This window comes from Acinetobacter sp. BWR-L5 (genome assembly GCF_039655985.1).
In the GTDB taxonomy this organism is placed as follows: Bacteria; Pseudomonadota; Gammaproteobacteria; order Pseudomonadales; family Moraxellaceae; genus Acinetobacter; species Acinetobacter johnsonii.
Genome location: NZ_JAGFEV010000006.1, coordinates 207,058 through 264,728, shown reverse-complemented (window position 1 = coordinate 264,728; position 57,671 = coordinate 207,058). Strand labels below are relative to the sequence as shown.

Here is a 57,671-nt window from a genome sequence, read left to right as displayed (position 1 = left end):
AAGAGACTTATAGGCATAGGAACCATAAACATATACTTTGCAGCCCAATTGTTCTAAGTTGTCTGCAAAATCACTCAGCTGTTTACGCTGTAGAATCTGCGAGTCAGCTTCTAACAAAGCCTGTAGAGAAAGTGGTCGAGTAATCTGCTCGATCTCGTGTTTCTCTACTAAGCACGCCACACGATATTTATAACCCTCAACCAAGCAGTTGATCGCCAGCTTCACTTGTCTCGCATCCATATCTTCCTGCCGACAAACGGTCATTGGAATATATTGGCTCAGCAGCTGATACACCTTGTGTTTCACTGTTTCTGGTAAAGAAACATCTAAAAAATGTAGGGTTGCTGAATCACGAAGATAAGCTAAGTCATGACGATCCATATCTGCTTCCTTAACTGTGGACAACTTTCTCAATAATAGTATTACACAGCACACGCCCTTGACGCTGCTGCCCCACCACACGGCGTTGATCTGTCAGAAAAACCTCAAGATGTTGTTGTTGATTTAACAATGCTTGGCTGACCCAGTCTGTCTCCAAATCTGGCCAAATGGCATTGATTGCGCCCATTTTGTAAAAGTTTTCTGCCCCTGGGGCAAAAATAGCTGAGCTTTGGGAAAGTTCTTTTAACTTTTCGACTGGAATTTTAGTGACCCGTGCCATCGCGTTTAAGTCCATGACTTTCACTTGCGAATCACTGAGTGCATAAACTTCGTTTGCCATGAGTCCATAAGAGAGAAAGCCGCCACTGACCGCTTGACCGAAAATAATCGCAAGGTTGGCATGCCCACTTCTACGCAATAGATCAACACAAGATGCCAAATGCGCGAAGGTACGGTTTAAGCACAATAACTCATCGGCACGGGAAAGATCTTGACCTTGCGTATCCACAATAAAGACCACCGGAGTTTTATTGCCTTGGTGTACCAATTTCAAAATTTCTGAGGATAATTGAATAGCAATGTCTTGATTAATAGGTGCTGCATTAACTGTACCCAAAATCCGTACTGGACCTGCGTCCGTCTGAGCATTGCCCTTAATCACATAACCTTCGATCTGATAATCCAGTTGATGCGGAAACAACTGTTGTAAAAGTAATTCTGTATTCATGACCTCATCCTTGCTTTAACAACACAACTTCATGGGCAGACAACATCGGAATTTTTTCTGGCTGTGAAATTCCCATGTCATGCCAAATCTGTAAACCATCATTTTTACCAAACCAGCGTTGGTACTGCTGCTCAAGCTGTTGCTGCTGTTGCAATAATTGTTCTAAATCTAAAGAAGCAGCCTTGGCGTCTAGTTGTGTTAAAATCGCATCACGAATATCTGCAATATCATCCTCGACCAAAGCCTGTACATGGTTCAGTAAATAACGATGTTTACCGCCTGTAACGCGCCAAACCAAAGCACGGTCTTTCGAGTCAAACTCTTCGACGCCTTTCACTGTTTCAATCACTTCTGGGCCAGACAGTGCCAAACGCCCTTCTTCCGTCATGATGATGGCACTGCTCAAACAGGCACTGATGCCCATACCACCGAAAGCACCACAGGTGCCGCCAATCACGGTAATAATCGGAATCCCCGCATTTCGTACTTGCAACATGGCACGCATAATTTCGGAAATGGCGATGAGACCGGCATTGGCTTCATGCAGACGCACGCCGCCTGAGTCGACAAAAAACAGTACTGCTTGCGCTTGATCTTGAATGGCTTTATGTAAGAGACCGACAATTTTCGCCCCGTGGATTTCACCCACAGCCCCGCCCATAAACTGACCTTCTTGCGCCATAATATGTACTGGTGTTCCGTTTACACGCGCTGTACCAATAATCACGCCATCATCAAAACTACCTGGAATATCCAAAGCAGACAGGTGTGGGCTGACTTCAACTTCAGTCGGCTTTAAAATTTCATTAAAACTCTGAGCATCAACAACTGCTTGAATACGCGCACGTGCGGTTTTTTCATAAAAACTGTTTTTGAGCATCACTTGATCCATGTTCTATACTCCCTTAAACATAGATATTGCTTGGCTTAAGCGTAGATTCACCACCGCTGGGGTCGCGCCCATATCATTTAACTGAAATTTAAGCCCTGCTACTGCATGACGTTGTGCAAACTCATTCAGCACAGACTGCCAAACATGTTGAAAACCGACGGCTGATGTCGTGACTTCAATCTGACAAATATCCGCTTGATCATGCTGTGAAACCAAAACTTCTAAATTTCCAGAACCAACGACACCACAAATAACAGCCGCTTGTTCAGCGCTCAGCGGTGCTGATTGTAATTCAAATTTTAACTTTTCCATGTCGATCACCAGTTTCTAAAGCGACTTGGGGGCCTATATAAACCACCCGACCATTTAACTAAATCTTTCACCGATTTTGCCGCCAACAAATCACGACTGACCTGTGTTGGATCGATACCCAAATCTTCTGGACGTTGAATAATGCCGCGCTGGCGTAACTCATCCACTTTGGCCTCATCACGCTGCATACCGACTGGGGTATAACCTGCCACGCCACGAATGGCTTGTTCACGTTCTTCAGGAGTGCGACATAACAGCAAGTTGGCAATACCTTCTTCAGTGACAATATGGGTTACGTCTTCGCCATAAATCATGATGGGCGGGAGTTCACTCTCCATTTTGTCCTGCAACTGCCATGCATCTAACTCTTCAACAAAGACAGGATGCATATGCTCACGGTATGTTTCGACCAATTGCACCACCAACTTACGCCCTTTGATCAGTTTGCCGTCGACCGCTTCACGGCCTGCTTTGGTATAGGCATAACTGGCATGACGGCGTCCATGCGGGTCAGAGCCCATATTCGGCGCTCCGCCAAAACCCGAAATACGGTCTACGGTTGCGGTTGAACTGTTGCCTTGTAAATCAATCTGTAAAGTCGAACCAATGAACAGATCGCAGGCGTATAAACCTGCGGTTTGACTAAAGGCACGATTAGAGCGCATGCTGCCATCACTACCCGTAAAAAACACATCTGGACGTTCTTTAATATAGTCTTCCATCCCCACTTCAGAACCGAAGCTATGGATCGATTCGACAAATCCACTTTCAATCGCTGGAATTAAAGTCGGGTGCGGGTTCAAAGCCCAATTGGTACAGATCTGTCCCTTTAGTCCTAAGGATGCCCCATACGTAGGCAGTAACAATTCAATTGCCGCGGTATCAAAACCAATACCATGATTTAAACGTTGAATTTGATAAGGCGCATAAATACCTTTAATGACCATCATCGCCATTAAAATTTGCACTTCAGTAATTTGTGCAGGATCACGGGTAAATAATGGTTCTATATAGTTGTGCTTGGGACTTTCGATATAAAAATCGACCCAATCCGCAGGTACATCCACACGCGGTAACTTATCGACAATTTCATTAACCTGCGCAATCACAATGCCGCTTTTAAATGCTGTCGCTTCAATAATCGCGGGCGTATCTTCGGTATTCGCACCTGTATAGAGGTTGCCCTCACGGTCGGCCGCATGTGCCGTAATCAAGCAGACATTTGGCGTCAGATCGATAAAGTATCGCCCATACAGCTCGAGGTAAGTATGGATCGAACCAATACTGATTTTTTGCTGCTGAACCAATTGTGCTAGACGTAAACTTTGTGGGCCTGCAAAGGAAAAATCGACCTTAGAAGCAATGCCTTTTTCAAAGACATCAATATGACTGGGTAAAGCCAATACTGACTGCACGATATGTAAGTCATGAACCACCTCTGGATTACACTGACTTAAACTCTTTGACAAAAAGTCGGCCTGCTTTTGGTTATTACCTTCTAAACAAACGCGATCACCACTGGAAATTACCGTTTCCAAAAGTTCAATCACCCGAGTATGCTCAACTTGTTTTGCAAAGCCTTTTTCTTTGGCAAGATTCAACTTTTCTTGTCTACGGGTGCGCTGCTTATCCCATAAGCGCGTCTTAACCATTTGGTTCATGGGGTCACCTTTATGCTGTGCTTAGCCGAAGATGGCATTAATTGTGAGAAAAAATACAGAGGGTCCAAGTAAGCAACCAAGACCGGTATAGAAGGTTGCGACCAATGCACCATAGGGTACTAAACGCACATCAGTTCCTGCCAAACCTGCTGCTGTACCACTAGTCGTCCCTGCCATTCCACCAAAAACCATGGCAGAACGTGGACTTTTGAGATACATAAATTTTGCGAACAACGGCGTACCCACCATGAAAAACACCGCCTTGATCAAACCAATTGCAATCGATAATGCAATCACTTCTGAGCTTGCACCAATGGCTGAACCTGTTACTGGCCCAACGATATAGGTCATCGCACCTGCGCCAATCGTGGTCATCGAAACGGGATCTTTATAGCCCATCAACCACGCCACCATTGCACCAATCAAAAATGGAATCACGCAGCCCAGTGCAAGCGCGATCAAGCCCACCTTTCCTGCTTTTTTCACTTCTTTGACGTCGACTTCAAACGCCGTTGATGCAATGGCCAAGTCACGAATCATGGCACCACCGAGTAAAGCAAAACCTGAGAAAATGGCGATATCTGAAATGCCCTTTTCACCTTGAGTATAAATCCCAGCGAAATAAGCCAAAACTAGCCCCATGGTGATGGCGATGGCTGAGCTTTGTAACTTCCCTTTGGTAAGATATTTCGACAAAAGATGCGACACATACATCATCAAACCAGTCACTGCGAGCGCCGCGACGAGGGCATTTTTGGTAAAAACCGTAATTATTTCTTCCATTGCGTTTCTTCCTTGTAACCGTACAACTGATTGTTATTTCGTGTTAAGACAACACCCTTGTCCTTAAGCGGCTTTTTCAGTCTGCTCTACAGCCCATTCATAGCTGTCATAATCGCCACTGGATTTATTCAACCAACGAATCACCAAGACGGTACCAATCAAAGATGCAAGCGAAACAATCAGACCTAACATCCCGCCCGACATAGCAGCAACTACGTTTTGACCTGCCGACATGGCAACCACAATCGGGATATACATACCTGACCAGTACAACACACCAAATTGAGTCACTTGTGGTAAGTGCCCACGTTTCGCTAATAGTTCCTTCGATAGAATTAATAAAATCATGGCAATGGCCACACCACCTACATTGGCTTGCACACCAAGAGCAATCCCGAGGGCATTGCCTAGATAAACACCAAGTAAATGGCAGACTGCCAATATGGCTGTTCCGTAAATAATCATTGCTGAATCCTCCCTGGATCATGCAGTGCTTCTAATAATCTGACTTATAATTTGCTATAGTTATAGCTTATCTGTATCCAGTGTACAATGATTTGTACTCAAATAAACATAAATTGTATACAATTTTTGGTGATGTATGACTTCAATTGCGGAACTTCCTCTTTCTATTCAAATTAGTAAAAAGTTAGAGGATGATATTATTTATGGCTTTTTCCTACCTGGGACTAAGCTAGATGAACAAGAGCTTTGCGAACGCTATGGTGCTTCACGCACCCCGATTCGTGAGGCATTAAAGCTATTGGCCGCTGAAGGTTTAGTTGAAATTCGCCCACGTCGTGGTGCAATTATTCCAGCCATTAATTCACTTACCCTTTGTGAAATGTTCGAGGTGATGGCTGAATTAGAAGCCATGTGTGGACGTTTAGCAGCACGGCGCATTCAACCTGAAGAAAAGCAAGAATTACAGCGCTTACATCAGTTATGCCAAGACTATTTAAATCAGAACGATTCAGAAAATTATTATGAGGCCAACCGTTTATTTCACTTTGCCATTTATCAAGCCAGTCATAATGCCTTTTTAATTGAACAAGCGTGTACCTTACACAAACGTTTGCACCCGTACCGTCGCCTGCAACTCCGCGTTAACCATCGAATGAATCATTCATTTTCAGAGCATAGCGCAATTTTAGAGGCCATTTTTGCAGGGGATGAACAAGAAGCTGAGGCCTTGCTGAAAGCGCATGTGGTGATTCAAGGTGAGAAATTTACGGACTTTATTTCAACCTTAGAACATTTAAATCCTTAAAAACTGAACTTGTTTGAGCTAAGTTGTTCATGTTTTTGATGTTTAAGACCATTCATGTAGCGAAGAAAAATACCAAGAAATACATATCGATTTCTTGGTATTTTTTCTTGATGAGTGCCTTGATTAGAGCAGTATCAGGCCCCTCTCCTTCCTAAAAACTCACCGAATTGAAATCAAAAAGTGGCTTGAACGATGCGCAACTGCCCTGCGTATAATGATGTGATATAGAAATCAGCACTCAGATGACATATGATGTCTTATATCAAGTTTTATATTGAATACTTTCTTATGTCGACTCTCAAAGTAACCTGTGCCGAAAAATATGTCTTAATTGATCAAGCATTTCAATTCGATTTTCCTGTGCAATACAGCGAATTTCAGCAACTCGATCAAGAGCAGTTTCAAACACAAGTCCATGATCAAGATGTCATTATCATTAGTGATTTAAATGTTAATGAACAAGTTTTAGCCAACAATCCCAATCTAAAGCTCCTCGCACTCTGCTCAACTGGCTTTAACCACGTCAATCTGCCTCTGCTCAAACAACATGGCGTTCAAGTCTGTAATATCCGTGGCTATGCAGGCGATGCCGTTGCCGAACATGCGTTTACCTTAATGATTAATTTAATTAAAAATTTTCCTCAACAGGTTGATGGCGTTAAACAAGGATTGTGGTCAACGGGCAACAGCTCATTCTTTTTAGCTGCTCCAATGGGTGAACTCAAAAATAAAACACTGACCATCATGGGTAAAGGTGAAATTGGCTTATCGCTTGCACAAAAAGCCGAAGCATTTGGCATGAAAGTCATTTTTAGTGAGCGTAAAAATGCGGCGCAATGCCGTGATGGATATGTGCCATTTGAGCAAGCTGTACAACAAGCAGATATTTTGTCTTTACACTGTGAGTTAAATGTTGAAACTGAACACATGATCGATGCTTCAGTCTTTGAACGCATGAAAGAAAAAAGTATTTTAATTAATGTCGGTCGTGGTGGCTTAGTGCATGATGCCGATCTGATTGCAGCAATTGAAAGCAAAAAAATTGCAGGTTTTGGTGCTGATGTATTGAATCAGGAACCGCCTGCCGATGACCATCCACTACTCCAACTGCAACGCCAGCATGCCAATGTCATGATTACTGGACATATTGCTTGGGGTACAGACGAAGCACAACAACGTTTATTTGACATTTTACAAAGTAATATCAATCAAAATATGCAAGGTGTAGAACAAAATCTTGTTTAAATACATCATGCTTCAATAGACTTTGTATCAATAAAAAAAGCAGCAGACTCGAATTAAGTCATGCTGCTTTTTTTATATCAGAACTTTAATCGTCGTTAAGTCCTAAAACTATTGCTTAAACTTTTTAATGCTTTTTGAGAGATGAGCACGCATCATTTGACGTGCCAAAAGTCCATCTTGATCTACAATCGCATTGAAAATATTAACATGATCATGGTGTACTGTTTTTAAATAATCTTCACGATTCACAGGGCTGTGTTCAATGGATTTTACTCGTGCACGCGGGATAATTTTTTCACCTAGGTATTTCAGAAAATCAACAAAATATTGATTTTCAGAGGCCTCGGCAATTGCAATATGAAAGTCATAATCAGCTTTCACTGTACCGTCATTCACATCAGACGAAATATGCTTTTCAAAGTCATCCAATGCTACTTTCATTTTATCGATATGCACTTGTTTACGGCGTTCCGAAGCAAGAAATACTGCCTCTGACTCTAAACTAATCCGCAATTCCAGTAAGGCCACAATGTCATTGATGGTTTCTAAGCTGGCATTTGAAAGTAAAAAATTTTGTTCGATGGAATGTTCTTTGACAAAAGTACCAATACCATGACGGGTCTCGACATAACCGAGAGAACGTAATTCGGTAATAGCCTCTCGAATAACCGAACGACTCACTTCAAACTGTTCAATCAGTTCAAGTTCTGTCGGAATTTTTTCTCCAACCGTAAAGTCTCCGGATTGAATTTTTTCAATCAATTGCGCGACGATGATTTGGCTTAATTTTTTTGTTGATCTAGATTTAATCGCACTAGACATAATGAAAGAGACTCACCAAATATTGGAAAATTAGAGACTTAGTTTACTATAACCCGACCCAATAGTCCTATAGTAAGTTGTTTGGACTTCAATTGTTATCGGGAGTGGTGATACATCATATCAGTCTGATCCTGTCATTCAAACTAACACTGTTGATTCAAAAAAAGGAAATACATGCCTGACATGCTCGTGCACTAGATATTGAAGCCTAAAACCTTCAGTAAGATTCGGACTGTTTTGGAAATTTCGCCTCAAATTCTGCTTTTTTATAGGCCTCATAGGAAGCCTTGCTGATCATGACCGCAGACTCTCGGCCTTTACGGGTAATTTCGACGGGATCACCCGCGACTGCTTTATCCATAATCATGGACAACAGCGCTTTGGCATTACTGCAATTAAAACTTTCCATAGAATACTGTCCTAAATAAAGCCACGCCATGATCAATCATAGCGTGGCTTTGGTTTAATCCATTGAATTAAAGTGCTGCTTTAGTCAATTCACCATTAATCAAACGATTAATTTGTAATGGATTTTCATCTTTAAGCGCTGCTGGCAATAATACTTGTGGTGTGTTTTGATAACACACTGGACGCATAAAGCGTTCAATTGCACCCGTACCTACCGATGTACCACGCGCATCACTTGTTGCAGGGAATGGACCGCCATGAACCATGGCATCAGACACTTCTACCCCTGTCGGGAAGCCGTTAAATAACACACGACCTGCTTTACGCGTGAACAGTGTTAATAATGCTTGTGCCGTCGCCAATTCAGCATCTTCACCAATGATGGTAGCTGTCAATTGACCTGCTAATTGTTCAAGACCTCGTAATAAGGTTGCTTCGTCGTCTACTGCAACAACAATCGACATTGGACCAAACACTTCATGTTGTAGCTTGGCATTCCCAGCCAACAAAACGCTTTGGTCTGCTTGGAACAAGTTCGCCGATGCTTGTGAAATCAACGTTGCTTCTTGACCTTGAGCAATCAATTCAAAGCCAGCTTCGGTTTTTAACTCAGCAACACCTTGTTGATAGCTTTTTAAAGTACCTGGATTCAACATCACTTGTGGCACAGCTTGCTGTGTATGTGCAATTAAGCCTTGAACAAACTGATCAAACTCAGGGCTTTTCACGCCTAAAATTAAACCCGGTTTGGTACAGAATTGACCACAACCCATGTTAAATGAAGCAACCGTGTCTTGTGCAATTTGTGCACCACGTGCAGCTAATGCCTGTGGCATCACCACAACTGGGTTCACGCTCGACATTTCGGCAAATACAGGAATGGGTTGAGGACGGTTTTGCGCAATATTGTATAGCGCCATACCACCTTCCAAAGAACCCGTGAAACCTACTGCTTGAATCAGTGGATGTGCCACCAAATCCGCACCAATACGACCACCAAAGATCATATTGAATGTACCCGCTGGCATTGCACAGTTCACAATGGCTTTTTCAATCGCTTCACCAACCAGTTCCGCAGTCGCCATATGACCTGAGTGAGCTTTAAACACGACTGGACAGCCCGCAGCCAAAGCTGCAACCGTGTCACCACCAGCGGTAGAAAACGCCAATGGGAAGTTACTTGCACCAAATACTGCAACAGGACCTACAGCCACTTTGCATTGGCGAAGGTCAACGCGAGGCATTGGCTTACGTTCTGGCAATGCAGGATCAATACGTGCGCCATAGAAATCGCCACGACGTAACAACTGAGCAAATAAACGCAACTGGCCCGTTACACGACCTGTTTCACCTTGTAAACGAGCCAAAGGTAAACCTGTTTCCAACGATGCAACTTCTTGAAGCTTTGGACCCCAAGCTTCAATCTGCACTGCAATTTCTTCTAAAAATTCAGCACGTTGCTCTTGTGTCGTTTGGCTATAAACCGCGAAAGCAGCTTCAGCAGCTTTTGCAGCAGCGTCTACTTCTTCAAGCGTTGCTTGGCTGTAGACATAACCTGTCAGTTGATAATCTGTTGCGTTAATGCTTTCAATTGCCGGTGCATGAGTTGCGACACGCTGACCATTGATAAATTGCTTACCATTATTAATTGCCATGAATAAACTCCAATGCCTAAATGTCTAAACTTATTGCGGACCTAAAGTTGCAATTAATGCAGCCAAGTCTTCGTAGTCTTTCGGAGTTAAATCGCTTAATGGTGGACGTACAGGACCTGCATCATAACCACTAATTTTCGCACCCGCTTTAATCATACTTACGCCATAACCTGCTTTACGGTCACGGATTTGAATAAGTGGTAAGAAGAAATCTTTGATTAAACGATCAGTCGTTGCCGTATCATTGGCACGAATTGCGTTATAAAACTCCATGGCAGTTTTTGGAATGAAGTTAAATACTGCAGATGAGTACACTGGGCAACCTAATGCTTTGTATGGTGCTGCAAATACTTCAGCAGTTGGTAAACCACCTAAGTAAGATAAACGATCACCTACAGTTTGGGTAATGCCTGTCATCATATCAATTTGACCAGAACTGTCTTTGAAACCAATCAGGTTTGGACATGCTTCTGTTAATTGTTGTAATGAATCAAGATTTAAAAGAGATACGCTACGGTTATAGAAAATTACACCGAAGTCAACTGAGTTACACACTTGTTTAACGTGTTCGATCAAGCCTTCTTGGCTCGCTTCAGTTAAGTAGTGCGGCATTAAAAGAATACCTTGAGCACCTAAACGTTCAGCTTCTTGCGCTTGTGCAATCGCTTGACGAGTTGGACCACCCGCACCTGCAATAATCGGCACACTGCCCTTACAAGTATCCACCGCAGTCTTGATGACTTCAGAATATTCATTGCCAGTTAATGAGAAAAACTCACCTGTACCACCCGCAGCAAAAAGTGCACTTGCACCGTAAGGTGCTAACCACTCTAAACGCTTTGCATAGGTTGCTTTGTTAAAATCGCCATTTTTGTCAAAGTCAGTTACTGGGAAAGAAAGTAAACCGTCAGAAATAATACTCTTTAACTCAACTGCTTCCATTGTAACTCTCCGTAGTCATCTATAAGTTGTCTGACATCCTACAACATAAAATTGAAAAGTCCAATCTTTTTTGTGCGAAAGTCTCGAAAAGCGCCGCTAATATGCATCAAAAGCAAGAAAATCTATACTTATTCAACTAATTGATTATTCAATTCTCTTTTAAAAAAGAATAAAATACTTTGTTAGGTGCATAAAAATAACTCAAATTTAATCCAATCACTCAGTCATCATACCTCTAAATTTATTTAATTTATTAATTTTCAATAGCTTAATAAACAACAACCCAAAACTTCAAAAAAACAAATTGCAAACAATTCCAAAATAATCATAAGATGTCATACATCTTTAAAGACTGCTTTGAGCATTTTGGAAGAAATCGGTATTTAATCATGATGAAAAAATACCTATTTCGTTAAATAGACATGAAGTCACTCTAATTTGATTGCGCACAAATTAGGTTACGGATAGAAGAGTTTGTGTATGGAAAATTTACAAACGCAAAGTGCCGCTGCCGCTACTACGGCTAGTCACAAAAAGACCCGCTATTTTATTTTAGCGATGATCTTTATTATCACCTCATTAAACTATGGTGATCGTGCAACCCTTTCAATGGCTGCTTCACCAATGACACAAGAGTTAGGTATTGACTCTGTGACGATGGGATATATCTTCTCTGCGTTTGCTTGGGCATACGTGATTGGACAAATTCCAGGTGGTTGGTTACTCGATAAATACGGCGCACGAAAAGTATATTTCGGCAGTATTTTCTTATGGTCATTATTCACCGTTCTTATTGGCTTCTCTGATATTTTCGGCAGCACTGGCGCAGTCATTAGTGTCTTATTTTTATTGCGTTTTATGGTTGGTTTAGCGGAAAGCCCTGCGTTCCCTGGAAATAGTCAGATCGTGGCTGCATGGTTCCCGACCAAAGAACGCGGTACGGCTGCTGCAATTTTTAACTCTGCACAATATTTCGCAACGGTTATTTTCGCTCCATTCATGGGCTGGCTTGTTGCACAAGTCCACTGGCAATCTATTTTCTGGATCATGGGTGGTCTAGGTATTGTGATGTCATTTGTGTGGTTGAAAGTTATTTATAGCCCAGTCAATCATCCAAGTATTAATCCTGCCGAACTTGACTACATCAAAGAAGGTGGTGGTTTGGTAAATATGGGTGAAGATAAAAATAATACTCAGCAAAAGAAAAAGACCTCTTTTGCCGATATTAAACAGCTTCTTTCTTCGCGTATGTTACTGGGGATATTCATTGCGCAGTATTGTATTAACTGCTTAACCTATTTCTTCTTAACTTGGTTCCCTGTGTACCTTGTAAAAGAACGTCATATGACTATTTTGCAGGCTGGTTTTGCTGCAGTTGCTCCTGCACTTTGCGGTTTCATCGGTGGTATTTTGGGTGGTTTAGTTTCAGACCGCTTAATCAAAATGAATTATTCAGTAACTTTCGCTCGTAAGCTGCCAATTATTCTTGGCTTGTTCTTATCGACTAGCATCGTAATTTGTAACTACGTAGATTCGCATACTGCCATTATCTTCTTTATGTCATTGGCATTCTTCGGCAAAGGCTTTGGTTCATTAGGTTGGGCAGTCATGTCTGATGTTGCACCTAAAGAAATGATTGGCTTATCGGGTGGTTTATTCAATACCTTTGGTAATACTGCGGGTATCGTGATTCCAATCGTTATTGGTTACATCATCAGCTCTACTGGTTCTTTCAACAATGCCTTGGTGTTTGTTGGTATTCATGCCGTAATTGCACTACTTTGCTACTTACTCATGGTCGGCAAAATCGAGCGTTTCCAATTGAAAACAACTGCAAACTAATCCCCTCATTTACAACTTAGAGCTAGCGAATTTCAAAGCTAGCTCTACAGCAATATTTTTACAAGGAACGATCATGCAACAGAGACCACTACTCATCAAAATTAATCCGCAAGACAACGTCGCGATCGTGGTGAACGATGGTGGTCTTGCGCAAGGTACGTATGTAGAGGCTCAGGACATCACTTTAGTTGAAGCTGTTCCTCAAGGTCACAAAGTTCTATTAACAGAGTTAAAAGAAAGCGATCCGATTGTTCGCTACGGCGAAATTATTGGCTATGCAAATAAAGATTTAAATGCAGGTTCATGGGTCAATGAAGCTGTAACACGCATGCCTGAAGCACCAACTTTAGACTCTTTAGAACTTGCGACTCGTCCTGCACCAGTACTTGAACCACTCACTGGTTACACTTTTAAAGGTTATAAAAACAAAGATGGTTCTGTTGGAACCAAAAACTTATTGGCAATTACCACCAGCGTGAACTGCGTTGAAGGGATTGTCGATCATGTGGTTAAAATCGTAGAACGTGAATTACTGCATAAATATCCAAATGTTGATGGTATTGTCGGACTCAACCACTTATATGGCTGTGGTGTCGCGATTGATGCCCCTGCGGCGATTGTGCCGATTCGTACCATTCATAACTTAGCGCTGAATCCAAACTTTGGTGGCGAAGTGATGGTGGTCAGCTTAGGCTGTGAAAAAATGCAACCTGAACGCTTGCTGAATATTCCTGCTGAAAACAAACGTATTCCTGTTGAAGATCAAGATATCATTCAACTGCAAGATGAACGTCATAATGGCTTTCAGAGTATGGTTGACCACATTTTGGCGGTGGCAGAACACCATTTAGAAAAGTTGAATCAGCGCCAACGTGAAGAAGTGTCTGCATCACATTTGGTGGTGGGCATGCAATGTGGTGGCAGTGATGCCTTTTCAGGTGTGACCTCTAACCCTGCTGTAGGCTTTGCTTCTGACCTGATTGTCCGTTGCGGCGGTACAGTGATGTTCTCAGAAGTCACTGAAGTCCGTGATGGCATTCATTTACTCACGCCTCGTGCTGAAAATGAGCAAGTTGCAAAAGACCTCATTCGTGAAATGCAATGGTATGATGACTACCTCGCCGCAGGTAAAGTAGACCGCAGTGCCAATACCACCCCAGGTAACAAAAAGGGGGGGTTAAACAACATTGTGGAAAAAGCCATGGGCTCAATTGCTAAGTCTGGCAGTTCCGCAATTGTTGAAGTCTTGGCACCAGGACAAAAACCAACCAAGAAAGGGCTGATTTTTGCTGCAACGCCATCTAGCGACTTTATTTGTGGTACACAACAAATGGCGTCTGGCATTACCGTACAAGTCTTTACCACAGGTCGTGGCACGCCTTACGGTTTAGCCGCAGTTCCTGTGATTAAAATGGCGAGCCGCAACACCATTGCCAACCGTTGGTATGACCTGATTGATATTAGTGCGGGTGATATCGCGATTGGTAAACGCAGCATTGAACAAGTGGGTTGGGAATTATTTGAACTCATTTTACAAGTTGCTAGCGGAGAAAAGAAAACTTGGTCAGATCACTGGGGAATTCATAATTCACTTGCAGTCTTTAACCCTGCCCCTGTGACCTAAACTTTATAAGGTGGGTAGAGGAATCGGCTGATTCTTCTATTTACCTGTTTATGTACTCGGAAACACAATATTATGATGCAAAACACATCATCGCCCTCAACGGCTGTGAGTAAAGCACTCCTCTGTTTAATGACTTCAGCCTTGCTGTTTTCGATTATGGGCGTATGCATTCGTTTTGCATCTGAAACGGTAGATAATCCGACAGTGGTCTTTTTTAGGAATGCTGTCGGATTATTTATTTTTATTCCTATGCTGTTTAAGCAGGGTTTAAGTTTTATTAAAACCGATAAATTGTGGATGCATACTTGGCGCAGTGTCGTCGGTTTAGCTGCCATGTATGGGTTTTTCTACGCGATTGCACATCTAAAACTGTCCAATGCAATGGTGTTTAGCTACTCCTCGCCGATTTTTATTCCACTGATTGCCTACTTCTTTCTCAAAGAAAAAATAAGTCTCGGCATGATTATCGCGGCGATTGTTGGTTTAATCGGGGTGCTGTTGGTAGCCAAACCCGATCAAGGGATGTTTAATGCGTTGTCTGTGATTGGTCTAGGTGCTTGTTTCTTATCTGCAATGGCCTTTGTCACTGTCCGTGCACTGACCAGTACTGAGCCACCCGAACGGATCGTTTTCTATTTTTGTATTTTTGGCACGCTCATTTCATCTATTCCAATGTTTTGGCACTGGCGTATCTTCACACTCAAAGAATTGGCCTTACTGATTACCGCAGGGCTGTTAGCCAACATCAGCCAGTTATTTATGTCTTATGCCTATAGTTTAGCCCCTGCTGGGCAAATTGGGCCGATGAATTATATTGCAATTGTATTTGCAGGGATTTGGGGCTTTATTTTTTGGCATGAGATTCCCGACATGTTCAGTATTCTCGGTATCTCTATCATCTTAATTGCAATTTTGGCGTGTAATCCTATGATTACGAATAAAATTAGACATCTTTTGAAATTCTAAGTAAGCCGAAATCGATTATTAAAAAGTTGAGCTTTTTACTATGTGCGGTTTGCTGCGTCAAAGCGCAATCCAACACCTGCAATGGTAAAAATATATTTTGGAGTGACCGCAGAATCTCCAATTTTGGTGCGGAGTTTTTTCACCAAGATTCGAAGATAATGGGTATCCTCTTCATGGCTAATGCCCCATAACTCCGTCATAATTTGTTTTTGTGTGACGATCTTACCTTGATGACGAATCAACAGTGCCAACAGTTGAAATTCTTTTTTGCTGAGGACAATTTCTTCCTGAGCAAACGTCACCATATGCTCAGCCACATCCACAGATAATTGACCATCATCAAATACAATATTCTGTTCAGACTGTTGTGGTTTATTGCGAAACATCACTCGAATACGAGCGCATAATTCCTGAATGCTAAACGGTTTGGTCACATAATCATTCGCGCCTGCATCGAGCAATTTAATTTTTTGATTTTCATCAGGACGTGCAGATAACACAATCACAGGAATATCTGACCACTGCCGCATCTCGGTTAACACCCGCTGTCCTTCCATATCAGGTAAACCCAAATCTAAAATCAGTAAATCCGCACCCCGTGTTGCCAAAATTTCTAAGCCTTTCATGCCATTTTCAGCAACATGCACCTGATAACCTTGCGCACGTAAAGCAATGTCTAAAAATTTTCGAATTTGAGGTTCATCATCAATAATTAAAATTGATGCATTCGGATAAATTGTTTGCGGCATAAAAGATCGTTTAACCCTGATGTAACGGTAATCGTATGCGAATTAAAGTGCCTTGACCATCTGTTCCAGCAAAAGCTTCGATACTGCCCATATGAGCGCCAATAATCGCTTTGACAATCGCCAGCCCTAAACCTGTTCCTGTTTTACCGTGATCGCCACGCTGCATGGTATAAAACATATCAAAAATTTGTTCACGTTCATGTTCAGGAATGCCGATCCCTTGATCGGTAATGTCAATTTGCAGTAATTGTTCCTCTTGCTGAATCTTTATTTCAATCGGAACATTCTCTGGTGAGAACTTGGCGGCATTTTCCAAGACATTAAAAATGGCTTGTTCAATCAAAGCAGGATGCACATATAATTGCGGAAGTTCTTCCGCCAAAGCAACCTCAATTTTTACCTCAGGCTGATAGCGTTTAAGCCGTTGAGTTGCCGAGCCAATCAATTCATCCACACCAATCCAAGCACGACTTAAAGTCAAACCCTGATGACCTAATCGAGTCATATCCAACAGGTTTTGAATATAACGATCCAATCGTTCGCCCTCAATGTGAATGGTGTCTAATAATTCATGGCGATCGCTTTCAGGCATCTGTTCACCATAATATTTAAGCGTATCTGCTGAGCCAATCATCGCGGCTAAGGGTGAACGTAAATCATGCGATACCGAAGAAAGTAAGGCTGAACGCAACTTTTCCGTTTCAGCCACCACACGAGAGTTTTCCAACTGTAACGAGAATTGAACCCGAGCAACAGTTTGCGCAATATCTTCAATCATCAACTCAGTTAAACGTTGCAATTCAAAGCTAATGGTTTGAGCGTTTTGATGAAAGCGAATCGCAATCACCCCATATTCTTTGACCAAATTTAACGGAATAAACCACCAATCAGAATTGGTCAACGTATTGGTAAAACGTCCACAGGGTTTCGCATTCTTCTGCGTCCAATCTGCGGCAATTTGATCTTTTTCATTTAAGACGGATGGATCACCTAAAGACTGATTTTCAACTTTTAACCAAACCGTGGCATTTAATGAAGTTTCCAAATGTTGTTTGGCGACATTTAACACCTGTTCAATATCCACACAGGTCGATAGCTTGCGCTCTAATTCCTGTAACTGTAACGACACTGAATTTGCAGCACGTAGGCTAAGCACCTGAGCGCGTAATTGGTTGGCTAAACGCCCGACCAGTAAAGCTGAGACAATGAACGTGATAATGGTAATCACCCCACGTTCAGCACTAATCATAAAGGTAAAGCGAGGTTCGATAAAAAAGTAGTTGTAGAGTAAAAAACAGATAAATACACTGATAATCGTAATCAACATGCGGGCACGTATCGCAACCAATAATACAGTCACAATAAAAATCAAAGCTAAATCACTATACCCAATAAAATGATCACTGATTGCAGCTACAATCAGTCCTAGTAATACAATGATAATACTTTCAAACACTTCACGTTGATTAAATGCCAATCCTTGTTCTAGCCAAGATGAATGAGCCACATCTGTCTGCAAACGCTTTTCATTATTTTTGGCTTTCAACGGCTGAACAAAGGTGATTTCAAAAGGATGCTGTTTCTCTAACAGTTGATCGGCAATATGATCTGAAAATAGGCGTTGCCATAGCGATTTTTGAGGGCTTTTACCGAGCAAAATATTAGATGCACCATAATCATAAGCTGCCTGTAAAATGGTCGATGCAATATGATTGCTATAGAGTAAATAAGTGTCTGCACCGAGCTTACGTGCCAGATTAAAAGCTTTCGTCACTGCAAAGGCTTGAGTCGTTTCAACCTTACTTTTTTGAATCGAAATAACGCTCCACGTTGCATTGCGCCTTTCCGCAATCCGATGCGCACGGCGCACCAAATCTTCAGAGAATTCAGAACCATCTATCGCCAACAGGACATGATTTTGAATCGGAATAATCTGCCCTTGCGCAACAAATTTTTCTCGATAATCAATATCGACCTGCCCTGCAACAGTTTGAATTGCCAGATCACGTAATGCTGTCAAATTTGCAGCTTTAAAAAAACCTTGCAATGCATGGGGTGCAACATCGGCGAAATAAATCTTGCCATGATTCATCCGTTCTAATAATTCAGGAACAGGTAAATCAACCAGTCGAATATCTTTCAAACGTTTAAGTAACGCATCAGGTACAGTTTCAGTTACCCGAATCCCCGTAATTTGGTAAACCACATCATTGAGGCTTTCCAAATGCTGAATGTTTAAGGTGCTATAGACATCAATGCCTGCATCCAACAACTCATTGACATCTTGCCAACGATATTCATGCCGACTATCGGGTACATTCCGATGGGCCAACTCATCAACAAGCACAATTTGAGGCTTTAATTTAAGAATTTGGTCGAGATCCATCTCTTCCAACATTCGCCCCTGATATTCCACAAGCTTTCTGGGAATAACATTGAGACCTTGAATCAAAGCTTCAGTATCAGATCGACCGTGAGTTTCCACCTCTCCGACCACCACATGCTGTCCTTGTTGCATCAGTTCATGCGCTCGGGTCAGCATGGCATAGGTTTTCCCTACCCCAGGTGCTGCACCCAAGAAAATGATCAAACGTCCAGATTGTTCACGTTGACTATGTGCCAACCATGCATCTGCTTTATTGTTTCGGTCGATCTGCATAAAGTCTGCTCTATCAACGTGTGGCCGATGACAATTGATCTAAGGCTAAATTTAACTGCAACACATTCACTCTCGCTTGCCCATATATGCCGAACTGTGCAGGCTGAATTTGTTGTTGTACCAAATCACGAACTTGTTGCTCAGGCAAATGACGTTGCTGTGCCACTCGTTTCAACTGTAATAAAGCACTTTCAGGTGAAATATCAGGGTCAATCCCACTGCCCGATGCAGTCACCATCTCATTGGGCACTTGTTGCTCAGTCATCTGATTGTTTTGCGCAAACTGTGCGGTTCGTTCCTTGATCTGTTTCTGCAAATCAGGATTTGAGATTGCCAAATTACTGCCCGCCATACCATCTACACTGTAACTTACCGCACTCGGTCGCCCATGAAAATATGACTCACTGACAAAATTTTGTCCGACCAAACTTGACCCAACCACTTTACCCTTCAGTTCAATGACACTGCCATTGGCTTGTTTCGGAAAGATCAACTGCGCAATCGAGACACTTGCGGTAGCGTACAACATGCCTGCAATCAAGAAACCAACCGCAACCAAACCGAGGCTTGGGCGTAAAACTGAATGAACAGGATTCGATAGTTGAAGATTTTGTTGGTTCAATTGCTCATGCTTCAATAAAATATTCATTTCCAACTCCTAAATCCACAAGGACACAACAAGGTCAATGAGCTTGATGGCAATAAACGGAAAGACTACCCCACCTACACCGTAAATCAGCATATTACGGCGTAACAATTGCAGCGCACTGGCAGGTTTGAATTGAACACCTTTGAGTGCCAATGGAATCAACATTGGAATAATCAAGGCATTAAAGATCAAAGCGGAAATCACTGCACTACTTGGGCTACTGAGTTGCAGAATATTCAGCACACTAAGCTCAGGAATCGCCACTGCGAATAATGCAGGTAAAATCACAAAGTACTTAGAGACGTCATTTGCCAACGAAAAAGTGGTTAATGCTCCACGAGTAATCAGTTGCTGCTTACCAATTTCGACCACATCTAGCAATTTGGTTGGATCGGAATCCAAATCCACCATATTGCCTGCTTCTTTGGCTGCTTGCGTACCAGAGTTCATAGCTAAGCCAATATCTGCCTGCGCCAAAGCTGGTGCATCGTTGGTACCATCACCGACCATTGCGACCAATTTCCCTGCTGCTTGTTCGTTACGAATACAAGCCAATTTATCCTCAGGTCTCGCTTCCGCAATATAGTCATCCACCCCTGCTTCGGCCGCAATCGCAGCCGCAGTCAAAGGATTGTCTCCTGTCACCATAATGGTTTTGATGCCCATCTCACGTAGCAGTGCAAAACGTTCTTTAATGCCTTGTTTGATCACATCCGAAAGTTCAATCACGCCTAAAATATTGTGATTCGATGCCACTACTAAAGGGGTTGCCCCCTTAGAAGCCACTTGTTCTACACGCGTTTTCAGCTCTAAGTTGTCTTTGATTTCTTGATGGGTAAAATGAAGAATGGCATCGACAGCACCTTTACGAATCGTTTGTCCAGTTGCTAGATCTACTCCTGAAAGACGAGTTGAGGCACTAAACTGAATGAACTCGGCATCTTTCGGCTCTTGGATGCTTTCGCCTAATTCTTTCCCAAGGCTGATGACCGACTTCCCTTCAGGCGTTGGATCGGCAAAAGAAGTCAGCATTGCTGCTTGGCGTAACTCACTTGGGGTTACACCTGCCAATGGATAAAAAGCCGTGGCTTGGCGGTCACCATAAGTAATCGTGCCAGTTTTATCCAACAACAACACATCAATATCACCCGCAACTTCAACCGCTTTACCTGATTTGGCTAAGACATTGGCTTTTAAAGCACGGTTCATCCCCGCAATCCCAATCGCAGGCAACAAGCCACCAATCGTGGTTGGAATCAAACACACCAACAGTGCAATCAGCAAGACGATGCTGATTTTGATCCCGACCATTGAACCAATGAAAGGTAAGGTTACCACCACCACAATAAAGGTGATGGTCATAATATTGAGTAAAATACTCAATGCGATCTCATTCGGTGTCTTTTGACGGTTGGCGCCTTCCACCAAGGCAATCATACGGTCTAAGAAGCTATGCCCTGCTTCATTACTGACTCGAATAATAATTTCATCGGACAAGACCTTAGTGCCGCCAATAACACCTGAACGGTCGGTATTGGCTTCACGCAGTACGGGTGCAGATTCACCTGTAACCGCTGATTCATTGATGGTCGCAAAACCCTGAATAATTTCACCATCCGCAGGAACAATTTCACCTGCTTTAACGATGACTAAATCATCCTTTTTGAGTAGATTTGCGGAAATCACGGTCGGTACAGCATTTAAATCGAGAATACGATTTGCCGTTAAGTTTTCACGGGCCTGACGTAAAGATGCAGCTTGTCCACGACCTTTGGCTTCTGCGACTGCTTCAGCATAATTGGCGAATAAGACTGTGACCAATAAAATCAAGCTTAGGACTAAACCAAAACCTAAGCTGGTACTCCCCATCAAAGTCGCAGCAATCGTTAAAATTGTTCCGACCCACACACATGCCATCACTGGATTTTTAAAAGCGTGTTGAGGCAGCAATTTATGGAAAGTTTGCTGAATAATTTCTTTATTCAAAATATCCATGTGTTGTGTCGCATTTGAATGTTTCATTGTGCTTGCTCCACGCTTAGATTTTAATCGACAAATAGTCAGCAATTGGCCCAATCACCAACACTGGCATGAATTGCAACAAGGTCAGAATCAGCACGATTCCAATTAAAGTCAGGGCAAAGGTTGGAGACTCTATGTGTAAAGAACCTTTGCTTTCTGCTGCTTGTGGTTTGGTTGCCAAACTCACTGCGATCAAGACTGGAATGATCAACACGCTATAACGCCCTGCCAATAACGCGACACTGGCACTGAGGTTCCACCAAAGTGTGTTATCACCTAAACCTTCAAAACCTGAACCATTGTTGGCGTAAGCAGAGACATACTCATAAAACACTTGGCTAATGCCGTGAAATGCTGGATTTGAATTGCCTGTAATGGATGGGAAAGCGATTGCGATGGCCGTCAAACCCAGAATCACTACTGGTTGTAATACAATCACCAGTGCTAACAACTTAATTTCAGTGACTTCAATTTTTCGACCAAATAATTCAGGCGTACGCCCTGTCATCAAGCCTGCGATAAATACTGCTAAAAACAGATAAATAAAGAACTGTAATAGACCACAGCCGATACCGCCCCAAATGGCATTAATCAGCATATTGCACAGCTCAACCAATCCTGTCAGTGGTGAGGCAGAGTCATGCATCATATTGACCGAACCGTTATTCACTTGCGTGGTCAAACTTCCCCACAGTGCCGATGCTTCTGCACCAAAGCGAACTTCTTTCCCTTCCATCAAAGCAATATTTGGAATCAACGAAGATTTTTCAGCCCACAACGTTAATGAGGTTGAAGCCAATGACATCAGCAACATGGTGCCAAAAATCACCCACATCAATTTCTTACGTTGGATAAAGCGTCCCACCATAAACACCACAGACAATGGGATCAGTAAAATCGCGATCATCTCTATCACATTGGATAACGGCGTTGGATTTTCTAAAGGCACACTACTGTTTGGTCCATACCAACCACCACCGTTACTGCCAAGCTGTTTAATCGCCACCATGGGCGCAACAGGACCAAGTGGAATATGTTGTGTTTTGACTTCTGTGCTTTGCTCTAAAACTTGCGCCGTTGGACCCGCAGATAAGGTTGCTGGCACACCTTGAAAAGTGAGCAGTAAAGAAAAAATAAATCCCAAAGGAATGAAAAATCGAAATAGTGGTCGGATGATATCCATCCAGTAGTTACCCAGATTAATGCGATTCCATTTGTTTTGATCTAGGTCATGTTGTTGAACTGATTGTAAAAATAATGCTCTTAACATGGCAACCAATAAGGCAAGCCCCATGATTGGAGACAAATATTGCAATCCAACAATGACTGTCATTTGCGATAGATAAGACAGTTGAGACTGCCCCGAGTAATGCTGCTGGTTGGTATTGGTCAGGAATGAAATAGTGGTATGTAAAGCCAAATCCCAATTCATATTCGGAATATGATCAGGATTCAATGGTAGCCATGCCTGTGTCATTAAAATAGTCACACTCGCCCCAAGCAGTAGAACATTACTCAGAACAAAAGCACCTAGATATTGCCGCCAGTTCATACCCACTTGCTTCACATTTAGAACAGCGTAGATCGGTTGTTCAATCCACTTAAAAAAGCGGTCACTCTTCATTGGTTTGGTTTGCATTACATCCGCAAGATAGTGTCCTAGCGGATAAGCCAACAGCAATGAAAGGATAAATACTGAAATAAATTCCCACATAGCATATGCCATTAAAAATAGGTCAGCTTTAGTATGGAAATTGAGGGCGTAAATTCTCTATATTCAAAAATGCGGATGGCGTAAATTTTGCGTAAATTATTCTATTTAAAATTAAATAAGCATCTTTTTCTTATCATTATTTCAACGTTTTTAGTTCCGATGACAACTCAGTCAAAAAAGTGAAGCAATGATTGGCTTACTCTTTAGATAACTGAAATTCTGATCACATGCTCCTTAAGCAACCTTCTATGTCTACATCCTGTTTGGTCACGTTTCGATTTCTATACAATTTTTCATCTAAACAAAGGATAATCCAAGGTATACACAAGAGTGATGACAAAAAATTCAAAAACCATTCATTTAGAGCGTTGAATAGGGTCCAAGAGTTTTTATCGCTGAATAGAATATGATTTTAGAATATTTTCGTTTGGATGCACCATTCTACGGTCTTCATCATTTTCTTCATTCAGAAAACATCCGCAACGACCCTAAATACGCATACAGCACATGAACACTCTATCCATCTCAAGACCTATGACATAAAAAAACTAAAAAACTTCCTCCGCCCCATTTCAAAGTAGTACGAAATGTCTTAAAACAGATTCCAATTTTTAATTATTAACTTTTTTATTTATGCACAACTTGGAATTACTCAAAGCCTTATTCTTAGGGCTTATCGAAGGATTAACGGAATTTTTACCGATTTCCAGTACGGGGCATTTGATTCTTTTTGGTCATCTCATTGATTTCCAATCCGATGCGGGACGTGCATTTGAAGTCGTGATTCAGCTCGGTGCAATTTTGGCGGTTTGCTGGTTGTACCGACACAAAATTATTGAACTGGTTCGAGGCTTTTTTTCTGGCGACCAACACGCGCGACGTTTTGCCATCAATGTCATCTTGGCCTTCATTCCTGCAGTGGTCATTGGGGTACTAGCGGTTGATTTTATTAAACAAGTGCTATTTAGCCCGCTGGTAGTGGCATGTGCACTGATTATCGGTGGATTGATTATTTTTGCAGTAGAAGCTCGAAAAATTGAGCCTAAAACTATTGAAGCAACGGATATTACCATCAAACAAGCCATTATTGTTGGCTTTGCACAATGCGTCGCAATGATTCCAGGCACTTCGCGTTCAGGTGCAACCATCATTGGCGGGATGTTATCGGGGCTTTCTCGTAAAGCAGCAACGGAATTTTCTTTCTTTCTAGCCATGCCGACTATGCTCGGTGCAGCCACCTATGACCTAATTCGCAATGCAAGTGTACTAACCTCTGATAATTTACTGAATATTTCTGCTGGCTTTGTCGCAGCATTTATTGCGGCATTACTTGTTGTAAAAGCTTTAGTGAAATTTGTAGAAAAACATACGTTAAGAGTATTTGCTTGGTATCGCGTCGTTTTAGGTGTGATTTTATTAATTGTATTCTTATAATTGAAAAATTCAAATGAGTAAGACTTTGTTTAAAATGGAGTCTTATTCAAAGAATCATTTTTCTCAGTCTTTTAAGCCTTTCTGCTCCAAACTATACTAGACACCATATTTAAAATTTTAATATGTCATACTTCATTACCACTTCTTCAAGCATTATCAGAATTTTTGGGACGATATTTACGGATGCTATTGACCTATCCCTCATTGAATAAATTTAGCTATTAGGAATCTTAGACAGAATTAATACCAATCTAACCCTCAATCAAATTTTACTGAAATCAATACTCTGTACACCTCCCAAGAAGAAAATTTAATAAAGTCATTAAAGTTAAGCTTTCTAAATAAAAGTCAACTTTCTTCAGGCTAATATAATAATTTTACATCCTTTTTACACAATTTATTTACAATGCTTTATGTAATAATTTAAATGAAAATTAACAGTTATTTACATCATTACACTTCTTAAAAAGTATTTTTAATGCAAAAGAATTGGTTAGTAAGAACAAATCAAACCATCACTTTCATTCCTATGCTGATTGCCCTTTTTATAGGAATCATTGGATACGAGTGGTTACGTACTGAGCTTGTAGGGAGCTGGGTACTTTTGATTGCTTTTATTTTACTGGGTCGATTTTTGAATTTAATTCAAGCAATGATTCTGAGTATTTTTATTTTTATAGTCTTCTTTATTTATATTTTGTTTGATATCCAAGTCAATACAATCGACACCAATACCAAATTATTGCAGCTTTTCGTTTTCCCTGTAGCACCTATGCTATTGAGTATTTATTATGAAATGATGTCGACCAATCGGCAGACCAATGACTTACTTGATACGTACCGTAAAAATTTAACATATAAAACACTTCCTATTAGTACCTATCAATATACGCATGATCAAGTTCAGCACATGTTAAATCGAGGTCTTATTCCTCAATACAATGAAATTCATATAGAAATTACCAACCATAATTTATTAAGAGATATGTTGCAGGTGGATGAGTTAAAACACCTACAGCAGAAAATTATCAATGTGCTAGAAAATAATTTTGAAACCCCACATTTTTCTTTTACGGATACGCGACTTTCAACTCTCCATGTGATTATGATTGCCGATCAGGACTCCGTGATATCTAAGCAGTTGATTGACAGAATCAAGCAGATTGAACTAATCAAAACGAAAATCACCCATCATTCGCATCTCAAAGGGCAAACTTCTTTTTCAGAGGAAATCCTATGAGTAGCATGATTTTCGCCTGCGGATTATTGATTTCAGTCCATACGCAGCCCGATCCAATCCTTTCTTCTTATTATCAGCAGTATTACCACTGCCGTTTGGAAAAGGCCTCTACAACTCAGCAAAAAGGAATCTCTGATTACAGTCAAATTCCTGAACATTTTTCAACAACTAAAAAATTATGGCCTGTTTTTACAGTTGATCAACTTGACTCTGAAAGCTATAAAAAAATGAAGAGCCAAGGGATTAAATCTGGCCTACTTATTCCTCAAAATTTTATGAGACCTGCCATTTATTTTAAGGTCAAACAGGAGGTTTCTGAAGGAGCAATCCCACTACTCGATCTGAGTAGTGTTGAACCGCAGCACTTCCCTGGTCTAGCAACTTTGGCAACCAGTGCAGGCTTACGCCCTATGGGGGCCTATATTCAAGAAGGCTGGAACCCAAACTTGAAGGTCTTACCAAGTGGCTTATATGTTGTTCAAGCGAACCCCGGTCGACTCCCTTTACCTGCACGGCGTATCCAATCAGGCCAACAGCTCTTTTATACGGCTTACACTCACTCACCTTTTAATGGCACTGGAATTGTTTTAAATCCGCAGGTCAGCCTTGCAGAAAGTGATATTGAATATCCTGACTTGGGAATTTCTTGGAATTTTTTAAATTTGCATTTTAATAGCCAGCAAGACCGGATTCACACCAATCTGATTGGTTATGTATTACTTTCAGCTGGTTTAGTGATTTTACCTTTTCACCTTGTGCTCTCTACTCATTACCCAGGGTTACTAAGCTTTTGGGGTACCTCTACCTCTTGGGTATCTGTATTTGTAATCATTATTTTAATGCTCATTCTTCTCTCTACTATGCTATGGAGGAGGTTTAAAAAATCATGAGCACTATCGATATTCTTTTTATTATTGGATTTATTGGGATCTGGATTCCTCAAGCTTTTTGGGCTTGGCTTAGCTTTTCTGCTTGGCGCTACTCTATTCGAGCCAGCAAAGAACTGGCCAACCTTCCAGTACCTCCACGCTGGCCTATGCTCAGTGTATTGATTCCTGCCTATAATGAAGGGCTGGTGATTGAGGATACCTTACGTGCATTAGCCGCACAGGACTATCCTGCCGAAAGCTATGAGGTACTCCTGATTAATGATGCCTCCAAAGATGATACACAGGAAATTGCGGATCGCATGGCTGCCGAGTTTCCTGTCATTCGTGTAGTTAATGTCCCTAAAGGCCAAGGTGGTAAAGGAAAATCTAGAACCTTAAATAACGGCCTCAAGTATGCCCAAGGTGAGCTGATTGCCGTTTATGATGCAGATAGCACACCTGAGCCCGATTGTGTGCGTTTAATTGCGCAAACTCTATTGGCAGATTCCAGCCTTGTCGCTGTCAATGGAAAAGTACGCACACGTAACTGGAAAGACAGTGCTCTCAGTACATTTATTGCAATTGAATTTATTTATTTTCAATGGATTTTTCAGGGTGGACGTTGGCTACGCTTCCGTCTATCGACATTAATGGGCACCAATTATGTCATCTGGCGAGACGCATTGGATATTTTGGGTGGCTTTGATGAGAAATCTCTAGTTGATGATACAGAAATGAGTTATCGGATTTTTTTAGGTCATAAACGAATTAAATGGGTACCTTATGCCGTGGGCTGGCAGCAAGATCCTGGTGACCTAGGCATTTTCATCAAACAACGCTCTAGATGGACTCAAGGTAACTTCTATGTAACACGCAAATATTTAAGAACAGCTATTCGACACCCTTTTCCAATTGGAATGGAAATCGGAAATAATATTATGTGCTACATCATGTTTGTTCCAGCCCTGTTCTTAAGTCACTTAACCATGATCATTGGCTTGCTGGGTATTGATGGTACTACTATTCCAGGCCCATTCACCCTACTGTTCATTCTGGCCTTTATCCTTTATTTAATACAAATTTGGTTCACACTTAGCCTTGAAAAAGAAGTACCGAAAAGATTTTATTTCTATGCCTTTATTGCCTATTTCACTTATTCACAAGTCTTTCTGCTGATTGTTTTCAAAGCCGCTTGGGATATGCTGAAAGGAAAAATTAAAGGTGAAGGAATTACTTGGTACAAGACAGAACGGAAGAAGGAAAAAAAATGACCTTGCAGATAAAAACAGCTCCTTTTACATTAATGTCATCGCTCCTATTTCTTGCATGTAGCGCACATGTCCATGCAGATACATGGAAGCTAGATGATTTCATCTCACAGAACATTGAGCAAAGTACGCCTTATTTCTTTTATGTGGCTAAAGGGGAAAGCTGGCAAAACGTCCTGTTCAATAGTCAGTTTAATGTACAGGGCAATAGTACAGTTATTGTACGTTATGACAACCAGCTTATCCATCAGCAGAACTTAAGTGGTCAAGGCACATTAAGTTTCAATCTTCAACCCTCCCAAAGTGGCTTCCACCGACTCGATATTAGTATTTTACAAAAGCCCTCTACGGAAGAACAAAGCACTGAAAATATGTGCTTAGAGTCTAGTAATCTCTATACGGCGCTAACACAGGCAAGCCTGAGCTATCAGCCACAGCGTGAAGCCCTACAGCTCAATCAGCTACCAGATGCATTGTTTAATAGCCAGCTCAACCGCGGAGAACCTATACAGGCATTACTGCGCTTTGATACTATAAACTTCATGGAAGCTAGCATGATCGGCCGACTTACCACGGCTTGGAACTTTGCTACACCCATACAATGGAAACTGACTGAAAATACAGAAGCCGAACCCGACTTTATTATCAGCATTCAGCGTTCAATCAAATCACTACCGAATGCACAAATTAGTCTGAGTCAAACAAGCCAAACACCCACTTTAAATATTGAATATGAGACAGAACCACAGTTACTGATGGCTATCAATGCTCTGCTCAACCGCCAATATCTAGAACAGCTCAATACCCCAAAAGCATCATTAAATGGCCCCGTTGCAAGACCTACATGGGCCAGTTTACGTAAATTCGAGAGCCTAGCTGATTTAGGTATTTCGGATTTTAAGCTCGATAATTCCCCTAAAAACCTTTCACTGGTCTTTCCAGCTGTTTGGGAAGCAACTGATATTTTAAATGGGCAACTTAGTTTTCGTTCTCAAAGTGGACTATTACAGGGATCTACTTTACAAGTCTGGTTAAATGATGGTTTGGCGGGGAGCACCAGCCTAGCTAAGCTAGATTCAAGCCCAGTGGAACGTCAGTTTGACTTTATAAGTGCCGACTATCCATATACCACTAGCTTTAACATGATGGTCAGCAATACTCAATTAAATAACAATTACTGCCTCCCAAATGCAGGCAATGCTTTATGGATAGATACTAAAAAATCAAAGTTGAATCTACCGCATCAGATGAAGAAGGGTGTGATCACGCTTTCTAGCACGTTTAGCAGTACACCTGAAATTGCTGTCAATACTCCAGCCGCGACCCCAATCGCTATTAGCTTGGCGCAAGTTGCCAAGAAAATGTTGTTGAGTAATGCCCCCATCGGTTTAAATATCACACCACTCAGTTTAAATGCACCGAAAGCCATTAATATCCAGCTTGATGCCCAACTTTATCAATCCGAATTGCAAAAATATGGCCAAACTCTCTATTTACCAACCACAAAAAATGGTGGCCTGATTACAGTCAAAAATGGAAACTTTTGGATCTATAGTGATAATAACTTGGGAGCAGAAAATTTTGCACGATTCTGGCCCGAAATTCAGCAGAAAATACCCAACAATACCACGGCATTATTTATTTCTGCACAAGGGCAAATCACTGTTTTGAATCAAAATATGGTTGAAAAAGCCAAACCGCCGATTATTGAGCAGATTTCTTTACAGACTATTGCTATTATCTTAGGTGTTCTGATTGTTTTAATTATCAGCCTACTCATCTGGCGCAGAAACCGTAAAGCGCAGAAGTCTAAAGAAGAATAAAGATGAAAAAATACCTCCTTTTAGGTTTGTTTGTGCTCCTAGCTATTCCTACTTTGGCTCTGACTAGCTCGTTATTATTCATGACTCGAGCAGATGCACAATCTATTCCTCCTAAAATTGAAGGTATATTCTGGCAAGTCGATCAAATCAGTCATCCATCTGGAAACTGGCATCTCTTGGGTATCGATACATTGGTGACCCAATGGAGTATTGTTGATGGGCGTTCCTTTTTTAAAGAAATTCCCACACAACAATGGGAGCATCAACCCAAATGGAGCTCAGTTTCTGAACAGCCTTGGGCAGAAAAGGTTATTTTAGGTTTAGCTGGAAATTATCAGGAACCAATAGCTCGTGAAAATATAGACCACCTTTTTTTACAATCCCAGCAAATAATCCATACTAAGCTGCCTATACAACCTGCTGGTTATTATTTTCCAGTAGAAGCAGATCCAAGCTGGCATGGGGTTGCCAATCTAGCACATCATATTTCCGCGCTTAAACACCCAGTCTGGATTAGTATTTATAGTGCTGATCGTAAATCACCATTTTTACATTATTGGTTAGAAAGCTGGCTACCAGACAATGCTCAGGTTTTCTTTCAAGATGGTGTAGGAGTAGGAACGCGCAGTCCTGAAGAGGCTGCTCTCATTTATAAAAATCTTAAGAATGAGTTTGGTGAAAACCGCGTAGTGATTATTTTAGAGGCTTTTCGACCTAACCCCGATGGGAGTTTTCGTGCAGCTTATCCTTGGGAAATTGCTAAGCAACTGAAAGCTTATGCTGGACAACGAATATATATTTTTGATGGACCTCATTATTTAGATAAAGCCAGTGTGTTCTGGCTTTATCTATGGATGAAGATCAATTACTAATTTATTCAGCTACTTTTAAGTCTTGTACTATTTGCTCAAGGATACGTTCTGAAGCGTGCCCATCACCAAAAGGATTTTCTACTTCCGCATGCTGTTGATAATAGACAGAATCATCCATCAACTGAGAAAATGCTTTAATAATTTTGGCTTTATCTGTACCTACCAGTATCCCACAACCTGCTTCAACCACTTCAGGCCGCTCAGTTACGTCCCGTAGAATAAGTACCGGCTTCTGATAAGTTGGACTTTCTTCTTGGATGCCACCCGAATCCGTCATAATAAAATGAGCCGCCTGCAAGATTGCGAGTAAGTCAGGATAATCCAAGGGTTTTAATAAATGGACTTGGGGATGCTTCGAAAACTCTTTATAGGCAATGTCATAAACCTGAGGATTAAGATGTACAGGCCAAGCAAAATGTAGCTCTGGATAACGCTGGCATAATTCATGAATCACAGCACAGATATTCTGAATACCCTCACCAAAGTTTTCGCGTCGATGCGCTGTCAACAAAACCAATTGATGCTGCCCGCTCAAATTCAGCCCCAATCTTTCTAATCTTTGTTGGGACTGCTGCGAAGAAGACTCTATCAACTCACGCGCATAATGAATGGCATCAACGACCGTATTTCCTGTAATAAAAATGTGTTGTTTGGAAATATTCTCTTGGTATAAATTTTCAGCAGAAAGTTGAGTTGGCGCAAAATGCCAACGCGCCAAACGCGAAACCAACTGCCGATTCCCTTCTTCTGGAAAAGGATGCATCAAGTCAAAAGAACGTAATCCCGCTTCGACATGTGCCAAATGAATATTCAGATTAAAAGCCACCAAAGCACCAGCGAGTACGGTTGTTGTATCACCTTGTACCACAATTACGTCACATTTTGGCATTTCACGATAGACCTGATCGAGCTCGCTCAGCGCCTTACTTAATAAGATATTTAGGCTTTTTCCAGGTTGCATAATTTGCAAATGATGGTCAATTTCGATCTGAAAAAACTCAATTGCATCTTGCACCAACTCCAAATGCTGGCCTGTGAATACAACATTTACCTCAAAACGTGAATCTTGCCTAGCTTTTAAAATTACGGGAGCCAACTTAATTAGCTCAGGGCGTGTACCAAAAATAAAAGAAAGATAAATCAGCATCGTTAAAAGCTCCAGTAATAGGTCAGTTCAACTCGTGTATTATCAAAAGTTCTTTTCCCTGACACAGGTGCCCCATTGATATATTTGCCATACATCTGCTCGACACGTAATTTGATAGGAAAACTTTCAGGTTGCCAAGCAATTCCTGGCCCAAGCTCGGCCAAATTGTTATAAAACTCATTATTAGAGTCATTAATAGTGTGTAATTTTAAATAGGCCTGCACATTACCGAAATGATCTCGATTCATATTCCAACCAGTGCGTAAGCGCAAATCACCAATTACGTTATAATCTTCACGGGAATAGCTCGCAGCATTACCATATAGTTCAGCAAAATATTGATTTTGATTCTGCTTTGGTGTGTGCGTGGTTTCCGTATTGTGCCAATACCATTCCTGATAACCCGCTAGACCAAAGTTAATGCTTTCTCTGAATTTATCCCGATTTAAATCAATCAGGTCATAACTTCCCCCTACTTCCAAATATAAATAAATTGGCCATTCCCAAGGACGATAATTCGCCCCAACACCTAAAATAGCGGCATTCTGATCAATAATTTCAGGACGGGCTCCACCTGTTGAACGTGTATCACGGTTGACATTAGCAAAACCATAAACCTGTCCACGGTTTTCTTCCCCCCAATATCGCCCATACCGTAGTTTTAGAGGTAAAATAGCGGTGTCGTAACGACCTTCAAAAGAAGGCGAAAAGTAAATATCTGAGAAACTTGTTTTAGGTGAACTTCTTTCAGTTCCACTCAAATTTTTCACTGCTTGTTGAGCTTTCTCAACAGTTTCTGGATTTGAAGAATGTTGTAACCGTTTAAATATCTCTAAAGCTTCTGGGTCACGTTGAACAGTATTTAATAAATAAGCTTTTTGTAGTAATAATTCTTCATCTTCTGGATTAAGCGTTAGAGCACGATCTATGTAAGTTAAAGCTTGGGAATTATTTTTTTTTCGTAGTTCTAAATATGCCCATGTTTTCCAAACTTTCGAATCTTGAGGAGTTTTCAAGCTTAATTTTTGTAAAATTTCATTCGCTTTTTCTAAGTCATTATTTTCTATTTGATAATATTCACTCCATAAGGCATATGCTTCAGGCGTAACTTCTACTTGAGCGTGTACAAAGGAACTCACAACTAACACACAAGCACTTGAAACTATATGTAAATTTTTCATTCTAAATAGTAAAATTAGCGGTCTCTAGAACAATATATCAGCAATTTTTTTTTAAGTTTGAGATAGTTAATATTGGTTACCAAACTACATATATTCTTTATAAAAAGTAACTTCAAAAAGCATAAAATTTCAATTTCTCCAGTTTCAATTAAACCAACAACCATCATTCACATATTATCTTTAAATTATAAAAAAATTAAAAACCACCCACCATTATAAATAAAAATATTTCATTCTATTTTAAAATCATATTAACCCTGCATTACATATAGATTAGAAATTCACGTATACTTTTATTTATCCATCCTAACTATTAAATTAAAATTAATTTTAAATAAATCGACCAGATTACATACTTCAATTTGTCTTTATTGCACAAAGATTTAAAAGTTAAAAACTGCATTGAGTAGACGCAGACAACGTGTGGCCGTTTCGAATGTTCCTTTGGCCACAATTTCTTTTACTTTTGATGAAACCTGAAAACGAGTGATTTCATCTAAAGGTAGCTCTAAAAAATCTTCAGTGATGTAATCCAAACGGTATTTAACCGTACTGATATATTTTTCACTAGACCACTGCGGACTCATTAATTCAAACCATTCATCACACACTTGTTTTAAATGATGAGAGACCTTTGATTTACCTGAAACCTCAGCTTTAAAGTCCCGTGCAACTTTTCTTATTTCTTTACAGCCTACTTCGGGATATTCACCCAATTGTTTCCTGGTCTGCTTTCCTTCAATTCGATATGAAAGTACCCATTTCTTTTTCCCAGTAGGAAAAACTTCAATAGAAAGTCCTTCCCCATCTGCAATTGAATATCGCTTTTCTTTTGGTTTAAGACTTTTAACTTGGATGTCTGTAAGCATTCTTGTTGTTACACGCGTGTCACTACTGTATCACAAGTATATTTGATAGAAAGCAATTATCAATGACTTACAATAACGGACGCTGATAAACAACAGGTAGAAAAAAAGCCCTGATTTATTTCTAAACCAAGGCTTTTATTCACTTTTTTGATTAAACCTGATCATTAGCGATCATCTTTAATCGGGAATTTTGGGGTGGCGTCAATTGAACTCAAAACCCAAACCATTAATTCTTAAGCCATTTCATTGAATAAAAAAATTCATTGACCCAATTTTGACCCACATCAAATTTAGTGTATTAAATCACTTAGAAGACTTGTTCAAATCCGAATTCAGGATTTGAAATGCTGTACTAAGTATATCAGTATAACGTACCATCTTTGTTAGCATTCATCCATTCATTGAAACCTATAAAGCACTTAGTCAATAGTTTGTTTTATAGGAACACCGAAGTTTTCATCAATTAATTTCTGATACTGTTTTAAAAAGTTGAATTTTGGAAGTATAAGAGAAAGAGTTAACTCTTTCTCTTATACTTTATAATTATAAATAGTGTCCTTGATTTATGTTTAAAATAATAATTTTAAGCTTAGAAACTAAACCCAATATTCAAGTTGACGCGGTACATCCATTTTTCACTGTTTTCAGACGTGGCCGTGGTAAAGCCTGTACCATTGGTTGCACCACCAATAATATTGGCATTTTTACCCCAAGTGTAGTCCGCCCAAACCATAAATGGTGATGCGATAAACATTGCACCTGTGGTGTTCATTTGCGAGGCTGCCCAATCACTGCGCTCTTTGTCTAAATAGCTATAATCATTATAAAAACGGATCGCTTTTAATTTCCCCATATTCTGCACAGGCAAAGTATAAGCTAGGTTTAAACTCGCAACCGTTCCCTCAGAAGCAATAAAATACGATGGCGTTAAACCGTTCGCACCCATCAGCGTCATATCGTTATTTACACCGTCTGGGTTTTCCGCATCATATTGATAATGAATCACTGAAGACTGCAGGTTCCAGCGCTGATAGTTGCTGTTGCTATGCAATCCAGCCGCATAGTAGCTGCCGTCTTTTTGCGTGGTTTTATTGTGCAGCTGAGCCACAGAACCCGATAAGCCAATTTCATGCTTACCCATTTGGTCATCGCCAAATTTACGCACAATGCGGGTATTCAGCTGATTCTGCTTTTCATTTTGATAGGCTGCTTGAAAAGGCAAATGATTTTCTGAAAGATCATCATAGGTGGCAGCTTCTGGAGAATAACGCAGATTGGTTTCCAGCATGCGCGGGTAGTAACCGACTTTAATATCCCACTCAGGATTATTGTAATTCCAGTTCACCCCAGGCGCGGCATTATTGCCATAACCTAAAAAGAACGGAATGTGGTAAGTCCAGCCATTTTGCGGATAAGGATAAAGCGCAAAAGGCTTATAGACAAAACCCGCTTCGATGCTGTTGTTCTTGTTCAGGTTATAGCCTACATATGCCTTTTCAATGGAGGTTTTTTCCTGATCTTGCACAAGATAGCTGGCATTCAGATAGGCATCATCCGATTTGCCTTTTAAATCTAAACGGAAAATATCAAAATCCAGCTTGCCAAAACCGCGGTTTGGACTGGCATCCCATTGTTCATAGCGGTGATTGAAACGCAGCACCCCGCCGACTTTTAATGAATGCGCCCCATCTTCACTTTTCCATCCCAATGGATCATCTTTGGCTTGAACACTAGCGGCAGCTGCGCCCAATGACATGAAAACCGCAGCTGTTAAAATCGTTTTATTCATCTCTTTTCCCTAAATTCCAATGTTTTATATACAAAACATTGTTTAATTCTCATTTTGGCTAAAAAAAATTTAGCGCTGCTTCGCTGGCTGTTTTGTTTAAAACAGGCTGGCTGACCTTAAACGCCCTACATTCCTTGTAAGGGTTTAAGTTTTGAGTCTTTTGGCATTTCCACTTGGGCTGATTTAAACGCTGCACCAATGGCAACAATAATTGAATCAGCCCTAACGGCCCCCATGCCTGAGGCAATCCCCCTGTTGGGAAATTGCCTTCTAGAATTGCTTCAAATATGGTTCATCCTCTAAGGATGAATTAGTACAATTTTTTCTGCGGTGGACCAGCAAATTTCAATGGACCAATGGCGTTCATATCCAACTCGATCACTGCTGGGCCATTCAGATCAATGGCTTCTTGAATTGCGGTTTTAAACTCATCTGCACTGCCGACTTTCCAGCTCTTCACGCCCATCGACTCGCCCAATAAACGGTAGTCTGGTGTATGTAATTCATTGAAGTACTGACGGCCGCCAAAGTAGTTATTTTGAATGCCGCGCATCACGCCATAACCACCATCGTTCATTACCATTAACACCATGTCGGTGTTTTCTTGCGCCATGGTGGCAATTTCACCAATACCCAGCATCAAACCGCCATCACCCACTAAACCCACAACTTTTTTGTCAGGGTTGGCAATGGATGAACCAATCGCGTGTGCAAGCCCAAGACCAATCGCACCTGCAAGTGAATGGATGTTTTTATTAGGGCTTTGTACAGGGAACAAACGGCTGCCCCATGTACTGCCTGACATAGTGATGTCACGTACAAAAATACCGTCTTCTGGCAATGCTGCACGTAGGTGATCGCAAATCAATGCGTATTGATCCATTTGAGTACGCAACGCATCCACCGCATGTTCACGTGCAGCTTTAATGTCTGCATCATATGCAGCATCAATTTTGCTCACGCCATTTAAAGCGCTGAGTACACGTGCAAAAGTGTCTTTGGTATCTGCACAGATAAATTGTGAAACCTTATAGTTACGCTGCTGCGCCACTGGATTGGCATCTATCTGAATGATATTTTCAGGGAATTCTACTGAGTAAGTCTTGGTTTCATTACTGCGCAAACGTGAACCTGCAACAATAAATAAGTCCGCCTCTTTCATCAGCTTTTCAACTGCCGCAGAGTTATGGAACGCACGTAAGCTGCGCGGATGATCATCTGCCAGCACACCGCGTGCATGAGTAGAAGACACCACAGGAATACCCAAATCAGCCAGCGCTTTCACTTCTGCCACTGCATTTAAAGTTCCGCCACCAATCCATAGCAATGGACGTTTAGCGTTCTTCAATGCATCTGCAATCATGTCAATTTCAGCATCGTCCGCTTGCGGCAGTTGCATGGCTTTTACTGGACCAAGATTGGCTGGTAAATCAATTTCAGCCGCTTGCACATCAATTGGGATCTCCACGCTTACTGGCCCCATTGGTACAGTGGTCGCGACGCGGATTGCTTCACGAATTACACCCACAGCATTGTCTGGGCTGGTAATACGAAAAGCAGCTTTGCTCGATGCTTTTAAGAAGGTTAACTGGTCTTTGGTTTCATGAATAAAGCTTGCATCGCGGTCTAAATATTCACGTTCGACTTGACCGGTTAAATGCAGCACTGGGCTGCCAGCATTCATTGCTTCAATCAATGAACCTACGGCATTGCCTGCACCTGCACCTGTACTGGTCAAAGCCACACCTAAACCGTTAAAACGTGCATGTGCATCTGCCATAGTGACAGAACCTGCTTCACCGCGCGCTGCAACAAAACGCATTTTTTCACGGCGGCCAACAGCATCAGCAATTGGCAAGTTGTGAATAGAAATCACGCCATACATGCTGTCTACATTGTGCTGTTCTAATACTCGAGCGATTACTTCGCCTACATTTACACGTTCAGTCATTGTTCTTTCCTTAATTTTTTCAATTCGTTGTTTATGGGTGTTCAGCTGCTAGTCCGACCATGGATTGGCTTGCTCGTTTAAACCCAGATAAATACTTTTTTGCTGCATATAAGACAGAATGCCGAGGCGCCCTTTTTCACGGCCAATGCCGCTGTCTTTAAAGCCGCCAAATGGCGCGCTGATTGAGAATTTTTTATAGGTGTTAATCCACACCGTGCCCACTTCCAGCAAACGGGCAATTCGCCATGCTTTACGGTAGCTTTCTGTCCAAATTCCTGCTGCTAAACCAAAACAGCTGTCATTGGCTTGTTCAAATAAGTCTTTTTCGTTGTCGTATGGCATAACTACTAACACAGGGCCAAAAATTTCTTCTTGGCACGTTTGCGCGCTGTTGCTCAAACCCGTAATGATCGTAGGCTTATAGAAACTGCCTTTGGCAAACTCGCCCTCTGTAATTGCTTCACCGCCAGTGACTACCGTACCGCCTTCGGCTTTGGCTAATTCCACATAACGGTGCACAGATTCCAAATGCTTTTGGTTAATCAATGAACCCATATGCACATTTGGCTGTTCAGGATGGCCCACACGTAAACCTTCAGTGATCTCCACTAAACGCTTTATAAATTCGTCATAAATTGAAGCGTGAATAAATAGACGCGAGCCTGCAATACACGCCTGACCTGCTGAACTGAAAATACCGTAAGCAATGCCTTTGGCTGCAATTTCAATATCTGCATCTGACAATACGATGGTTGGGGATTTTCCACCGAGTTCCAAAGACGTGGTAATCAGTTTTTCAGCAGCAATATGCGCCAAGTGACGGCCAGTAGATGTTCCGCCCGTAAAAGAAATTTTGCGAACTAAAGGGTGCTGAGCGATAGCATCTCCAATGACAGAACCGCGTCCAACCAGCACACTCAAAATGCCTTTCGGCAAGCCTGCTTCTTCAAAGATTTTTGCAAGCTCCAAGGCAATTAATGATGTCGCTTCGGCTGGCTTTAAAATCACCGCATTGCCTGCAGCAATGGCTGGCGCCAATTTTTGCACTTCACTGGCAATTGGAGAATTCCAAGGGGTGATGGCTGCAACGACACCCACAGGTTCATGCACGCTCATGGTCAAGAAATCTTGTGCACGCTGTGTGGTCAGTTCTTCATTAAAAGTTTCACAGGCTGCCGCATTAAAACGTGCTGTAGCAGCCGCACTCATCACCAAAGCACGAGTTTCAGACAAGGGCTTACCATTGTCACGGGTTTGTAGTTTAGACAACTCATCTACACGGGCTTCAATAATGTCTGCAACACGGTACAAAATTTTCGCGCGCTCATGCGGCAATGAATCACGCCACTCAGGCTTACGCCAAGCTTGATCTGCTTTAATAATCGCCTCTTCAACATCTTCAAGTGTAGCTGTTGAAATTTCCGCATTCACAGAATTATCTGCTGGAAATAGGCTTTGAATAACATTACCGCGTCCTAGACGCCATTCACCTGCAATATAAATTTCTTTAACCATGGCACTCACCAAATTCCTTTTAAATCTGAATCGCATCTACTCTATTGCGGCATGCACGGATCACACTCAGTGCTGCCAATGTTGATGTTTTTGGATTACTTTCCAAAGGCACACCAATCATTTCAATACTCATTTGACCAAATCGCCCTTCGGCAATAATGGTGTGTTTGTTTTGACTAATATTCGGATCTACCGTCAACTCAACCATGGTTTCATCCATGCCAATGCCTGCCAGTCCAATAGTTGCAGCCACATTTGCATTGGCTGGAAAGTTCAAAGCGGCTTCACGTGCAGTACCGGTATAAAAAACCGTTGGTTCTGTCACGTGCTCTAAATCAATCAATTTTTCTGCATAGCTTCCGCGCCAGCTGTTTGGATTTTTGCAGCCTTTATAAGTGACTTTTTCCAAACCGCCTTCTTTGGCAGCCGAAATTCCATCAATCCCTGCAATCGCGCCAGCCAGCAAATGAATATGGGCGCCCGACTGTTCTGCAGTATTTTGCAATTGCGCAAAGAATACGCTATCTGCCAAAGTACCCACTGAAATCAGGCCAATATTCCAGCCTTTAGCTAAAACTTTCGCGGCATGTTCTTTCACCGCAGCTTGACCTGCAACTTCAATCACATAGTCTGGTGTGCCATCGCAGTCATCAATGTCGGAAATGACTTGCACATCTGCTGCAAGTGCTTCCTGCACACTTGCAATACTGCGCTCTGGTACGACCACCCATTTCAATTCAAGGTCTTTGGGCAAATGGCTGCGAACCTCATTGGCCATCGCACCAAAACCAATCATCATCAGCTGTTTCATATACCCACCTTATAAATGCTTGTTAAAGCCGCCAGAGACATCTATTGCTGAACCTGTGGTATACGACGCCATTGGAGATGCTAAGAACACCAATGCACGAGCTGGTTCTTCAGGTTTACCCAATCGCGCCATTGGAATGCCGCGTTTTTTGGCAATATTGCCAATCCACTCTTCCCAGCTTTGGTTTTGATCAGAACGGGCAGCAAAGCGGCGTTTCCACTGTTCAGATTCCACCATGCCCAATAAAATGGAGTTCACACGGATGCTGTACTGAGAGAATTCATGCGCCAATGAATGGGTTAGATTCAACAAGGCTGCGCGAGCAGATGACGTCGCAATCATGTGCGGTTCAGGCTGCAGCGCTAGCAAAGAATTGACATTGGTGATCGATGCGCAATCTGACTGCTGCAGTGCAGGCAAGAATGCGCGGATAGGATGCAGCACACTAAAATATTTCAATTCAACTTCTTTCAGCCAATCTTCATCAGCTGTATTTTCAAAATTTGAAACCCGACCTTGACCTGCGTTATTAATTAAAATGTCCACACCACCAAATTCGTTTTGCACTTGGTCTGCAAATTTTTTGACATCAGCTTTGTCTAAAACGTTGCAGGTCGTTGTGAAAATTTTGGCACTTGGATAGCGAGATAAAATCAGCGTTTTTGAATCATGTAAACGCTGTTCATCACGGCCGCACCATGCCACATGCGCACCTTCTGCAACTAATAGTTCTACCGTTGCCAGCCCAATGCCAGACGAGCCACCGGTCACCACTGCTTTTTTGCCTTCTAATTGGAAGCTCATTTTCCCATCTCACATCCGTGCGTCATGTAGCGACAATAAAATTTGATTGAATTGCGCTGCTTGGTCCAAATAACTTAAATGGCCTGCAGCGGCAATTTCGTAGCAAGGATTCAGCTGAAACTGATCCGCCAATTCTTGAATATCCTGTGGAGGCGTTACGCCATCCGCCATGCCTTTAATCACATGGACATTATGCTGTTCTGGGCTTAAATAGCTTTGAATCGCGTCATAAGCCAGCAAATACGATGCATCAGTAAAACCTTCTAATTGAATGTTTTGCATGACCGCCTCAATCAGCGCCAGCGCCTCTGCAGAAGCATTTGCGACCAAATGCGGCCCACGTGACTGCGCCATGCCTGAAGCACCTAGGGTCTGCAGCATTTTTGGACGCTTTTCAAATACATCCTGCTGCTTTTGCTTATCACTGCCTTTGTAGCCCTGCGCCACATTGGCAAGCACTACTGCTTCTACCATGTCTGGATAGCGTGCATTAAAGGCCGCAGCCTGCATTGCACCTAAAGAATGGCCGACCAAAATGATTTTATTTTGATCTTGACCTGATCCTAAGTTCAGGCCTAATGCATCAAACATGTCTTTTAAGCGCTGTGCATAATCTTCTGCATTGGGATGTTCTGCGGCTAAAGGGTCAGACTGACCATAGCCCGGTGCATCCCATGCAATCACATGAAAGTGATGACTCAAATCTTGCAACTGCTTGACCCATGAACCTGAACCCGAACTGATGCCATGCAGCAATACCAGAACTTTGCCTGTCCCTGCTTCGCGGTAAGATTGCTGTACACCATCCAAATGAACGGTTTTTAATTCAAACTGTGTCAATTGCTCAACTAAAGTCATCATGTCATTTCCTTAAAATTAACGCTTGATCTGAGACAATGGATGCTCAGGCGGATAGTTCGGAACCGTCGGCTTACCTGTACCCAGCATCACGCACATCAGGGCATCTTCGGTACCTGGGTTGAATAAGCCGCGGTAGATACCCGGTGGAATTGAAATTAAGTCACGTTCTTTCAAGCGGGTTGAAAACTTCTCGCCTTCATGTTCAATGAATAAGTCAATTTCACCGCGCAGCATAAAGAACACTTCTTCGACATCGTGATGGATATGCAGCGGGCCTTCACATTGCGGAGGCAAGACCATAGTTGAAAAAGTAAAATTTTCTGCAGGAACTGTATTTCCATCGTTTGCTACGCCTGTTGCGCCTGTCCCCATATAACGCATTTGCGCACGGCGGTATTTCGGGTCGTAATCCGCTTGGAACTTGAGTGCATCATAATCGTATTGACGGGTTTCAAAGCGCGCGATGCGTCCGCTAATCCAGTCTTCTAATGTTTGACCTTCAGGCTGTTTCCAAAATTCAAATTGCTGTACAGACATGATTCTCTCCTTATTTCAGCTCACTGCCATTTCATAAAAGTGGAGCTGGATCTGATCTAAATTGTTCTTACCGTCAGCGCCTGTTTCTTCAAGCGTTTTTCAGTCATGTATATCGGTTAAATAAAAGTTTGGGCTTAACTACTTGGCTTTAACTTTGGCTCAAGCCTTAATAACGTTTCAGCAACGGCGCTAGGAAGAAGGAACCGATCACGGCGACTGCTGCCAAGAAGGTAATGCCAATATTGAAACTGCCGGTTTGCATCACAATTGCACCAATCACCACAGGTGCTGCTGCACTGGCAAAATTACCAAGACCATTGAAAATGCCGCCTGCTGTTGCACCAACATCTACTGAAGTAATGCGTGCCAACAGTGCAAACACTGCCGCTACACCAAAGCCCCATGCCATTGCGCTTAAAGACATTGCTAAAATCACTAGCATTGGATCTTCCGCAATCACCATCACATACATGAAGATGCCTGCTATCAGTAAACCGCCGCTGACCTGAATCGCACGTTTACCTAACTTGTCTGAAAGGAATGCACCAGCCACTTCACCAATCAGCATGGCAATGAATGGCAGGCTTGAATAAATACCAAACTCTTTTAAGTTGAAGCCTTTATCTTGAATCAGATAAGACGGCACCCAGCTGTTTAGACCCCATAAATAGGTCATCAAAGCGATATTGAAAATGCACAGTAGCCAAAAAGAACCATTGCCCAGCAAGGTTTTGGTATTGCTCAAATGCGTCTTGAAATTCACGCGTTTGCCTACGCCTTCCAAATCCACGGTACGTTTCAGTTTTAAGTTACGCAGGCCATACACAATCAGTATCAGCACGATGAAGGTCATGGCACCCATGACAAAGAAGGTGGTGTGCCAGTCATAGTGCGCCAAAACAAATGCAGTAATCGGGAAGCCTAGGAATGCGCCAATTGGAGTCCCTAGCAGGAACATGGTCGAAGCACGCGCTTGCTGGCGGTCGGTATAGGTTTGTTTCACAATGGTATAAGCCAAAGCAAACAATGGACCTTCAGCCAAACCGAGCAGAACGCGCAGCGTCATCATTGTGGAATAATCTGTGGTGAAACCCATTAAAAACATCAATAGGCCCCAAGACGTCACACTCCAAAACAGCATTTTTTTAGGACAGAAAATATCGCCTAAAAAGCTCAGGAACATTGATGAAAATCCGTATGCCAGCAAGAAGCTCGTCATCAGCCAGCCTAGTTTTGCCTTATCCTGTGCAATGCCCATCGCATTTTGGAAGGTCGCATCTGAAAACAAGACAGCAATACTAATTTTGTCAAAGAAAGCCAGTACCACGCAGATCATTAAAATGATCGCTGGGGTCCAATGCTTTAATCCTGTTTTTGCATCATTATCCATGGGTAAATCCTTTCATTCATGGGCTGATATTTTTTAAGCGCTTACTTCAATTTCATTAAATTAAAGTCTGGATCTTGCAATTGAGCTGGATCCAATTCACGCTGGCTGGCCATCCATCGTTTTGCCAGTTTGATTAATTTTGAATCATTCACCGCAATCATATTGAGCAGCTGTTGATTTGCATCTAAATAGAAAAAGCTGACTTGCGTCTCTGCAGTTTTGCGAATCACCACCTGATCGGTTTTTTCAGGTTGATAGGTTCCTAAAATCTGAATGTTGCATTGATACTGATCTGACCATAACCAAGGAATATCCTGATAGGCCGTCATCTCACCCAACATTGATTTTGCAGCAGAAATGGCTTGATTTTGCGCATTCGCCCAAGACTGAATGCAGTAACCGAGTGATGGATGAATCGCCACATCGCCCGCTGCATAGATGTCTGCATCTGAGGTTTGTCCATATTCATTCACCACAATGCCGTCTTTAACTTTCAACTCTGCCAGTGCAGCCAATTCTTTTGCAATTTCTGCACCCGCGCCGACCACCACACAATCAAACTGTTTTAATTTAATGTCTGCATCAAACACTTCAACATGATGATCTGCCATTTCAATTAAATGTAATTTAGTCGCATTTAAATGAATCGCTGTACCATTGCTTTCATGCAAGTGCTTGAGAAAATCAGAAACTTCGGGGCTGACACTGCGTGCGCAAAGGCGTGAACCGTATTCAAAAATTTCGACCTGCTTGCCCTGCTTACGCGCAGTCGCAGCAATTTCAAGACCAATCCAGCCGCCGCCAATCACGGCAATATGTTCAGCAGATTTAAATTTTTCTGTCAGCTTTTGGCAGTCTTGAATATCACGCATGGTGTAAACATTGCGCATGCTCGACCAAGCTGAAACAGGAATACGCGCTCGGCTGCCCGTAGCAATCAGCAATTTGTCATAAGGCAAAACTTTGCCGCTTTCTAAATGCACGGTTTTATCCGCTTTATCCAGTTTGACGGCATAATCTGGCTTGTGCCAAGTGACTGAAAAATCATTCACCTGATCGGTAGAAAATAAATTCAAGCTTTCTACTTCCACTTCCTGTGACAGCACTTGCTTTGACAAAGGCGGACGTTCATAGAACACCTGCTCTTCATTTGAAACCACGTGAATTTCACCGCCAAAGCCTTGGCCGCGTAGGGTATGTACTGCCCATCCTGCGGCTTGGCCTGCACCGACAATCACTATTCTGTTCATGCTGATCTCCTTATCGCCACTTACCTTAGGCAGGCTTTACTTGACGGCGGGTTTCATGATCCAAACCACCCTCAATTGCCCATTCGGTAAATAATTCCAAGCTGTGTTCTTCTTCACGCGGCTGCCATGCTTCTGTCAGGTAGTCATCATTAGTGTAGTATTCAAACGCACCGCCCAATGGAGAATTCACATACCAAAAATAAGCGGATGAAATTGGGTGACGGCCCGGACCAATAAAGGTCGACCAATCTTGGCGGTTCATGCTTAAACCGCCGCCAATCACTTCATGAATATCACGAACCACAAAGGCAACGTGGTTCAAGCCTGCCGGTTTATTCGGAATCGACAGCAAGAACAAATCATGATGGAAACCTTCGCCTCGGCAGCGCAAGAATGCACCGCGCTTACGGTAAGCATCTGATAGATGGAAGCCAACTTTCTCAATATAAAATGCTTGTGTCGTTTTCAAATCTGGCGTGAAAAACACCACATGGCCAATAGCTACAGGTTCTGCTTTTTCATACACAGGACTGGCTGCGTTTACGCGCTGAATATTGCCAAATTGGTTGATGCCTTCAGTTTTTGCTGCAGGAAGCTCATGCGTAATGCTTATTTCAAATACAATGGTCATGCCGTTTGGATCACGGCACTGCACATGCGATGCTGAACTTGCAAAACCCGGCTCATTGGCTAAATTTACTTTTAAACTTTCAAGATCTTGATCATTTTCGACACCCCACGTCACTTCACGCAGTGTTGAGCCTGCTTCAATGGCTGGCGGTAAACGAGCATCGGCTATATCAAACAGGTAAAGTTTGCTGCCGTTTTGAGTTTGATATAAATCTGTACTCTCAATATCTGAAGCCACAGCTTTTAAGCCAAAATCAGTTAAAAAAGTATTCGCCTCTTGGCGGTTTTCGACACCAAATTTAAGGACTTCAATTCCCGTAATCATGTCTTGCTCCTTAATTAAAGACGAAACCACCATTCACAGGAATATTCTGTCCAGTCACAAAAGAAGATAAATCTGAAAGCAGATAAATCGCTGTGCCGTTCACATCCTGCGGAAGCTGTTGACGCTGTATTGCTCTTCCATTGACATATAAATCGTGGCGCGCTTGCGGGACATATTCAGTGGCTTCAACCAGCGTTAAGCCTGGACTGATGGTATTTACACAGATATTGTCTGCGCCTAATTCACTAGCCATTGAACGGGTCATGGAAATAATTGCGCCCTTGCTAGCGACATAAGCCATCAGCTTTGGTGCGCCCCAAAGTGCTGTATCTGAAGCAATGTTGATAATTTTGCCCTGACCTGAAGCCTTTAAATGCGGTACGCATGCTTGAGAAACCAGCCATGTGCCTTTGACATTTACAGTCATCACACGGTCCCAAAGCGCTTCGTCATAGCTCATCATGTCGACACCGCCTACCCCTGTTGCTAAGGCTGCGCAGTTGATTAGGCCATCCAATCCACCTAAAACACCCACGGCAATTTGCACGGCATTTTGAATCGAATTTTTATCACTCAAATCAATCATGACTGATGACACTTTTAAGCCATTTTTCGCCAAGCTTTGCGCTTCATCATGCACTTGATCAGCCAAGATATCGGCCATCACCACTGCCGCGCCTGCCTCAACAGCGGCTTTCGCGAAATCAAGTCCTAAGCCGCGCGCAGCACCAGTGACCAAGATGCGCTTGTCGGCTAAAATCTGCATATTAGCCATTTGACGCTTCCTTCATTTCTATGCGGTTTTCATCTTTCACTTCACGTAGCGCTAAGATTTTTTTGATTTGCTTTTCAGCTTCTTTTTTCATTAGGCGACGTAAGCGAGATAAGCCCACATCGTGCTGATAAAGAAATTCGTGCTGACGTGCATTTGGCGCCATGTTTTCTAAGATAATGCGGTCTTGTTCCAGTACATCCCAGTGTAATTGCTCAAGATGGTTGCGGTACAAGAAACGCCAAACATTACGCTGCCAGCCTGATACTTTACGGCAGCGCCAGAAGAATACGCGGGTATTTTCAGCATCAATCGGGGTTGCAAAACCGACAATCCAAAACTCCCCGCCCGGACCAAAAGATTTACGGTAAGGAATCGATAAACGCAGCCATGCCGCACCCGTTTGACCATATTCAACCCAGTCAAAGTTCACACCAGTTTGACCTTCTTTTTCAAAGACAAAACCATCTTGGGTAACGCGGTGCTTCATTTCCGCAGTACGTTCACCTTCCGCCATAGAATGCGATGTGCAATGCAGATACGTACCGTGCATCGGGTCCATCACATTATCAATGGCATATTGATGATTCACTTTCCAATCCGCCATGCATAAGAATGAGCTCCACTCATCGCTTGACAGCTGGTCGGGCAATTTAAGCTCTGCAGGCGTTTCAGCAGCATCAAGACCAAACCAAATGAAGATCGCATCATTCATTTCTTTTACTTGATATGATTTTACGCAGTCGCTGCCTTTAAGCGGGCAGTCATGTACCGCTGGCACATCTACAACCACGCCGTCATGACGAACTTCTACACCGTGATACCAGCAAGCAACGCGGTTACCGAGATTCCAGCCCAAAGATAAACGTGCGCCGCGGTGCGGACAGCGGTCTTCCAGTGCATGAACAACGCCTTGCTCATCGCGCCAAACCACAATATTTTCGCCTAAGCGGGTGATACCAACAGGATTTGAGCCCACTTCCCAGCTTGCCAATACTGGATACCATTGATCACGCAGGCCAAGATTTAAATATTGTTCTAAATTAATTTCTGCAGTCATGATGAAATCCTTTTCTTAATAGCCTAGACGCTGCATCTCTTTCGAGAAGCTCTCAGTGGTCCAAACCTCTCCTGCCACTGTTCTAAACCCTTGCTGGTTTAGTGCATCCGTTAATGCATCCAGTTCTGTCACATCGTTATCGAAGGCATGAATTAAATGCTGCACAAAATCCAATTCGTATTGGCTCGGCGCGCGGCTGCGGTTTTGCCAAACCAGATGTTCAACCTGACCCGGAATTTGAATATTGTTTATGCCTGCGTCATTCGAAGGCGTTGCGTTAATCCATTTAGCTAGCTTTTCGTTAAATGCTTTCATGTGAATATTTCCTTTTCTTCCTTCATCCTTAGAGTTGAATTTGAACTTCACCATTTTCAACACGTACTGGGTAAGTACATAAATCTCTGCATCCAGGACCACTTTCCAAAGCTCCTGTTTCCAAGTTGAAAATCGCTTCATGCAGCGGGCATTCAACTGTAAGCCCTTCAATAAAGCCTTCTGTTAATAGCGCGAATGCATGCGGGCACACGTTTTCGATCGCGAAATAATTTTCTTCGATAAGAAATACACCGATCTTTTTGTCTTCGACTTCAACCGCTTTTGGCTCTTCATCAGCGACTTCATTCACTTTGCAAACAGATATCCAGTTCATATGCTCATCTTCCATGTTTTGCATGCAAAACATTATTTAATATTTAAAACACTTGGAATAGAATAATACTTGAGCAATTTAATTGTCAATTTTTATAAATTTATATTTTTCATTAAGATAGTTAAAAAACACATTTTTCAATGTTTTATTTACAAATAAATGTTTTATATATAAACATTGCGATCTAATTTCTAGGTCGTTAAAATAGCCAAATAGGTTATTCATTTTTATATATAAACTTAATCAAAGATGAGCTTGGCAAATGAATTCAATTAATAACGATGCCTCTTTAGAGAAAGAAACTGAATCTTCCAATGATGAGCGCTATTTAGTCCCGGGCTTAATTCGTGGTTTAGCAATTTTAAAATTATTCGATCAGCGCCATCAGGAAATGACCATTTCTGAAATCGCGGAAAAAATTGACGTAAACCGCTCCAGTGCTTTTCGTTTGATTCACACCTTGGAGCACTGCGGCTACCTTCGAAAAATGTCGCAAAAAACTTATGCACTCAACAGTAATGTGATGGAACTGGGCTTCAACAGCCTATCTAAATCATCACTTACCGATTTAGCAGCGCCAATCATGCGTGAACTGCGTGACCGGATTAAAATTGCTGTGCATTTATCTATCTTAGAAGGTACAGATATTGTTTTTGTTAGCAATGTCCAATCCAATGGTCCATTTACCAGTACAGTGCATATCGGCACGCGCTGGCCAGCCCATGCCACCGTTATTGGCCAATTAATTTTATCGCAACTGTCGGAAGCTGAAGTCATTCAACGTTATGAAAATATGCATGACTGGAAAATATTTTCGGAACGTACACCGCATAATATTGAAGCTCTATTAGAGCGACTGCGTGAAGTGCGTAATCAACCTTTCATGGTGAGCTGGGGACATTTCAATACGGATATGGCTGCATGTGCTGCACCGATTTATAGTCAATCCAACCAAAAAGTTTCAGCTGTACTTTCTGTCAGTTGCCCTCTCAGCACCTATACTGAACAAGAGTTTTGTGGAGAGATTGCTGAAAGTGTAGTGGACTATGCAGGGCAGATCTCTAAGTTTGTCTATACATAATCCATCACTTCTGATGCTTAAAAAGCCATCTTCAAATGGCTTTTTTATTCATGCACTTTAGATATTATATTTAATAATATAATATTTATTGTTGCTTTCATAAAGTCTGAAACAACTCAATGGGATACGAAACAATACCATTAAATTAAAATGCCATTCGTTATTGATATTCCCACAGTGAATTACTTGCATCATAAAAAAATAAGCCACTGATTTAAATAAATAAAAATAAGATAACTAGACTTCTAATTTGTATAAATAATATTAAAAGCCCAATAGTTTATATTAATTAATCGTCCAATCCAAAACCACCAAAAATAGGAGTTTCATCCGTAGAGTTATCTGTATTCGAATCTTGTGATCCAGAGTTATTACTCTCTGTCCCCGTACCATTATCTTGTGGTGCTCCATCCATCGATGAAGGATAAGGATCGACAACTAATACAGTGCTTAATGGAGTACATTGTGTTCGCATACTTACATTTTCATCCTCATAAGGGGATGGATACAATTGTTTTGAGTATTGCGCATCATAGCTTGCTGTCCAGTTTTGTAAAATATTTGGTAAATTAAACGAGTAGTAATATGTTCTAGACTCATTCGGTTGATAAACATTCACCGTCTCATCATTTAAACAATAATCTGTTTGAGCCTTTTTAATTGTTTTTGTTCCAGTTAGCTGGAAAGCTGCTTCACAACTATTAATATATTCATAGACTGGTTCAGGGGTATTATTTTTAACAATCACTTGTAATTTGTATCTAACTTTTAAACTATTATGAATGCTTAAGAGATCCATTCTATCACCCATGACCATTGGGGGAAATGGAGCATAATGGCGAACAAATTGAATCGTACGCTCAACCCCATCACAATTTTGCGTGACGGGATCAGGATATACAACAGCATACTCTGCATCATCCTCCATCTGATCTGGATTAATATCTGGTCGGGGCTTTGGAGATGGGTTGTTCGTTCCAACTGATAAGCCTCCGCCTGTTCCAGTGCCCCCTAAACTAACTCCAACACTTACATTTCCACTCTCATCTACACACCCCTTTGAACCCAAAGCAGCAATGAGTATTAAAAAAAACCGTAAATTTGACTTCACCATAAAATATCTCATCAGACTCTATAGTGAGCCATGTTTAACTAAGTAATTCCAATACTTCAACAAGAATGTTACAAATACTGAATCTTATAAAATAGATTTTTAAAACAATAACTTATATAAAATAAATAGTCTCTATAGCCCAGAAGTAAAGCTTTATTCAGAACAGTATCACTCTTTATCAATATATAAAAATTCATTACCTCTCCCTTAATGCCTCTTGTGCTTTATTAAAGGGTTTAATCAGATAATCTAAGATCGTTTTCTCACCTGTTTTAATATCTACCGTTGCAACCATGCCTGGAGTAATATTGAATTGAGAACCTTCTTTATTGATCAACTTGTCTGAATCAGTCCGAATATAAACTCGATAATAAAATTGATCTTGCTTAACTTCATCTCTCAATGTATCTGGTGAAATAATAGAAACTTTCCCTTTCAATCCACCATAGATAGAATAGTCATATGCAGTAATTTTTACGAGTGCTTCTTGCCCAGGATGAATAAAAGCAATATCTCTAGGCGAAATACGCGCTTCAACCAAAAGTTTTTCATCAAGTGGAACAATAGTCATCAGCTTTCCATTCTGAGAAATCACACCACCAATAGTCATAACATCAATTTCTTTTACAATCCCTCTCACTGGTGACTTAAATAAAGTCCGACTTAATGAGTCCGACTTCCCTTTTACGACCTGAGACTGAGTTTCAATGTCTGTATTTGCTTTTGCTAGTTCTTCACGAGCTTTTACTGAATATTGGTTTCGCACATCACTCATTTGATTGCGCAAATCAGTCGCTTGACGTTTAAGTCTTAAAACTTCCACTTCACTTGCTGCACCTTTCGCAACCAAAGGCTCAGTCATTTGTAGCTCTTGTTCAACTAAAGCAAGTGCCTGCTTCAATCCAGCTAAGGATTCTTCCAAATTAGATCGACGCGAATGATACAGCGCTGTTTCTTCCTCAACTAAACTACGCTCTTTTAATACTTCACTTGGAAATACTAAAGCATTCCCATTTACTTCTGCGCGTAATCGCGCTGCAGTTGCTTGAGAAGCAAGAAGTAAGGATGCTGATTCACCAACATTTGATGCAAAACGAGTCGGATCAAGCTGAGCCAGTATTTGGCCTTTTTCGATAATTTCGCCCTCATGCACATAGAGCTTCGTTAAGATACCACCTTCAAGAGACTGAATAACTTGCTCTTTAGAAGATGGAATAACTTTGCCAGTTCCTGTTGAGACCTCTTCAAGTTTAAAAAGCCACGCCCAGATGAGTAATGCCAAAAGACCAGCACAAATAATCCAAATAAATAAACTAGCTCTTGGTAATGTGGGCTCTAATTCTTTAGCCTTTACAGTATCTTGTCTTTTTATAGATTTTCTAATCATGATGCTGTACTCACGCCATTAGAGGGGGTATTACCTAATACTTGATCCTTGGGGCCATCCATAACAATTTTTCCATCATGTACCACAATAATTCGATCCACCAACTCCAGTACTGCTCGACGATGCGTTGCAATGACCAAAGTTTTTTGTCCTAACCAGCCCTTAAGGTTCTCAATCAATTGTTTTTCAGAAACGTCATCTATCGCGGCTGTAGGCTCATCAAGCAATAAAATATTTGGTTGGCGAAGTAATAATCGAGACAAAAGTAAAGCTTGACGCTGGCCACCGGAAAAACCGACACCACCTTCTAATATTTGATGATCTAAACCTTCTTTCTTATCTAATACAAAGCTTAATGCCCCTGTGAGCTTGAGCACATTTAAAAGCTCTTGGTCAGTCGCCAAAGGTGAACCTAATGTTAAATTTTCACGTACAGAACCAAAAAACAAATGTGCATTCTGATTGAGTAAGCCCATATCTCGACGTACATCCGTTGGATCAATTAACCCCAAGTCAACCCCATCTAATTTGATTTTCCCTTGAACAGGTTCCTGCATCCCTGATAGCAACTGTAATAGCGTTGATTTACCTGCACCATTACGACCTAAAATCGCAATTTTCTCACCAGTTTGAATTTCAAGTTTGGGAATGATGAGAGTAGGTTTTGCATCGTCTTCGCTATATTTGAAGACAGTATTATTAACTTCATAATGTCCATTCAAAACAGGCTTATGAATTAAATGTGCATTTGGTGCTTGGTCAACAGGTTTCTTCATAAGTTCATCTAAACTTGTCTTAGCAACTTTAGCTTGCTGAAAACGCCCTAGAACTCCTGAAATCTGTGCAATTGGTCCAAGCATGCGCGATGATAAAATTGAACAAGCAACTAATGCACCTGTAGTCATTTCCCCTTTCATTACAGCAAAACATCCAACAAGGACGACAATCGCAAAAGTAAGCCCTTGCACTTTCTGAGTCCACGCCCCCACAATTCCAACTAATTTCCGCTGGCGCATTGAAATATCTGCAGCAGCTTCATTCATATGATTCCATTGGTTCTGAAATCGGGATTCCGCTCGTAATAACTTAATATCTTCTATACCTTGAACAGCTTCCACCAGTGTTGCATTGCGAATAGCGCCTTCACGCATTCCTTCAGATGCTAATTTTGCCAATGGCTTTTGAATCAAAATTCCAGGAATAATCATTAAAGGTACAACCAAAACCATAACCCAAAACAGATTGCCACCGATCAGCCAGAAAATTGCCAAAAACAAAAAGAAGAAAGGTAAATCTGCAATCGCTGAAATGGTTGTAGAAGTGACTAATTCACGAACACCTTCCAATTCACGTATCTGAGAAATAAACGTACCTGTTGATTTAGATCGCTCTTTATTTTTAATTCTTAAGGCATGACCAAATACCTTATCTGAGATTTTTAGATCTGCACGTTTTCCAATAATGTCTGATAAATAAATACGTGCAACTCGTAAACAAAATTCAAATATTGCAGCAATGAGTACACCACCAGCCAATACCCATAAAGTTGGAACAGACTGTGCAGGGATCACTCGATCATAAACATTCATAGAAAATAGAATTGTTGCCAAGGCAAGGATATTGGCCATTAATGATGCAAACATCACATCCAAATAGCGCTTCCAATCTCTTAGTACAATCGTCCAAAACCAGTTCTGCTCATATGGTTTAATATATTCATCAATACGGACATCAGGAATTGATTTCTCAGGTCTTAAAATATAAACATTGTTCACATTTTCATTTAATAGCTCTACAGTAAGTACCTGTGCTAATCCCTGATCACCACTGAACTGAATATTTGCATTCCCATTTACATCAAGTTGATTCAATACGCCAACTTGTCCATCTTGCATTTGAATTAGAAGTGGTAAACGCCACGGATTCAAAATATCTTCACTAAATTCAGTTTTTCTTAGACTCATCCCGATCTGACGGCTCACCAAAATCAAAATATCATCAATTGACTGGTTCGGATTCCAATCGAGTTGCAGACGTAAACGCTCTTCAGATGGTTCGATACGATAATGTTTTGCAATAGCTAGAACAGCTTGAAGCCATGGCTGATAATTCATAGTTTTGCTCATGGTAAAATTTCAAACCCTTGAATAGAAATATTATTTAGTTGATAAAGTACTCTTGAACCACCCGTAACATAGATATATTGAATTAGGGCCGAATAAATATCATATCTAGCATTCTCAATTTCCTGTGCGGCAGTATGAATTGCTTGTTCAGAGTTCAATAAATCAACCACTGTGCGTGTACCTAATTTATATTGTTCTTGATACAACTCTTTTGTCCGTGCCGTGGTTTCTTTTCTTAACGCTAGAACATCCATTTGCTTTTGCTTATTTTCCACCTGTACACGAATGAGTTGTATTTGATCTAAGACATCTAAATAAACAGTGTTAACCGCCGCTTTTGCTGCTTCTTCCGCATAATTTGCAGAACGAATTTTTGATCGGGTTGCCCCTCCTTGGAAAAAGTTGCTATTCGCTTCCAACATGACAGAGCTATAAAAACCATCATCTTCATTATTATTCGGATTTTTCCCATTCAAAGCTTGATTTAAGCTACCTTTAATATTAATTGTTGGATAAGCGCTTAGTTTTGTTTGTTCTTTTTGAAATTTAGCAACTTGCACTGATGCCTGAGCTACGATCATCTTAGGAATTTGAGTGAAGTTTGGGTCATTGTATAAACCCGCATTACGAATGATCGTATCTGGAATATGCATCTTCACATGAGAGACGTCATAGCCTAGTAGCATTTGTAACTTTTGCTGATATTGCTTTAATTGCGTTTCTTGTATTAGTAAATTTGATTGGGCCGCTTCTAAATTTGACTGCGCCTGAATCGGATCTGCCTGACTACTAATACCCGCATTAGCCCGTAAATTGGCGATTTCCGCAATTCGAGCAATTCCTTTGATTTGTTGATTAGCAATACGAACGATTTCTTGATAACGGTTAATATTGACCATCGCATTCGCTGTTTGATATGCAATATCATCAATGCTATCTAATGTATTTGCTTGCTCTTGTAATAACTTCGCTTCTTCTATATTGATATCGCTTTTGATTTTCCCAAAATCATATAAAACCTGTGTCGCGGATAAACTGTAAAGTTGTCTTCCCCGTTCGCCAGTCGTTAAATCAGCCGTACTAATACCACCAGAGATTTGAGGAAAATATTGTGCCTTCGCCGCATCAATGTTTGCACCTTGGCCTGCAATAGTAGCAATACTCTGAGTGATTTCAGGTCGATGCTGTAGCGCTTGATGAATTGCATCAAAAAGTGTTAGCTCAGCTTCAGAGTTAATGCTTATTTTTCCCATACCTTTAAGTTGTGGTTGAATACCACTGGATTTGATAACTGGCAAAGTATCTTGCGCTGTCTGCTCACCCCATGAGTATTTACTTAGTTCTTGAATACTCACTTGATTCAAATCTGCAGGTTGTGACGAAAAAAACTGTTCGATGTTTGCTTTAGCTGAGTCTAAATAATTTTTTGGTTTTGCTGCATAAATAGGCATTATTGGTGCACAAAACGGAAGAAACAGCACAAGCCATATCTTTGATTTTATAAAATTCATGATTTAAGCATCTTGGTAAATTCATACCGTGGGAGTTTTCAAATGCTGCGTCATAGCATTAAATGAGTACTGTAATTGCAGCCATTTTCATTACAAATTTTTATCTATCTTTGTCCAAAGTTAACTTAAGATAAATTCAAATTTAAAACGAATGAAAGGAGCGTTATGTTTGACATAACGCTCCTTGTGAAGGATTAGCCTAAAACTAATCCATCACTTAGCTATTAGCCAATAATGATTTGGTTATTAATTAAATCCTGTAATTCCGATGCGGTTTTACCTTCAATAATTAACAAATCTGCCCAATCATGAGTTGTACCACCAGTTGCATCAGCAGCACCATCACGGTCGACTTTCAATACTGCTTTGCCGTTTACATCTTCAACTTTAATGTATTCCGAAATATTCGACTTATCAGCAAGTAGACCTTCAAAGAAATCTGCACCAAACTCAATTTTGTCATTAGCTGCATAATCGACCCATGTATCGGTTCCATTACCACCCATTGCATCAGCTGCATTTAACACATCATAAACAATAGTGTCATTACCGCGACCAGTGGAAATAATATCGTCTCCTGAACCACCATAGATACGATCATCTCCCGCACCAGCAATAATAATGTCATTACCTGAACCACCATAAATGGTGTCATTACCACCTTTAGTCGCAGCATCAGCAGTATCAGCATCAATAAATTTTTGGAAGTTGGCTTTTACGAAATCATAGATTTCCTGCTGCGTTGGTTCTGCACCACTCGTCACATTTGCTTTTAAATGAGCAAGTAATTTTGAATAACCTGAATACTTTGGATATTGCAGAGGATCTAAGCCAGTGATCCAATCTGTATTCATGGCATCACCAAACAGAATGTCATCGCCCGAACCACCTTTAACAATATCATCTCCAACATCAGCTGGAATGAAGTTTTCAGAGCCACCAATAAGATATGCGATCAGTTTGTCAGCTTCCGTAAATTTCTGCGCTGAGCCATGATTAGTACTACCATTCCATGATCCTGGCAGCTTATTGCCATTCACATCTGTATTATCATAACGTTCAACATTTGTAATATTTACAGCATCACTAATACCAACTGCAAAAACTTTGCTTTTCTCTGCTAATGGTCTAAAAGCATTATCACGATCAGTTTGAGAACCGTTTGGATCACCATCTGTTAAGAAGTAAGTCTGATTTTCAAAACCATTAGCTGTCGCACTTGAAATATCTGTGGTGTCAAACCAATCATCAGCTCGTTCAAAACCTCGCTCTGGATAAGTCCCACCCTGAGCAACAAAGCTATCAATATAATCTAAGATTGATTGTAAGCTAGACTGATTTACGTCTAAGAACGTCTTATTAAACTTATCGCCAGCAGTGTTATTGCCTGATGCGCTGAATGAAACAAGCTGTAAATTAACTGAACCATCATGATCTACCATTTGCTGAACGAAAGCTTTTAAGCCTGCTTTTGCAATATCTAGACGGCTCAGTGCTGGCGGAATTGCTGTATTATTATTAGTTAAGTTCCATGCCATACTTCCAGACAAATCTAGAATAATCGACACATTGTAGTCGCTACCTGCTACAAAGTTAGTTTTTAAGCCTCCTGTGTCACCAGCAAGTACATCATTTCCTGAAGTACCTACGACATCGTTATCACCGTTATTAATATCCGTTGATGGATCAGCCTTCACTACAGCATCTAATTGGTCACTATCTTGAAGCTCTTTTCCATTGCGATCATCAACCTTGGCAACAACTTCTGTAGCATTCCCTTGTGCTGGTGTTAAGGTATAACTATATTCACCATCCGCATTTGTAAATACTTCTTCAGTGAATGTTCGCGTTTCACCATTTTCATCAATACTGGTAATTTCTAAAGTGACTTTACTGTTTGGTGCAACATCTTCTGTTATACCTGTAATTTGAGTACTATCTGTATCAACAATATCAACGGTGATTGAACCATCAACGCGATCTAAGCCTTCGCTTTCATCACCTGGTGTTGTTGGATCATCAGTTTTACCTGCACCTAGGTTGTCTTCAGCTTCAACAGGTTTACCATTACGGTCTTCTGTT

At 41.4% G+C, this 57,671-nt stretch carries 49 protein-coding genes and 1 pseudogene (1 of these 50 running past the window's edge); 12 read left to right on the top strand and 38 right to left on the bottom strand.

What is annotated here, in order from left to right; genetic code table 11:
* From mdcG to madL, 7 genes are all read right to left on the bottom strand, one after another.
* A protein-coding gene (gene mdcG, locus JZ787_RS12915; protein ID WP_346312528.1) for a malonate decarboxylase holo-[acyl-carrier-protein] synthase crosses the window boundary here: on the bottom strand, positions 1–381 show its 5' portion. 300 nt of this gene lie to the left of the window's left edge; 381 of the gene's 681 nt are visible here — the first part of the coding sequence; the start codon lies at positions 379–381; its stop codon lies off the left edge, out of view.
* Positions 382–391: 10 nt separating this feature from the next.
* Complete coding sequence (mdcE, locus tag JZ787_RS12910; RefSeq protein ID WP_346312527.1) at positions 392–1,108, bottom strand: biotin-independent malonate decarboxylase subunit gamma; 717 nt, start codon at positions 1,106–1,108, stop codon at positions 392–394.
* Between the two features lie 4 nt (positions 1,109–1,112).
* Positions 1,113–2,000: a biotin-independent malonate decarboxylase subunit beta gene (locus tag JZ787_RS12905; protein WP_346312526.1), complete on the bottom strand. Its 888-nt coding sequence runs from the start codon at positions 1,998–2,000 to the stop codon at positions 1,113–1,115.
* Between the two features lie 3 nt (positions 2,001–2,003).
* On the bottom strand, positions 2,004–2,312 hold the full coding sequence (gene mdcC, locus JZ787_RS12900; RefSeq protein WP_016166424.1) for a malonate decarboxylase acyl carrier protein: 309 nt from the start codon (positions 2,310–2,312) through the stop codon (positions 2,004–2,006).
* A gap of 5 nt (positions 2,313–2,317) precedes the next feature.
* Positions 2,318–3,973, bottom strand: a complete 1,656-nt coding sequence (gene mdcA, locus JZ787_RS12895; protein ID WP_346312525.1) for a malonate decarboxylase subunit alpha — start codon at positions 3,971–3,973, stop codon at positions 2,318–2,320.
* A 21-nt stretch (positions 3,974–3,994) separates the two neighbouring features.
* Positions 3,995–4,756, bottom strand: a complete 762-nt coding sequence (gene madM, locus JZ787_RS12890) for a malonate transporter subunit MadM (protein ID WP_168158472.1) — start codon at positions 4,754–4,756, stop codon at positions 3,995–3,997.
* A 63-nt stretch (positions 4,757–4,819) separates the two neighbouring features.
* Complete coding sequence (gene madL, locus JZ787_RS12885; protein ID WP_062035311.1) at positions 4,820–5,221, bottom strand: malonate transporter subunit MadL; 402 nt, start codon at positions 5,219–5,221, stop codon at positions 4,820–4,822.
* A gap of 136 nt (positions 5,222–5,357) precedes the next feature.
* On the opposite strand from madL, the gene JZ787_RS12880 reads away from it, so the two are divergent.
* Together JZ787_RS12880 and JZ787_RS12875 are read left to right on the top strand one after the other, a co-directional pair.
* Complete coding sequence (locus tag JZ787_RS12880; protein ID WP_168158473.1) at positions 5,358–6,026, top strand: GntR family transcriptional regulator; 669 nt, start codon at positions 5,358–5,360, stop codon at positions 6,024–6,026.
* 288 nt (positions 6,027–6,314) lie between these two features.
* Positions 6,315–7,271 (top strand): NAD(P)-dependent oxidoreductase, encoded by a 957-nt coding sequence (locus JZ787_RS12875; RefSeq protein ID WP_346312524.1) that lies wholly within the window; start codon positions 6,315–6,317, stop codon positions 7,269–7,271.
* A gap of 108 nt (positions 7,272–7,379) precedes the next feature.
* Here the strand turns inward: JZ787_RS12875 and JZ787_RS12870 are convergent, their stop codons facing one another.
* From JZ787_RS12870 to kdgD, 4 genes are all read right to left on the bottom strand, one after another.
* Positions 7,380–8,093, bottom strand: a complete 714-nt coding sequence (locus tag JZ787_RS12870) for a FadR/GntR family transcriptional regulator (RefSeq protein ID WP_168158475.1) — start codon at positions 8,091–8,093, stop codon at positions 7,380–7,382.
* Between the two features lie 217 nt (positions 8,094–8,310).
* A complete protein-coding gene (locus JZ787_RS12865) occupies positions 8,311–8,502 on the bottom strand; it encodes a type II toxin-antitoxin system prevent-host-death family antitoxin (RefSeq protein ID WP_004981514.1) in 192 nt (63 codons plus the stop codon).
* Positions 8,503–8,569: 67 nt separating this feature from the next.
* A complete protein-coding gene (locus JZ787_RS12860) occupies positions 8,570–10,156 on the bottom strand; it encodes an aldehyde dehydrogenase (NADP(+)) (RefSeq protein WP_346312523.1) in 1,587 nt (528 codons plus the stop codon).
* A gap of 30 nt (positions 10,157–10,186) precedes the next feature.
* On the bottom strand, positions 10,187–11,098 hold the full coding sequence (gene kdgD / locus JZ787_RS12855; RefSeq protein ID WP_168158477.1) for a 5-dehydro-4-deoxyglucarate dehydratase: 912 nt from the start codon (positions 11,096–11,098) through the stop codon (positions 10,187–10,189).
* A 480-nt stretch (positions 11,099–11,578) separates the two neighbouring features.
* On the opposite strand from kdgD, the gene JZ787_RS12850 reads away from it, so the two are divergent.
* The 3 genes from JZ787_RS12850 to JZ787_RS12840 all read left to right on the top strand — a co-directional run bounded on the left by JZ787_RS12850 (position 11,579) and on the right by JZ787_RS12840 (position 15,530).
* Positions 11,579–12,940, top strand: coding sequence for an MFS transporter (locus JZ787_RS12850; protein ID WP_346312522.1), 1,362 nt, complete (start codon positions 11,579–11,581; stop codon positions 12,938–12,940).
* A gap of 73 nt (positions 12,941–13,013) precedes the next feature.
* Positions 13,014–14,564, top strand: a complete 1,551-nt coding sequence (gene garD, locus JZ787_RS12845) for a galactarate dehydratase (RefSeq protein WP_346312521.1) — start codon at positions 13,014–13,016, stop codon at positions 14,562–14,564.
* A 75-nt stretch (positions 14,565–14,639) separates the two neighbouring features.
* Entirely contained in the window at positions 14,640–15,530 is an 891-nt protein-coding gene (locus tag JZ787_RS12840) for a DMT family transporter (protein ID WP_346312560.1), read from the top strand.
* A 38-nt stretch (positions 15,531–15,568) separates the two neighbouring features.
* Here JZ787_RS12840 and JZ787_RS12835 read toward each other — a convergent pair whose 3' ends face one another.
* The 5 genes from JZ787_RS12835 to kdpA are packed head-to-tail and all read right to left on the bottom strand — an operon-like array spanning position 15,569 to position 23,323.
* The gene (locus JZ787_RS12835; RefSeq protein ID WP_346312520.1) at positions 15,569–16,279 is read right to left on the bottom strand and encodes a response regulator transcription factor; all 711 of its coding nucleotides are present in this window, start codon (positions 16,277–16,279) and stop codon (positions 15,569–15,571) included.
* 10 nt (positions 16,280–16,289) lie between these two features.
* Positions 16,290–18,938 (bottom strand): sensor histidine kinase KdpD, encoded by a 2,649-nt coding sequence (locus tag JZ787_RS12830; RefSeq protein ID WP_346312519.1) that lies wholly within the window; start codon positions 18,936–18,938, stop codon positions 16,290–16,292.
* A 13-nt stretch (positions 18,939–18,951) separates the two neighbouring features.
* On the bottom strand, positions 18,952–19,587 hold the full coding sequence (kdpC, locus tag JZ787_RS12825) for a potassium-transporting ATPase subunit KdpC (RefSeq protein ID WP_346312518.1): 636 nt from the start codon (positions 19,585–19,587) through the stop codon (positions 18,952–18,954).
* A 9-nt stretch (positions 19,588–19,596) separates the two neighbouring features.
* Positions 19,597–21,609, bottom strand: coding sequence for a potassium-transporting ATPase subunit KdpB (gene kdpB, locus JZ787_RS12820; RefSeq protein WP_346312517.1), 2,013 nt, complete (start codon positions 21,607–21,609; stop codon positions 19,597–19,599).
* Between the two features lie 16 nt (positions 21,610–21,625).
* Positions 21,626–23,323, bottom strand: coding sequence for a potassium-transporting ATPase subunit KdpA (kdpA, locus tag JZ787_RS12815; protein WP_346312516.1), 1,698 nt, complete (start codon positions 23,321–23,323; stop codon positions 21,626–21,628).
* A gap of 633 nt (positions 23,324–23,956) precedes the next feature.
* On the opposite strand from kdpA, the gene JZ787_RS12810 reads away from it, so the two are divergent.
* From JZ787_RS12810 to JZ787_RS12785, 6 genes are all read left to right on the top strand, one after another.
* On the top strand, positions 23,957–24,757 hold the full coding sequence (locus JZ787_RS12810) for an undecaprenyl-diphosphate phosphatase (protein ID WP_234951276.1): 801 nt from the start codon (positions 23,957–23,959) through the stop codon (positions 24,755–24,757).
* Between the two features lie 478 nt (positions 24,758–25,235).
* Positions 25,236–25,997, top strand: coding sequence for a hypothetical protein (locus tag JZ787_RS12805; protein ID WP_346312515.1), 762 nt, complete (start codon positions 25,236–25,238; stop codon positions 25,995–25,997).
* Complete coding sequence (locus tag JZ787_RS12800; protein ID WP_346312514.1) at positions 25,994–26,887, top strand: hypothetical protein; 894 nt, start codon at positions 25,994–25,996, stop codon at positions 26,885–26,887. The genes JZ787_RS12805 and JZ787_RS12800 overlap by 4 nt, the downstream gene beginning before the upstream one ends.
* Positions 26,884–28,137: a glycosyltransferase gene (locus tag JZ787_RS12795; protein WP_218288184.1), complete on the top strand. Its 1,254-nt coding sequence runs from the start codon at positions 26,884–26,886 to the stop codon at positions 28,135–28,137. Before JZ787_RS12800 ends, JZ787_RS12795 begins: the two co-directional genes overlap by 4 nt.
* Complete coding sequence (locus JZ787_RS12790) at positions 28,134–29,957, top strand: hypothetical protein (RefSeq protein WP_346312513.1); 1,824 nt, start codon at positions 28,134–28,136, stop codon at positions 29,955–29,957. The genes JZ787_RS12795 and JZ787_RS12790 overlap by 4 nt, the downstream gene beginning before the upstream one ends.
* A gap of 2 nt (positions 29,958–29,959) precedes the next feature.
* Positions 29,960–30,829 (top strand): hypothetical protein, encoded by an 870-nt coding sequence (locus JZ787_RS12785; RefSeq protein WP_346312512.1) that lies wholly within the window; start codon positions 29,960–29,962, stop codon positions 30,827–30,829.
* A 1-nt stretch (position 30,830) separates the two neighbouring features.
* Here the strand turns inward: JZ787_RS12785 and wecB are convergent, their stop codons facing one another.
* The 17 genes and pseudogenes from wecB to JZ787_RS12700 all read right to left on the bottom strand — a co-directional run bounded on the left by wecB (position 30,831) and on the right by JZ787_RS12700 (position 48,370).
* Positions 30,831–31,976 carry a UDP-N-acetylglucosamine 2-epimerase (non-hydrolyzing) gene (gene wecB, locus JZ787_RS12780; protein ID WP_346312511.1) on the bottom strand — a complete coding sequence of 382 codons (1,146 nt, stop codon included), beginning with the start codon at positions 31,974–31,976 and terminating at the stop codon, positions 30,831–30,833.
* Positions 31,977–31,978: 2 nt separating this feature from the next.
* Positions 31,979–33,157: a tetratricopeptide repeat protein gene (locus tag JZ787_RS12775; protein WP_346312510.1), complete on the bottom strand. Its 1,179-nt coding sequence runs from the start codon at positions 33,155–33,157 to the stop codon at positions 31,979–31,981.
* Between the two features lie 386 nt (positions 33,158–33,543).
* Positions 33,544–34,026, bottom strand: a pseudogene (locus JZ787_RS12770) (Arm DNA-binding domain-containing protein); the annotation flags it as partial.
* Positions 34,027–34,615: 589 nt separating this feature from the next.
* Entirely contained in the window at positions 34,616–35,815 is a 1,200-nt protein-coding gene (locus tag JZ787_RS12765; RefSeq protein ID WP_346312509.1) for a hypothetical protein, read from the bottom strand.
* Between the two features lie 310 nt (positions 35,816–36,125).
* Positions 36,126–37,766 (bottom strand): thiamine pyrophosphate-binding protein, encoded by a 1,641-nt coding sequence (locus JZ787_RS12760; RefSeq protein ID WP_346312508.1) that lies wholly within the window; start codon positions 37,764–37,766, stop codon positions 36,126–36,128.
* A gap of 48 nt (positions 37,767–37,814) precedes the next feature.
* Entirely contained in the window at positions 37,815–39,281 is a 1,467-nt protein-coding gene (locus JZ787_RS12755) for an aldehyde dehydrogenase (protein WP_087014181.1), read from the bottom strand.
* 19 nt (positions 39,282–39,300) lie between these two features.
* Positions 39,301–40,092 carry an aspartate dehydrogenase gene (locus tag JZ787_RS12750; RefSeq protein ID WP_346312507.1) on the bottom strand — a complete coding sequence of 264 codons (792 nt, stop codon included), beginning with the start codon at positions 40,090–40,092 and terminating at the stop codon, positions 39,301–39,303.
* A gap of 9 nt (positions 40,093–40,101) precedes the next feature.
* Positions 40,102–40,896, bottom strand: coding sequence for an SDR family oxidoreductase (locus JZ787_RS12745; protein ID WP_346312506.1), 795 nt, complete (start codon positions 40,894–40,896; stop codon positions 40,102–40,104).
* A 9-nt stretch (positions 40,897–40,905) separates the two neighbouring features.
* Positions 40,906–41,757 carry an alpha/beta hydrolase gene (locus tag JZ787_RS12740; RefSeq protein ID WP_346312505.1) on the bottom strand — a complete coding sequence of 284 codons (852 nt, stop codon included), beginning with the start codon at positions 41,755–41,757 and terminating at the stop codon, positions 40,906–40,908.
* A 15-nt stretch (positions 41,758–41,772) separates the two neighbouring features.
* The gene (locus tag JZ787_RS12735) at positions 41,773–42,294 is read right to left on the bottom strand and encodes a cupin domain-containing protein (protein ID WP_346312504.1); all 522 of its coding nucleotides are present in this window, start codon (positions 42,292–42,294) and stop codon (positions 41,773–41,775) included.
* Between the two features lie 166 nt (positions 42,295–42,460).
* On the bottom strand, positions 42,461–43,684 hold the full coding sequence (locus JZ787_RS12730) for an MFS transporter (protein ID WP_346312503.1): 1,224 nt from the start codon (positions 43,682–43,684) through the stop codon (positions 42,461–42,463).
* Between the two features lie 41 nt (positions 43,685–43,725).
* Complete coding sequence (locus JZ787_RS12725) at positions 43,726–44,934, bottom strand: FAD-dependent oxidoreductase (RefSeq protein WP_346312502.1); 1,209 nt, start codon at positions 44,932–44,934, stop codon at positions 43,726–43,728.
* A 25-nt stretch (positions 44,935–44,959) separates the two neighbouring features.
* Positions 44,960–45,889: a VOC family protein gene (locus JZ787_RS12720; RefSeq protein WP_346312501.1), complete on the bottom strand. Its 930-nt coding sequence runs from the start codon at positions 45,887–45,889 to the stop codon at positions 44,960–44,962.
* 10 nt (positions 45,890–45,899) lie between these two features.
* Positions 45,900–46,664, bottom strand: a complete 765-nt coding sequence (locus tag JZ787_RS12715) for an SDR family oxidoreductase (RefSeq protein ID WP_087013975.1) — start codon at positions 46,662–46,664, stop codon at positions 45,900–45,902.
* Entirely contained in the window at positions 46,657–47,721 is a 1,065-nt protein-coding gene (locus JZ787_RS12710; protein ID WP_346312500.1) for an aromatic ring-hydroxylating dioxygenase subunit alpha, read from the bottom strand. The genes JZ787_RS12715 and JZ787_RS12710 overlap by 8 nt, the downstream gene beginning before the upstream one ends.
* 15 nt (positions 47,722–47,736) lie before the next feature.
* Positions 47,737–48,036: a recombinase-like helix-turn-helix domain-containing protein gene (locus JZ787_RS12705; protein WP_346312499.1), complete on the bottom strand. Its 300-nt coding sequence runs from the start codon at positions 48,034–48,036 to the stop codon at positions 47,737–47,739.
* A 28-nt stretch (positions 48,037–48,064) separates the two neighbouring features.
* The gene (locus JZ787_RS12700) at positions 48,065–48,370 is read right to left on the bottom strand and encodes a non-heme iron oxygenase ferredoxin subunit (protein ID WP_087014179.1); all 306 of its coding nucleotides are present in this window, start codon (positions 48,368–48,370) and stop codon (positions 48,065–48,067) included.
* A 262-nt stretch (positions 48,371–48,632) separates the two neighbouring features.
* Here JZ787_RS12700 and JZ787_RS12695 point away from each other — a divergent pair, with 262 nt between their 5' ends.
* Positions 48,633–49,451 carry an IclR family transcriptional regulator gene (locus JZ787_RS12695; protein ID WP_087013969.1) on the top strand — a complete coding sequence of 273 codons (819 nt, stop codon included), beginning with the start codon at positions 48,633–48,635 and terminating at the stop codon, positions 49,449–49,451.
* Between the two features lie 289 nt (positions 49,452–49,740).
* Here JZ787_RS12695 and JZ787_RS12690 read toward each other — a convergent pair whose 3' ends face one another.
* The 5 genes from JZ787_RS12690 to JZ787_RS12670 form a co-directional block, all read right to left on the bottom strand.
* Positions 49,741–50,565 carry a hypothetical protein gene (locus tag JZ787_RS12690; protein ID WP_346312498.1) on the bottom strand — a complete coding sequence of 275 codons (825 nt, stop codon included), beginning with the start codon at positions 50,563–50,565 and terminating at the stop codon, positions 49,741–49,743.
* Positions 50,566–50,761: 196 nt separating this feature from the next.
* Positions 50,762–51,952, bottom strand: coding sequence for an HlyD family type I secretion periplasmic adaptor subunit (locus tag JZ787_RS12685; protein ID WP_346312497.1), 1,191 nt, complete (start codon positions 51,950–51,952; stop codon positions 50,762–50,764).
* Positions 51,949–54,078 (bottom strand): type I secretion system permease/ATPase, encoded by a 2,130-nt coding sequence (locus tag JZ787_RS12680; protein WP_346312496.1) that lies wholly within the window; start codon positions 54,076–54,078, stop codon positions 51,949–51,951. The genes JZ787_RS12685 and JZ787_RS12680 overlap by 4 nt, the downstream gene beginning before the upstream one ends.
* Positions 54,075–55,589 (bottom strand): TolC family outer membrane protein, encoded by a 1,515-nt coding sequence (locus JZ787_RS12675; RefSeq protein ID WP_346312495.1) that lies wholly within the window; start codon positions 55,587–55,589, stop codon positions 54,075–54,077. The genes JZ787_RS12680 and JZ787_RS12675 overlap by 4 nt, the downstream gene beginning before the upstream one ends.
* Before the next feature lie 224 nt (positions 55,590–55,813).
* The coding region (locus JZ787_RS12670; RefSeq protein WP_346312494.1) for a type I secretion C-terminal target domain-containing protein at positions 55,814–57,671 on the bottom strand (1,858 nt) is incomplete at its 5' end.

What these genes read in the sequence shown, in the direction of transcription:
- mdcE (WP_346312527.1), bottom strand. Translation starts at nt 1,108, where the DNA reads ATGAATACAGAATTACTTTTACAACAGTTGTTTCCGCATCAACTGGAT.
- JZ787_RS12905 (WP_346312526.1), bottom strand. Translation starts at nt 2,000, where the DNA reads ATGGATCAAGTGATGCTCAAAAACAGTTTTTATGAAAAAACCGCACGT.
- mdcC (WP_016166424.1), bottom strand. Translation starts at nt 2,312, where the DNA reads ATGGAAAAGTTAAAATTTGAATTACAATCAGCACCGCTGAGCGCTGAA.
- mdcA (WP_346312525.1), bottom strand. Translation starts at nt 3,973, where the DNA reads ATGAACCAAATGGTTAAGACGCGCTTATGGGATAAGCAGCGCACCCGT.
- madM (WP_168158472.1), bottom strand. Translation starts at nt 4,756, where the DNA reads ATGGAAGAAATAATTACGGTTTTTACCAAAAATGCCCTCGTCGCGGCG.
- madL (WP_062035311.1), bottom strand. Translation starts at nt 5,221, where the DNA reads ATGATTATTTACGGAACAGCCATATTGGCAGTCTGCCATTTACTTGGT.
- JZ787_RS12880 (WP_168158473.1), top strand. Translation starts at nt 5,358, where the DNA reads ATGACTTCAATTGCGGAACTTCCTCTTTCTATTCAAATTAGTAAAAAG.
- JZ787_RS12875 (WP_346312524.1), top strand. Translation starts at nt 6,315, where the DNA reads ATGTCGACTCTCAAAGTAACCTGTGCCGAAAAATATGTCTTAATTGAT.
- JZ787_RS12870 (WP_168158475.1), bottom strand. Translation starts at nt 8,093, where the DNA reads ATGTCTAGTGCGATTAAATCTAGATCAACAAAAAAATTAAGCCAAATC.
- JZ787_RS12865 (WP_004981514.1), bottom strand. Translation starts at nt 8,502, where the DNA reads ATGGAAAGTTTTAATTGCAGTAATGCCAAAGCGCTGTTGTCCATGATT.
- JZ787_RS12860 (WP_346312523.1), bottom strand. Translation starts at nt 10,156, where the DNA reads ATGGCAATTAATAATGGTAAGCAATTTATCAATGGTCAGCGTGTCGCA.
- kdgD (WP_168158477.1), bottom strand. Translation starts at nt 11,098, where the DNA reads ATGGAAGCAGTTGAGTTAAAGAGTATTATTTCTGACGGTTTACTTTCT.
- JZ787_RS12850 (WP_346312522.1), top strand. Translation starts at nt 11,579, where the DNA reads ATGGAAAATTTACAAACGCAAAGTGCCGCTGCCGCTACTACGGCTAGT.
- garD (WP_346312521.1), top strand. Translation starts at nt 13,014, where the DNA reads ATGCAACAGAGACCACTACTCATCAAAATTAATCCGCAAGACAACGTC.
- JZ787_RS12840 (WP_346312560.1), top strand. Translation starts at nt 14,640, where the DNA reads ATGCAAAACACATCATCGCCCTCAACGGCTGTGAGTAAAGCACTCCTC.
- JZ787_RS12835 (WP_346312520.1), bottom strand. Translation starts at nt 16,279, where the DNA reads ATGCCGCAAACAATTTATCCGAATGCATCAATTTTAATTATTGATGAT.
- JZ787_RS12830 (WP_346312519.1), bottom strand. Translation starts at nt 18,938, where the DNA reads ATGCAGATCGACCGAAACAATAAAGCAGATGCATGGTTGGCACATAGT.
- kdpC (WP_346312518.1), bottom strand. Translation starts at nt 19,587, where the DNA reads ATGAATATTTTATTGAAGCATGAGCAATTGAACCAACAAAATCTTCAA.
- kdpB (WP_346312517.1), bottom strand. Translation starts at nt 21,609, where the DNA reads ATGAAACATTCAAATGCGACACAACACATGGATATTTTGAATAAAGAA.
- kdpA (WP_346312516.1), bottom strand. Translation starts at nt 23,323, where the DNA reads ATGTGGGAATTTATTTCAGTATTTATCCTTTCATTGCTGTTGGCTTAT.
- JZ787_RS12810 (WP_234951276.1), top strand. Translation starts at nt 23,957, where the DNA reads ATGCACAACTTGGAATTACTCAAAGCCTTATTCTTAGGGCTTATCGAA.
- JZ787_RS12805 (WP_346312515.1), top strand. Translation starts at nt 25,236, where the DNA reads ATGCAAAAGAATTGGTTAGTAAGAACAAATCAAACCATCACTTTCATT.
- JZ787_RS12800 (WP_346312514.1), top strand. Translation starts at nt 25,994, where the DNA reads ATGAGTAGCATGATTTTCGCCTGCGGATTATTGATTTCAGTCCATACG.
- JZ787_RS12795 (WP_218288184.1), top strand. Translation starts at nt 26,884, where the DNA reads ATGAGCACTATCGATATTCTTTTTATTATTGGATTTATTGGGATCTGG.
- JZ787_RS12790 (WP_346312513.1), top strand. Translation starts at nt 28,134, where the DNA reads ATGACCTTGCAGATAAAAACAGCTCCTTTTACATTAATGTCATCGCTC.
- JZ787_RS12785 (WP_346312512.1), top strand. Translation starts at nt 29,960, where the DNA reads ATGAAAAAATACCTCCTTTTAGGTTTGTTTGTGCTCCTAGCTATTCCT.
- wecB (WP_346312511.1), bottom strand. Translation starts at nt 31,976, where the DNA reads ATGCTGATTTATCTTTCTTTTATTTTTGGTACACGCCCTGAGCTAATT.
- JZ787_RS12775 (WP_346312510.1), bottom strand. Translation starts at nt 33,157, where the DNA reads ATGAAAAATTTACATATAGTTTCAAGTGCTTGTGTGTTAGTTGTGAGT.
- JZ787_RS12765 (WP_346312509.1), bottom strand. Translation starts at nt 35,815, where the DNA reads ATGAATAAAACGATTTTAACAGCTGCGGTTTTCATGTCATTGGGCGCA.
- JZ787_RS12760 (WP_346312508.1), bottom strand. Translation starts at nt 37,766, where the DNA reads ATGACTGAACGTGTAAATGTAGGCGAAGTAATCGCTCGAGTATTAGAA.
- JZ787_RS12755 (WP_087014181.1), bottom strand. Translation starts at nt 39,281, where the DNA reads ATGGTTAAAGAAATTTATATTGCAGGTGAATGGCGTCTAGGACGCGGT.
- JZ787_RS12750 (WP_346312507.1), bottom strand. Translation starts at nt 40,092, where the DNA reads ATGAAACAGCTGATGATGATTGGTTTTGGTGCGATGGCCAATGAGGTT.
- JZ787_RS12745 (WP_346312506.1), bottom strand. Translation starts at nt 40,896, where the DNA reads ATGAGCTTCCAATTAGAAGGCAAAAAAGCAGTGGTGACCGGTGGCTCG.
- JZ787_RS12740 (WP_346312505.1), bottom strand. Translation starts at nt 41,757, where the DNA reads ATGATGACTTTAGTTGAGCAATTGACACAGTTTGAATTAAAAACCGTT.
- JZ787_RS12735 (WP_346312504.1), bottom strand. Translation starts at nt 42,294, where the DNA reads ATGTCTGTACAGCAATTTGAATTTTGGAAACAGCCTGAAGGTCAAACA.
- JZ787_RS12730 (WP_346312503.1), bottom strand. Translation starts at nt 43,684, where the DNA reads ATGGATAATGATGCAAAAACAGGATTAAAGCATTGGACCCCAGCGATC.
- JZ787_RS12725 (WP_346312502.1), bottom strand. Translation starts at nt 44,934, where the DNA reads ATGAACAGAATAGTGATTGTCGGTGCAGGCCAAGCCGCAGGATGGGCA.
- JZ787_RS12720 (WP_346312501.1), bottom strand. Translation starts at nt 45,889, where the DNA reads ATGATTACGGGAATTGAAGTCCTTAAATTTGGTGTCGAAAACCGCCAA.
- JZ787_RS12715 (WP_087013975.1), bottom strand. Translation starts at nt 46,664, where the DNA reads ATGGCTAATATGCAGATTTTAGCCGACAAGCGCATCTTGGTCACTGGT.
- JZ787_RS12710 (WP_346312500.1), bottom strand. Translation starts at nt 47,721, where the DNA reads ATGACTGCAGAAATTAATTTAGAACAATATTTAAATCTTGGCCTGCGT.
- JZ787_RS12705 (WP_346312499.1), bottom strand. Translation starts at nt 48,036, where the DNA reads ATGAAAGCATTTAACGAAAAGCTAGCTAAATGGATTAACGCAACGCCT.
- JZ787_RS12700 (WP_087014179.1), bottom strand. Translation starts at nt 48,370, where the DNA reads ATGAACTGGATATCTGTTTGCAAAGTGAATGAAGTCGCTGATGAAGAG.
- JZ787_RS12695 (WP_087013969.1), top strand. Translation starts at nt 48,633, where the DNA reads ATGAATTCAATTAATAACGATGCCTCTTTAGAGAAAGAAACTGAATCT.
- JZ787_RS12690 (WP_346312498.1), bottom strand. Translation starts at nt 50,565, where the DNA reads ATGGTGAAGTCAAATTTACGGTTTTTTTTAATACTCATTGCTGCTTTG.
- JZ787_RS12685 (WP_346312497.1), bottom strand. Translation starts at nt 51,952, where the DNA reads ATGATTAGAAAATCTATAAAAAGACAAGATACTGTAAAGGCTAAAGAA.
- JZ787_RS12680 (WP_346312496.1), bottom strand. Translation starts at nt 54,078, where the DNA reads ATGAGCAAAACTATGAATTATCAGCCATGGCTTCAAGCTGTTCTAGCT.
- JZ787_RS12675 (WP_346312495.1), bottom strand. Translation starts at nt 55,589, where the DNA reads ATGAATTTTATAAAATCAAAGATATGGCTTGTGCTGTTTCTTCCGTTT.